The sequence below is a fragment of the Leeuwenhoekiella parthenopeia genome (assembly GCF_020782115.1).
Taxonomy (GTDB): Bacteria; Bacteroidota; Bacteroidia; order Flavobacteriales; family Flavobacteriaceae; genus Leeuwenhoekiella; species Leeuwenhoekiella parthenopeia.
Window position 1 is genome coordinate 1 of the sequence record NZ_JAJGMW010000009.1, and the last position, 57,671, is coordinate 57,671.

Annotated in this window: 55 protein-coding genes (1 of these 55 running past the window's edge); 30 read left to right on the forward strand and 25 right to left on the reverse strand. The window is 41.6% G+C overall.

Annotated features, from left to right (window positions below; genetic code table 11):
• On the reverse strand, window positions 1-253 hold a 253-nt coding region (locus tag LLW17_RS08295), incomplete at its 3' end, for an ISAon1 family transposase N-terminal region protein (RefSeq protein WP_228229792.1).
• A 37-nt stretch (window positions 254-290) separates the two neighbouring features.
• Window positions 291-749: an NAD(P)H-binding protein gene (locus tag LLW17_RS08300; RefSeq protein ID WP_434084775.1), complete on the reverse strand. Its 459-nt coding sequence runs from the start codon at window positions 747-749 to the stop codon at window positions 291-293.
• Window positions 750-904: 155 nt separating this feature from the next.
• Between LLW17_RS08300 and trxA the strand changes: the two genes are divergently transcribed.
• Window positions 905-1,207, forward strand: coding sequence for a thioredoxin (trxA, locus tag LLW17_RS08305; protein ID WP_228229793.1), 303 nt, complete (start codon window positions 905-907; stop codon window positions 1,205-1,207).
• A 38-nt stretch (window positions 1,208-1,245) separates the two neighbouring features.
• Entirely contained in the window at window positions 1,246-1,662 is a 417-nt protein-coding gene (locus tag LLW17_RS08310; protein WP_228229794.1) for a hypothetical protein, read from the forward strand.
• A gap of 5 nt (window positions 1,663-1,667) precedes the next feature.
• On the opposite strand, the gene LLW17_RS18965 is transcribed toward LLW17_RS08310, so the two are convergent.
• Window positions 1,668-3,227, reverse strand: coding sequence for a T9SS type B sorting domain-containing protein (locus tag LLW17_RS18965; protein ID WP_228229795.1), 1,560 nt, complete (start codon window positions 3,225-3,227; stop codon window positions 1,668-1,670).
• Window positions 3,228-3,328: 101 nt separating this feature from the next.
• A complete protein-coding gene (locus LLW17_RS08320) occupies window positions 3,329-4,447 on the reverse strand; it encodes a DEAD/DEAH box helicase (RefSeq protein WP_228229796.1) in 1,119 nt (372 codons plus the stop codon).
• A 108-nt stretch (window positions 4,448-4,555) separates the two neighbouring features.
• Between LLW17_RS08320 and LLW17_RS08325 the strand changes: the two genes are divergently transcribed.
• The 9 genes from LLW17_RS08325 to LLW17_RS08365 all read left to right on the forward strand — a co-directional run bounded on the left by LLW17_RS08325 (window position 4,556) and on the right by LLW17_RS08365 (window position 15,013).
• Complete coding sequence (locus tag LLW17_RS08325) at window positions 4,556-5,413, forward strand: ChaN family lipoprotein (protein ID WP_228229797.1); 858 nt, start codon at window positions 4,556-4,558, stop codon at window positions 5,411-5,413.
• A 119-nt stretch (window positions 5,414-5,532) separates the two neighbouring features.
• A complete protein-coding gene (locus LLW17_RS08330; RefSeq protein ID WP_228229798.1) occupies window positions 5,533-6,207 on the forward strand; it encodes a TetR/AcrR family transcriptional regulator in 675 nt (224 codons plus the stop codon).
• 3 nt (window positions 6,208-6,210) lie between these two features.
• Window positions 6,211-7,875, forward strand: a complete 1,665-nt coding sequence (locus tag LLW17_RS08335; protein WP_228229799.1) for a peptidase domain-containing ABC transporter — start codon at window positions 6,211-6,213, stop codon at window positions 7,873-7,875.
• Window positions 7,876-7,880: 5 nt separating this feature from the next.
• Entirely contained in the window at window positions 7,881-9,236 is a 1,356-nt protein-coding gene (locus tag LLW17_RS08340) for an HlyD family secretion protein (RefSeq protein WP_228229800.1), read from the forward strand.
• The gene (locus tag LLW17_RS08345) at window positions 9,233-10,648 is read left to right on the forward strand and encodes a TolC family protein (RefSeq protein ID WP_228229801.1); all 1,416 of its coding nucleotides are present in this window, start codon (window positions 9,233-9,235) and stop codon (window positions 10,646-10,648) included. Before LLW17_RS08340 ends, LLW17_RS08345 begins: the two co-directional genes overlap by 4 nt.
• A 149-nt stretch (window positions 10,649-10,797) precedes the next feature.
• Entirely contained in the window at window positions 10,798-11,616 is an 819-nt protein-coding gene (gene map, locus LLW17_RS08350) for a type I methionyl aminopeptidase (RefSeq protein ID WP_228229802.1), read from the forward strand.
• An 18-nt stretch (window positions 11,617-11,634) separates the two neighbouring features.
• Entirely contained in the window at window positions 11,635-12,174 is a 540-nt protein-coding gene (locus tag LLW17_RS08355; RefSeq protein WP_228229803.1) for an HNH endonuclease, read from the forward strand.
• Window positions 12,174-12,947 carry a class I SAM-dependent methyltransferase gene (locus LLW17_RS08360; RefSeq protein WP_228229912.1) on the forward strand — a complete coding sequence of 258 codons (774 nt, stop codon included), beginning with the start codon at window positions 12,174-12,176 and terminating at the stop codon, window positions 12,945-12,947. The genes LLW17_RS08355 and LLW17_RS08360 overlap by 1 nt, the downstream gene beginning before the upstream one ends.
• On the forward strand, window positions 12,944-15,013 hold the full coding sequence (locus LLW17_RS08365; protein ID WP_228229804.1) for a T9SS type B sorting domain-containing protein: 2,070 nt from the start codon (window positions 12,944-12,946) through the stop codon (window positions 15,011-15,013). Before LLW17_RS08360 ends, LLW17_RS08365 begins: the two co-directional genes overlap by 4 nt.
• On the opposite strand, the gene LLW17_RS08370 is transcribed toward LLW17_RS08365, so the two are convergent.
• From LLW17_RS08370 to LLW17_RS08440, 15 genes are all read right to left on the reverse strand, one after another.
• Window positions 15,003-16,043, reverse strand: coding sequence for an FAD:protein FMN transferase (locus tag LLW17_RS08370; protein ID WP_228229805.1), 1,041 nt, complete (start codon window positions 16,041-16,043; stop codon window positions 15,003-15,005). The genes LLW17_RS08365 and LLW17_RS08370 overlap by 11 nt on opposite strands.
• A 16-nt stretch (window positions 16,044-16,059) precedes the next feature.
• Window positions 16,060-16,422 (reverse strand): DUF8840 domain-containing protein, encoded by a 363-nt coding sequence (locus LLW17_RS08375; RefSeq protein ID WP_228229806.1) that lies wholly within the window; start codon window positions 16,420-16,422, stop codon window positions 16,060-16,062.
• 60 nt (window positions 16,423-16,482) lie between these two features.
• Window positions 16,483-17,235: a LytR/AlgR family response regulator transcription factor gene (locus LLW17_RS08380; RefSeq protein WP_228229807.1), complete on the reverse strand. Its 753-nt coding sequence runs from the start codon at window positions 17,233-17,235 to the stop codon at window positions 16,483-16,485.
• Complete coding sequence (locus LLW17_RS08385; protein ID WP_228229808.1) at window positions 17,232-18,023, reverse strand: sensor histidine kinase; 792 nt, start codon at window positions 18,021-18,023, stop codon at window positions 17,232-17,234. Before LLW17_RS08385 ends, LLW17_RS08380 begins: the two co-directional genes overlap by 4 nt.
• The gene (locus LLW17_RS08390; RefSeq protein ID WP_228229809.1) at window positions 18,005-18,631 is read right to left on the reverse strand and encodes a hypothetical protein; all 627 of its coding nucleotides are present in this window, start codon (window positions 18,629-18,631) and stop codon (window positions 18,005-18,007) included. Before LLW17_RS08390 ends, LLW17_RS08385 begins: the two co-directional genes overlap by 19 nt.
• A gap of 3 nt (window positions 18,632-18,634) precedes the next feature.
• Window positions 18,635-19,165, reverse strand: a complete 531-nt coding sequence (locus tag LLW17_RS08395; RefSeq protein ID WP_228229810.1) for a hypothetical protein — start codon at window positions 19,163-19,165, stop codon at window positions 18,635-18,637.
• Between the two features lie 43 nt (window positions 19,166-19,208).
• On the reverse strand, window positions 19,209-19,727 hold the full coding sequence (locus tag LLW17_RS08400; RefSeq protein ID WP_228229811.1) for a hypothetical protein: 519 nt from the start codon (window positions 19,725-19,727) through the stop codon (window positions 19,209-19,211).
• 84 nt (window positions 19,728-19,811) lie between these two features.
• The gene (locus LLW17_RS08405; RefSeq protein ID WP_228229812.1) at window positions 19,812-20,543 is read right to left on the reverse strand and encodes a hypothetical protein; all 732 of its coding nucleotides are present in this window, start codon (window positions 20,541-20,543) and stop codon (window positions 19,812-19,814) included.
• Window positions 20,544-20,612: 69 nt separating this feature from the next.
• Complete coding sequence (locus tag LLW17_RS18900; protein WP_286670246.1) at window positions 20,613-22,358, reverse strand: OmpA family protein; 1,746 nt, start codon at window positions 22,356-22,358, stop codon at window positions 20,613-20,615.
• A 210-nt stretch (window positions 22,359-22,568) separates the two neighbouring features.
• Entirely contained in the window at window positions 22,569-23,876 is a 1,308-nt protein-coding gene (nqrF, locus tag LLW17_RS08415) for an NADH:ubiquinone reductase (Na(+)-transporting) subunit F (RefSeq protein ID WP_099646158.1), read from the reverse strand.
• 1 nt (window position 23,877) lies between these two features.
• Entirely contained in the window at window positions 23,878-24,606 is a 729-nt protein-coding gene (gene nqrE / locus LLW17_RS08420; protein ID WP_228229813.1) for an NADH:ubiquinone reductase (Na(+)-transporting) subunit E, read from the reverse strand.
• Between the two features lie 48 nt (window positions 24,607-24,654).
• Window positions 24,655-25,302 (reverse strand): NADH:ubiquinone reductase (Na(+)-transporting) subunit D, encoded by a 648-nt coding sequence (locus LLW17_RS08425; RefSeq protein WP_228229814.1) that lies wholly within the window; start codon window positions 25,300-25,302, stop codon window positions 24,655-24,657.
• A gap of 2 nt (window positions 25,303-25,304) precedes the next feature.
• Entirely contained in the window at window positions 25,305-26,039 is a 735-nt protein-coding gene (locus LLW17_RS08430) for a Na(+)-translocating NADH-quinone reductase subunit C (RefSeq protein ID WP_262908958.1), read from the reverse strand.
• A 2-nt stretch (window positions 26,040-26,041) separates the two neighbouring features.
• Window positions 26,042-27,253 (reverse strand): NADH:ubiquinone reductase (Na(+)-transporting) subunit B, encoded by a 1,212-nt coding sequence (locus LLW17_RS08435; protein WP_228229815.1) that lies wholly within the window; start codon window positions 27,251-27,253, stop codon window positions 26,042-26,044.
• A gap of 5 nt (window positions 27,254-27,258) precedes the next feature.
• Window positions 27,259-28,611, reverse strand: coding sequence for a Na(+)-translocating NADH-quinone reductase subunit A (locus LLW17_RS08440; RefSeq protein ID WP_228229816.1), 1,353 nt, complete (start codon window positions 28,609-28,611; stop codon window positions 27,259-27,261).
• 246 nt (window positions 28,612-28,857) lie between these two features.
• Here LLW17_RS08440 and LLW17_RS08445 point away from each other — a divergent pair, with 246 nt between their 5' ends.
• From LLW17_RS08445 to LLW17_RS08465, 5 genes are all read left to right on the forward strand, one after another.
• Entirely contained in the window at window positions 28,858-30,117 is a 1,260-nt protein-coding gene (locus tag LLW17_RS08445) for a type IX secretion system plug protein (RefSeq protein WP_228229817.1), read from the forward strand.
• A gap of 75 nt (window positions 30,118-30,192) precedes the next feature.
• A complete protein-coding gene (locus tag LLW17_RS08450) occupies window positions 30,193-31,422 on the forward strand; it encodes a DUF3667 domain-containing protein (RefSeq protein ID WP_228229818.1) in 1,230 nt (409 codons plus the stop codon).
• Between the two features lie 2 nt (window positions 31,423-31,424).
• On the forward strand, window positions 31,425-31,811 hold the full coding sequence (apaG, locus tag LLW17_RS08455; RefSeq protein ID WP_228229819.1) for a Co2+/Mg2+ efflux protein ApaG: 387 nt from the start codon (window positions 31,425-31,427) through the stop codon (window positions 31,809-31,811).
• 189 nt (window positions 31,812-32,000) lie between these two features.
• Window positions 32,001-33,629 carry an L-glutamate gamma-semialdehyde dehydrogenase gene (pruA, locus tag LLW17_RS08460; RefSeq protein ID WP_228229820.1) on the forward strand — a complete coding sequence of 543 codons (1,629 nt, stop codon included), beginning with the start codon at window positions 32,001-32,003 and terminating at the stop codon, window positions 33,627-33,629.
• Window positions 33,630-33,777: 148 nt separating this feature from the next.
• Window positions 33,778-34,056 carry a hypothetical protein gene (locus tag LLW17_RS08465; RefSeq protein ID WP_228229821.1) on the forward strand — a complete coding sequence of 93 codons (279 nt, stop codon included), beginning with the start codon at window positions 33,778-33,780 and terminating at the stop codon, window positions 34,054-34,056.
• A gap of 32 nt (window positions 34,057-34,088) precedes the next feature.
• Here the strand turns inward: LLW17_RS08465 and rsmG are convergent, their stop codons facing one another.
• On the reverse strand, window positions 34,089-34,718 hold the full coding sequence (gene rsmG / locus LLW17_RS08470; protein WP_228229822.1) for a 16S rRNA (guanine(527)-N(7))-methyltransferase RsmG: 630 nt from the start codon (window positions 34,716-34,718) through the stop codon (window positions 34,089-34,091).
• Window positions 34,719-34,856: 138 nt separating this feature from the next.
• Between rsmG and LLW17_RS08475 the strand changes: the two genes are divergently transcribed.
• Both LLW17_RS08475 and LLW17_RS08480 read left to right on the forward strand, forming a co-directional pair.
• Window positions 34,857-35,963 carry a fatty acid desaturase family protein gene (locus LLW17_RS08475; RefSeq protein ID WP_228229823.1) on the forward strand — a complete coding sequence of 369 codons (1,107 nt, stop codon included), beginning with the start codon at window positions 34,857-34,859 and terminating at the stop codon, window positions 35,961-35,963.
• A gap of 12 nt (window positions 35,964-35,975) precedes the next feature.
• Window positions 35,976-37,172: a pyridoxal phosphate-dependent aminotransferase gene (locus LLW17_RS08480; protein WP_228229824.1), complete on the forward strand. Its 1,197-nt coding sequence runs from the start codon at window positions 35,976-35,978 to the stop codon at window positions 37,170-37,172.
• Between the two features lie 78 nt (window positions 37,173-37,250).
• Here LLW17_RS08480 and LLW17_RS08485 read toward each other — a convergent pair whose 3' ends face one another.
• The 4 genes from LLW17_RS08485 to trkA form a co-directional block, all read right to left on the reverse strand.
• Window positions 37,251-37,811, reverse strand: a complete 561-nt coding sequence (locus tag LLW17_RS08485) for a fasciclin domain-containing protein (RefSeq protein WP_228229825.1) — start codon at window positions 37,809-37,811, stop codon at window positions 37,251-37,253.
• 90 nt (window positions 37,812-37,901) lie between these two features.
• Window positions 37,902-38,879, reverse strand: coding sequence for a YpdA family putative bacillithiol disulfide reductase (locus LLW17_RS08490; RefSeq protein WP_228229826.1), 978 nt, complete (start codon window positions 38,877-38,879; stop codon window positions 37,902-37,904).
• An 80-nt stretch (window positions 38,880-38,959) separates the two neighbouring features.
• Complete coding sequence (locus LLW17_RS08495) at window positions 38,960-40,468, reverse strand: TrkH family potassium uptake protein (protein WP_228229827.1); 1,509 nt, start codon at window positions 40,466-40,468, stop codon at window positions 38,960-38,962.
• Complete coding sequence (gene trkA, locus LLW17_RS08500; protein ID WP_228229828.1) at window positions 40,468-41,817, reverse strand: Trk system potassium transporter TrkA; 1,350 nt, start codon at window positions 41,815-41,817, stop codon at window positions 40,468-40,470. Before trkA ends, LLW17_RS08495 begins: the two co-directional genes overlap by 1 nt.
• Window positions 41,818-42,060: 243 nt before the next feature.
• Between trkA and ubiE the strand changes: the two genes are divergently transcribed.
• The 3 genes from ubiE to LLW17_RS08515 are packed head-to-tail and all read left to right on the forward strand — an operon-like array spanning window position 42,061 to window position 44,244.
• A complete protein-coding gene (gene ubiE / locus LLW17_RS08505) occupies window positions 42,061-42,789 on the forward strand; it encodes a bifunctional demethylmenaquinone methyltransferase/2-methoxy-6-polyprenyl-1,4-benzoquinol methylase UbiE (protein ID WP_228229829.1) in 729 nt (242 codons plus the stop codon).
• 4 nt (window positions 42,790-42,793) lie between these two features.
• Entirely contained in the window at window positions 42,794-43,495 is a 702-nt protein-coding gene (gene porT, locus LLW17_RS08510; protein ID WP_228229830.1) for a type IX secretion/gliding motility protein PorT/SprT, read from the forward strand.
• Complete coding sequence (locus LLW17_RS08515; protein ID WP_228229831.1) at window positions 43,495-44,244, forward strand: class I SAM-dependent methyltransferase; 750 nt, start codon at window positions 43,495-43,497, stop codon at window positions 44,242-44,244. Before porT ends, LLW17_RS08515 begins: the two co-directional genes overlap by 1 nt.
• Here the strand turns inward: LLW17_RS08515 and LLW17_RS08520 are convergent.
• Window positions 44,237-44,965: a TrmH family RNA methyltransferase gene (locus LLW17_RS08520; RefSeq protein ID WP_228229832.1), complete on the reverse strand. Its 729-nt coding sequence runs from the start codon at window positions 44,963-44,965 to the stop codon at window positions 44,237-44,239. The genes LLW17_RS08515 and LLW17_RS08520 overlap by 8 nt on opposite strands.
• A gap of 40 nt (window positions 44,966-45,005) precedes the next feature.
• Here LLW17_RS08520 and tamL point away from each other — a divergent pair, with 40 nt between their 5' ends.
• From tamL to LLW17_RS08565, 9 genes are all read left to right on the forward strand, one after another.
• Window positions 45,006-47,561 (forward strand): translocation and assembly module lipoprotein TamL, encoded by a 2,556-nt coding sequence (gene tamL / locus LLW17_RS08525; protein ID WP_228229833.1) that lies wholly within the window; start codon window positions 45,006-45,008, stop codon window positions 47,559-47,561.
• A gap of 65 nt (window positions 47,562-47,626) precedes the next feature.
• Window positions 47,627-48,694 (forward strand): class II fructose-bisphosphate aldolase, encoded by a 1,068-nt coding sequence (gene fbaA, locus LLW17_RS08530; RefSeq protein WP_228229834.1) that lies wholly within the window; start codon window positions 47,627-47,629, stop codon window positions 48,692-48,694.
• 119 nt (window positions 48,695-48,813) lie between these two features.
• On the forward strand, window positions 48,814-49,671 hold the full coding sequence (gene accD / locus LLW17_RS08535) for an acetyl-CoA carboxylase, carboxyltransferase subunit beta (protein WP_228229835.1): 858 nt from the start codon (window positions 48,814-48,816) through the stop codon (window positions 49,669-49,671).
• A gap of 125 nt (window positions 49,672-49,796) precedes the next feature.
• Window positions 49,797-50,066 carry a 30S ribosomal protein S15 gene (gene rpsO, locus LLW17_RS08540; protein WP_228229836.1) on the forward strand — a complete coding sequence of 90 codons (270 nt, stop codon included), beginning with the start codon at window positions 49,797-49,799 and terminating at the stop codon, window positions 50,064-50,066.
• A gap of 244 nt (window positions 50,067-50,310) precedes the next feature.
• The gene (locus LLW17_RS08545; protein WP_228229837.1) at window positions 50,311-52,539 is read left to right on the forward strand and encodes a polyribonucleotide nucleotidyltransferase; all 2,229 of its coding nucleotides are present in this window, start codon (window positions 50,311-50,313) and stop codon (window positions 52,537-52,539) included.
• Between the two features lie 360 nt (window positions 52,540-52,899).
• The gene (proC, locus tag LLW17_RS08550; RefSeq protein ID WP_228229838.1) at window positions 52,900-53,706 is read left to right on the forward strand and encodes a pyrroline-5-carboxylate reductase; all 807 of its coding nucleotides are present in this window, start codon (window positions 52,900-52,902) and stop codon (window positions 53,704-53,706) included.
• A gap of 1 nt (window position 53,707) precedes the next feature.
• Complete coding sequence (gene proB, locus LLW17_RS08555) at window positions 53,708-54,487, forward strand: glutamate 5-kinase (RefSeq protein ID WP_228229839.1); 780 nt, start codon at window positions 53,708-53,710, stop codon at window positions 54,485-54,487.
• A gap of 36 nt (window positions 54,488-54,523) precedes the next feature.
• The gene (locus LLW17_RS08560) at window positions 54,524-55,723 is read left to right on the forward strand and encodes a glutamate-5-semialdehyde dehydrogenase (RefSeq protein ID WP_228229840.1); all 1,200 of its coding nucleotides are present in this window, start codon (window positions 54,524-54,526) and stop codon (window positions 55,721-55,723) included.
• Between the two features lie 212 nt (window positions 55,724-55,935).
• Window positions 55,936-57,671, forward strand: the 5' portion of a protein-coding gene (locus tag LLW17_RS08565) for a hybrid sensor histidine kinase/response regulator (RefSeq protein ID WP_228229841.1). It continues 997 nt past the right edge of the window; only the first 1,736 of its 2,733 coding nucleotides appear in the window; it begins with the start codon at window positions 55,936-55,938; its stop codon lies beyond the right edge, outside the window.

The window sequence follows — 57,671 nt, forward strand, 5'->3', positions numbered from 1 at the left end:
GTTTGTTGAGCCATCGACGTCGCTTTATATGCAGGAATACTTTTTTGCCACGCACAGGAAAATCCTGAACGGTTATTTCTTTATGGAACCCGTGCGCTGTGACCAGGCTTGAAGAAAACTCTTTAGGAACCTCTGGTTTTTCTTCAAAATGCAGGTGCAGTATATCTCCCTCTGTTTGATGACCGGTAAGGTTAAAATGGGTAATCAATAATTCTGGTAATAAAATCTTAAGTAAATCTATATATGCGTCCAATGCCTCCTGTTTAGAAAACAAAAATCAAACTATTCATTCAATTCACACACAACTTTTGAGAATGATCCGGTTTTAAGGTGCTCGTCAGCATTCTTTTTAGCCTCAAGATAGTGTGTAGTTTATCACTGCTTGACGGATCATCAGCATTGATAGAGCTCAGCATCACAAACTTCTTGACTCCGGCTTTTTTAGACGCGTCAATTAAGCTTTTTGCGCCTTCCTGATCTACTGCAGTGGTTTTTTCGGGTCCTGTGTGTCCTCCTGAGCCTGCTGCAAATATTACTTTGTCTATACCTTTAACCACTTCAGAAAGTTCTTTTTCCAGATCCCCTAAAACGGTCTCTATATTTTGAATTTTAAATTGCTCCTGCTGTTCTTCCTTGCGTACCATCGCCACAGGATTATAATACTGTGATTCTTTTAAATACGAAACGATTTTTTTTCCGGTTGTTCCGTTTGCTCCGGCTACTAAAATATTTTCTTTACTGGTTTCCATAGTTGTATTTCTAATTTCTTTCAAATTAAGGAAGCTGAGCCTTATTCCAAAGCGCATTAACTACCATTAACGCGGGTTTCCTTCAGAATTAGGATACTATTAAGATCGCGTTAAAGCATTTCATCAAATGCGGCTCAACCCGTAATTTTGAAGCTATGAAAACAAGCTTTGGAACTCTTACCGATTCAGATATACCCGTACTCATTGATTTTTACGCAACCTGGTGTGGCCCTTGTCAAACCCTTGCTCCTATTCTGGAGGATGTCAAAAAAGATTTGGGCGAAAAAGTCAAGATTGTAAAAATTGATGTCGATAAAAATCAGCTAATCGCGCAAAAATTTCAGGTACGGGGTGTCCCTACCCTGATGCTTTTTAAAAATGGAAAGCAGCTTTGGCGTCAGAGCGGCGTGCTATCGCGTGCCGATCTCAAACAAATTGTTGAACGCCACTCCCACTAAGCCACGCATCGCGGCGGTAAAACCAATCCCAAATACCGATGGATCTTCAGATTATACGTTTGCTTTTTGATTTTGGGATGGTTGTTTTAATCTGGCTGGTTCAACTGGTGATCTATCCCGGCCTGTGCTACTACAATTTAAACGACATCGGGATCTGGCATCAAAAGTACACGCCAAGGGTATCCTATGTAGTTATGCCTTTAATGGTAGGTCAGCTCCTGATTGCTATAATTCAGGTCAACCGCAATGCCGATTTGTATACTATAATGAGCCTGAGCGCCGTGCTTATTCTTTGGCTTTCTACTTTTCTTCAATTTGTACCCTTACATTCTAAAATTTCAGGAAAGACCGACTGTGAAGGTATTCCTCAAAAACTCGTTAAGCGCAACTGGTTTAGAACTGTTTTGTGGAGTTTGGTTTTTCTGTGGAGTTTTTACTGGATTCTTTTGTCCTAGAGAATTTAGCGCTTTAAGGTGAAGTTTCCCTTTAATTCGCTTACGGAATCGCCCTGACGGTAGCTAATGAGATACCAATAATCGGTTGCGGGCATTTGCTTACCTCGATATGTACCATCCCAGGAAGGATTTGAAGTATCTAATTGCTTCAGCAGTTTTCCGAAACGATCAAAAATATAAACGCCCTCTACACGCACATCACCGGCAATTTGTATTTGCCAGCTATCGTGGTAGCCATCACCGTTAGGCGTGAAAAACAGGGGAGCACTAATCGGGTTAGAATCGCTAAGTTCTTCAGAAATAATGCTTACCTGAAAAGAAATCTCGTCGTTACAAAACGATTCATTTTCTGCATAAACAAAAAATGTAAGGGGATAGCTTTCCCGGGCAGAATACCTGATCTCATCACCTGTACTGTAAGCATCTCCCTGACCCCGTTCGTCTGTATAAAAAAGAACAGATTCCGGAAGATTGTCTCCGGTTATTTCGGGAAAGGTAAAAGTTTCAACCACCCTAAAGTCCTCAATTGCATCAATGACCGGTTTTTGATTAACCTCAACGGTAAGGCTAGCCTCTACCGACCTAAATTCACCTACACGGTCTGTATCTGTAACGATACAACGCAGCGTCGTTGTTTCATCAAATGAACCCGTGAATTGCGCCGCGGTTCCCAATACTGAAGTATCTCCTTCTTTATACCATTCATAGGTATAACTGCCAAAGGCTTCCTCCGGTGAGATCTGCGTGCTTATTGAAATGATTTCGCCTGCGCAAACCGAAGAAACAGGTTGGAGATCGAGGCTCATACTACAAATTGTTGAAACGCTTACTTCAGCCGCTCCAAAAATCGCTTGTGAATTCAACAGATTTGTGCAAAGCTCCTGCGTTTGTCCTGTTTCAATATTTACCGTACGTACACTTCCGGCTCCGGTGGCAATCATCGTATAATCGATGTTGCCTGTACAGGGTTCCCCGCTTACAACAGATACAACTCCAAACACAAACGAGAAGCCTGAATCATTCATATTTCCTACCAATACACTGGAAGGCGGGTCTGCAATATTGACTTTAACCAAATTATCGTTTAAAGCCGAAAGGTATAAATCACCCTCTATAAAGCTCAAATCTCCTCCCGAAGGATAATTTGTTGCTCCTAAAAAAGTAGCTTCTAAGGTGTTTGGGTCAATTCTAAATAAAGAGCCGCTGATGTCGTCAGTAACAGCAAGTAAACTGCCATCTGTATCTTTCACCAGAGAATTAAAGCTTCTAAGTGGACCTGAACTACTGGTCAAATTACCCATTTGGTTTACGACCCCTGCATCAAGATCTATGAGAAAAAGCGTGGCTCCAAATATGCCGTAGAGGGTGCGATTTGTGGGGCCTTCGGCGATATCAAACATCACAAAACTTCCCGGCCCTATAAGCTCTTCAACGGTGCAATCATCAAAATTGGCCAAAACAATACTACCATCAGACAAAGACAGATAGGCAGAATTTCTGGTTTGTGCCTGCAAAACAGGAGTAAGCACTACACAAAATAAGATTATGGCAATTGCTCTTAGCACAGGAAGCAGGGTTTTAATCGGTTAAATATAAGGTAAACCAGACAAAACCTATTCCTTAATGCTTAATCATGCTTATTACGCAAACAGGCGGATGATTTTAATTACCTCGCCTTAATCTCGCTCATTGCAAGTTCTAAAGCCTTCTCGTATTTGCGTAAGGTGCGTAACTCTTTGGTATTAACCAAAGCCAATGAAAGCCCCTCTTTACCGGCTCGGGCGGTACGACCGCTTCTGTGTGTATAATAGGCTTCCTGATCGGGCATTTCGTAATGGATCACAAAAGACAGGTCTTCGACATCGATCCCTCGGGCTGCAATATCGGTCGCGACCAGAATGCGCAGGTTTTCATTTTTAAAAGCACGCATGGTTTTATCGCGCTCTTTTTGCAACATATCGCCCTGTAAAGCTTCGGCAGCACAGTTTTTTGCCTGTAGCTGTTTGGCCAGTTTAGATGCTGCTGCCTTGGTTCTGCAAAATATGATCCCCCGCTCCTCTTTTCGGCTTCTTAAAAAATCGAGCAAAACCGGAAGCTTATCCAGATCATCGCAAATGATATACTTGTGGTCAATTTTTTTATTTACAACATCGCGGCTTACCTGTATTCGGTGGGCATCTTCGGCCATATGCTGATTTACAATCTGCCTGATCCCATGAGGCATTGTTGCCGAGAACAGCCACTTATTGCGAATGCCCTGCAATTGATTAAGAATGGTATCGAGCTGTTCTTTAAAACCCATACTCAGCATCTCATCAGCCTCGTCTAAAACCACGGTATCCACTCCCGATAAGTCAAGGGTTTTTCGGTTGAGTAAATCAATCAATCTTCCCGGCGTAGCCACAACGATATGAGTGGGCCTGCTTAGATTTTTAATCTGTATGTCTATTTTTTCACCTCCGTAAACCGCTTCGGTAAAAATCTTATCGGTGTATTTGGTAAACTTAAAAAGCTGTTTGGCTACCTGCTGGCTCAACTCCCGGGTAGGGCATAAAATCAGGGCCTGAATCTGCTTTTTGCGGGGATCAATGCGCTCTAAAATGGGCAATCCGTAGGCCGCAGTCTTTCCGGTGCCCGTTTGCGCCTGGCCTACCAGATGAACGTCTCCCTCCAGCAATAAAGGTATCACCTGTTGTTGAATCGCCGTAGGCTCTACAATACCCAGTTCATTAAGTCCCTTTACGAGATTGCCGGAAAGGCCCAAATCTTTAAAACGTGTTGCCATAAATTTCAATTGAACGACAAAGGTACGTATCAGGGTCTATTAAGCAGCACAAACTTGGGTTAAGGCCTAATAAAATTCAAATAAACCCTTAACTTTAGTGAAAAATAGATGATTAGAATCTTCTTTCTTCTTGTTGCCATCTGTTCTGTACCCCGCTTAGCAGCACAAGACAAGCCTGCTTACCAATTTTTTGATGCCGCAGGCAATAGGATTCCCTACACTGCTGTAGTAGATAGTCTGAGTATACATGCCGATGTAATTCTTTTTGGTGAATTGCACAACAATCCCATCGCGCACTGGCTCGAACTGGAACTCGCAAAAGACCTTAGCACAACCCGAAATCTTATACTGGGCGCAGAAATGCTCGAAACCGATAATCAGGATTTGGTGAGTCACTATCTCACTGACAGTCTTACTTATGAAGAGTTTAATAACAAAGCACGCCTGTGGAGCAACCATAAAACCGATTATCAACCCCTGCTTGAATTCGCTAAAAACCAAAAGATCGATTTTATCGCGAGCAATGTCCCAAGACGTTATGCCGCTACCGTTCACAAAATGGGTTTTAGCGCACTTGACAGTTTACCTGAATCAGAAAAAGAGTGGATAGCACCTTTACCCATTGCTTTTGACGCACAATTACCACGCTATCAGGAAATTTTGAAAATGATGGGAGATCACGGGAGTCCAAAACTGGTCATGGCTCAGGCACTTAAAGATGCTACGATGGCACACAGCATTCTTAAGAACTATCAAAATGAAAGTCTGTTTCTTCATTATAACGGGGCTTTTCACAGTGATTTTTACGAAGGTATTTTGTGGTATCTAAAACTGCAACGACCTCAACTAAGATACTTCACCCTAAGCACGGTTTCTCAAACGAATCTTACCTCTCTTGAAGAAGAACACCGCAATCGAGCCAATTTTATTCTGGTTGTAGATGCAGATATGACCTCAACCTATTAATATAGGGGATACTAACGCTTCCGGAAAGCAGATCAACTACAACGCTTTCGGTTAAAATTTTTATAAGAACATTCATATTGATAGTATTACTACTATTTTTGCGTTCAAAATAATCAGGTATGGATGCATTACTTAAAAACTTGAAGATTTCGATCAACGAAAGCATCTTTTTAAAAGATCCGGAATCGTCAGATTTGGGGAAGCGTATCGTTACTTACGGTATTATTCTTATAAACGATCTGGGATTTGACAACTTCACCTTTAAAAAACTGGCGGCACACATAGAATCAACCGAAAGTTCAATCTACCGTTATTTTGAGAATAAACACAAGTTTCTCATCTATTTAACTTCCTGGTACTGGGGCTGGAAGGAGTACCAACTGGTTTTTGCCACAAACAATATTACCGATCCTGTCGAAAAGCTTCTTAAGGCTATTGAGATTGCCACCCGAGAGGTAGAAGAAGACCAGTCGTTTAATCACATTAATGAGGTCATTCTCAATAAAATTGTAATTAATGAGTATTCTAAATCCTACCTTACCAAAGAAGTTGATGATGAAAATAAGGAGGGCTATTTTGCTATTTACAAGCGACTCTCCAATCGTATACGAAAAATGATTTCTGATGTTGATCCCACATACCCCTACCCGGCCAGCCTGGCTAGTACTATCCTGGCAGATTCCTTGCATCATCATTTTTTGAAAAATCATTTTTCATCTCTTACAGAATGCGATGATCAAACCCCGCCTTCTCACTATTTTAAGCATCTAATCCTAAACCTACTTAAATTTTAATATATGGCTAAAGAAGTTTTATCAGCCTGGCAACGTTTTGTTGGCCTTATACAGCTTGAGAAAAAAGATTTTCTGCAAATTTTATACTACGCCATATTTGCCGGTTTAGTAAGTTTATCGCTACCGCTGGGAATACAGGCAATCGTAAACCTTATACAGGGTGCTCAGATCAGCACCTCGTGGATAATTCTGGTCGTACTGGTAACTCTGGGTGTTGCTTTTGTAGGAGCGCTTCAGGTTATGCAGATACGCATCGTAGAAAACCTGCAGCAAAAGATATTTATGCGGGCCTCTTTTGAATTCACCTATCGCTTTCCAAAAATCAAAATGAGCGAACTTAACCGCTACTATCCACCGGAATTGGCAAACCGTTTTTTCGACGTGCTTACGGTTCAAAAATCCCTGTTTAAACTGGTACTTGATTTTCCTGCGGCGCTGGTGCAAATCATTTTTGGTCTGATCCTGCTTTCTTTTTACCATCCCTTCTTTATTTTCTACGGGGTTTTACTGGTCTTACTCATTTATCTGGTATTTAAATTCACCGGAAACAAAGGTTTACAAACCAGTCTTACCGAGTCTAAGTATAAATACAAGATTGCACATTGGATTCAGGAAATTGCCCGTACTCTCGTGAGCTTTAAACTTTCGGGCAAAACCAGCCTGGCCTTAAAGAAAAACGATGCCCTGGTTAATGATTACCTGGATGCACGCGAAAGTCACTTTAAAATTTTACGCCTTCAGTTTATACAAATGATTGGTTTTAAAGTACTCGTTACTGCCGGTCTGTTGCTAATAGGAGGTATTTTGGTGCTCAATCAGCAAATGAACATCGGGCAGTTTGTTGCTGCAGAAATTGTGATCCTGCTTATTATTAATTCGGTAGAAAAGTTAATTCTGGGGCTTGAGAATTTTTACGATTTACTCACCGCTCTCGAAAAAATTGGACAGGTGGTTGACAAGGAGCTCGAATCTCAGGAGCTATCCAAGCCTTTTGATCCCAATGAAGAAATCAGTCTTGAGTTGAAAGGTATAGGTTATAAAGATCCTCACGACAAGAAGCAAATTCTTTCAGATGTAAATCTAAAAATCAATCCCGGAGAACGTTTACTGATTTTAGGAACCAACGGATCTGGTAAATCTACCCTGCTCAAAATCATCACCGGTATTCTTGAACCTACCGCAGGTAATTTATACATCAACGAAAAGTCTCTGGAAGGCATTAACCTCAATCATTACCGTTCGTTTCTGGGACAGTCACTGCCCGAAGAAACGCCGTTTGAAGGAAGCATCAGAGATAATATCACCTTCGGAGACACTTCTATTCCGCTTGAAGATATAGACTGGGCGATAGAAAAGACCGGTTTACGCGACTTTGTAAAAGAACAGTCCAAAGGTCTTGACAGTCTACTTTATCCAGAAGGGCAACGCCTTTCCCGCACCATTGGCAAAAAGATCGTCCTGGCCCGCAGCATTGTGCGTAAGCCTAAGATTTTAATTCTTAAAGAGCCTTTAGATAAGTTTGCCAAAGATGAAAAAGAGCGCATTATTAATTTCCTTTTTGACAAATCTAACTCCTGGGCCATCATTGTTGCCAGTCAGGACGAAGCCTGGCAAAATTGCTGTGACCGCACAGTAACCCTGGAAAACGGTAAAATATCCCAAAATTAAAAGCCATGCTTAACATCTCGCACAATAAGCTTCACGATAAAGTTGATATCTCAGAATATAAGGCTGCTAAAAAAATTCTGGGTAAAAAGCATTATACCTACTTCAACCGCTTTTTACAGGTTTTTACTATAATTCTGATCATCATTTTATTTTTACCCTGGACACAGACCATTCAGGGAATAGGTTATGTTACCACGCTTACCCCTGAGCAGCGCCCGCAAACCATTCAATCTCCCATACCCGGACGAATTGAAAAATGGTATGTGCGTGAAGGCGATTCAGTAGCTAAAGGGGATACTATTCTCTTTATTTCGGAAGTAAAGAATGAATATTTTGATCCGCTACTGGTTGAACGTACGGAGCAACAGGTGCGCGCCAAAAGCAATTCGGTTGCCTCCTACTCCCAGAAAGTAGTCGCGCTTACAAACCAGATTGAAGCCCTGCAAAATGAACGCGCTTTAAAACTGGAACAGGCCGAAAACAAACTCATACAGGCAGATCTTAAAATCAAGAGTGACTCTATCGATTATGAGGCCGCAAAAACCAATCTGGCTATTGCCGAGCGTCAGTTTGAGCGAACTCTGGGTTTACAGCAGGAAGGGCTTAAAGCGGTGACCGATGTGGAAGAAAAACGCCTGAAACTTCAGGAAACTCAGGCCAAATTGATTTCGCAGGAAAACAAACTCCTTGCAAGCCGTAATGAATTTATAAATGCTCAAATCGAAATCAACCGTGTGGGTGCCGAGTACGCCGATAAAATTTCTAAAGCGCAAAGCGAGCGCTCCACCGCCCTATCCAATCAGTTTGATTCGGAAGCCGCAGTGAGCAAGCTTGAAAATGACCGTACCAACTATGAGATACGTAATGATATGTATTACATCACGGCACCACAAGCTGGTTTCATTAACAAAGCCATAATAGGCGGTGTAGGCGAGACATTTAAAGAAGGCCAACAACTTGTAGGAATCATGCCTTCTAAATACGATCTGGCTGTAGAAACTTATGTAAGGCCTATCGATTTGCCTTTGATTCACGTGGGTGAAGAAGTACGAATACAGTTTGACGGCTGGCCGTCAATCGTATTTAGCGGATGGCCTTATAACTCGCTGGGTACTTTTGGCGGAAAGGTAGTAGCCATAGAACGCTTTATTAGTGATAATGGAAAGTATCGTGTTTTACTGGCTCCTGACCCGGATGAAGAGCCCTGGCCCGAAGCTTTGCGTGTAGGATCGGGTGCTAATACCCTGGCACTTCTTGAAGATGTGCCTATCTGGTACGAACTGTGGCGCCAGCTCAACGGCTTCCCGCCCAATTATTACACCCCTGAAAAAGCTGATATCCAAACCGACAAGAAGAAATGAGAATCTTAATTCGGGTTATTGCGTTGCTTGTTTTTTTGACCACTCCCGTGTGGGCACAGGAAGACGCATTGACTACCCTCAGTTTTGAAGAATACCTAAATCTGGTGCAGCAAAATCACCCCCTGGCGCGGCAGGCTTATCTCATTGAGCAAACCGGAGAAGCCAAACTGCTAAAGGCCCGGGGTGGTTTTGACCCCAAGGTTGAAGTTGATTTTGATCAGAAAGTATTTAAGGATACCGAATATTACGATCTGCTTAACGCTACCTTTAAAATACCTACCTGGTATGGTATTGACTTAAAGGCCCAATTTGAGCAGAATGAAGGCTATTACCTAAATCCTCAAAATACAGTGCCCGAAGACGGCCTCTATACAGCGGGCATTTCAGCTTCATTGGGGCAGGGATTGTGGATTAATGAGCGCATGGCAACTCTTAAACAGGCCCGTTTTTATAGGGAACAAGCCCGTGCAGACCTGCAACTTGCAGTCACCAATGTCCTGTACGAAGCCTCACTGGCCTACTTTAACTGGTTACAGGATTATCAAAAGGTGTTGCTTTACGAGCGCTTTTTAGAAAATACAACCGAGCGGTTTGTAGGCATAAAAACCAGTGCACTTTCAGGAGCTATACCTCTTATTGACACTACCGAAGCCAAAATAAGTGTACAGAGCCGGGAGTTGAGTTTGCAGGAAGTGCGTCTCGAATATCAAAAATCAAAACTGGAACTTGCCAATTATCTTTGGCTGGGCAATAATATTCCAGTTGAGTTACAGGATGATATTTATCCCGAAGGAGAACTCAGTGATGTGGTGAGCAGAACGCTTCAGATCACCGAATTTGATTTGGCCGATTTTCAAATTGATACCCACCCTAAAATGCGCTCGCTCGATTATAAAGTGCAGGCATTGGAAGTTGAAAAACGCCTGAAAGCCAACAAACTACTTCCGGTCATTGATGTAAACTATAACTTTATCACCTCAGAGCCACGTAATCTAAATTCGTTTTATACCCAGAATTACAAAGCCGGTTTGCGCTTTAGCATGCCCTTATTTCTGCGGAAGGAACGCGGAGATCTTCAGCTGGCCAGGCTTAAATTACAGGACAGCGAGTTTGAACTCATCAATACACGGCTCACGCTTCAGAATAAAATAAAGGCAGTTAATACAGAACTTGAAGTTTTAAAGGAGCAGCAGGAACTGGTTGAAGATTTAGTGATCAATTACGATACGATGCTTGCAGCCGAGTTACGAAAATACGAAGTGGGTGAAAGTTCTATTTTCCTTATAAACTCGCGGGAAATAAAGCTTATAGACAGTCAACTGAAAGCCATCGAGATCACCAATAAGCTTTATAAAGCCAAAGCCCAGCTGTTTAAAACACTTGCGGCTGTTCCTGAATTTAATGAGGAGTAAAAAACTCATTTTTAGGGATCTTGCATCGGTATTCTTTTCAGGTTGTCGTCAAAAACTGTTGTTGAGTTAAGAAGCCGACATACTTTGACTTCTATATTAGGGGCTATGCGGGGATTCTTTGTAACTTTGTGCCCTCAAAAGACAGCCTGATGATTATAACCAAGACGAGAGAAGAACTCGAGTTAATGCGCGAAAGTGCGCTTATCGTTTCTAAAACTTTAGGAGCATTAGCTTCAGAAGTGAAGCCCGGTGTTACCACCCTTGAACTTGATAAAATTGCCGAAACCTGCATCAGGGATCATGGTGCCATACCCGGATTTTTGGGATTGTATGATTTCCCAAACACTTTGTGTATGAGCCCAAATGAGCAGGTAGTACACGGTATTCCCAATAAAACACCTCTTAAAGAAGGTGATATCATTTCTATAGACTGCGGAGCGTTGAAAAACGGCTTTTACGGCGATCACGCCTATACCTTTGAAGTTGGTGAAGTAGATCCTGAAACAAAAAAACTCCTCCGGGTTACCAAAGAATCTCTATACAAAGGCATAGAGCAGTTTAAAGCCGGTAACCGTGTAGGTGATGTAGGCTATGCGATTCAGAAATATTGCGAGGATCACGGCTATGGCGTGGTACGTGAACTGGTAGGTCATGGTCTTGGACGTAAAATGCATGAAGATCCCGAAATGCCGAACTATGGCCGAAGAGGTCGCGGTAAGAAATTTGTTGAAGGTATGGTGGTTGCCATCGAACCTATGATCAATCTGGGTACCCAACGCATTAAACAACACCGCGACGGGTGGACCATCACCACCCGGGATAACAAACCCAGCGCCCATTTTGAACACGATGTGGCTTTAATAGACGGCAAACCACAACTTCTTTCAACTTTTGACTATATTTATGAAGCTTTGGGTATAAGCAGTGATGAAGAAGCCCCATTCAAAGCACAGCCCACATTCAACTAACAAAAATCTTGATGTGCTATGCAGTTAGAAACCTGGAAGGATTTCCGTGAAGACGACTGGGATGAGGCATATACTTTAGGTCTTTCCAATTATGGTCGCGTGCGCAGTTATTTTAAAAACCCAGAAGGAAACCTCATTAAAGGAGGTACGATTAACGGGTATATAACGGTGAATGTTAAACTGAAAAATGGAAAGCGTCGCAACTTTTATCTTCACAAACTCCTTGCGAAAGCTTTTTTGACACCCGGCGATAACGAAAACTCTGTATTACACCTCAACCACGATAAGACCGATAATCGTATTGAAAATTTATCCTGGGCAACCCATAAAAAACGCTATGCCCATCAGAAAACGAGTCCGCTGGATATTAAGCGACGTACCTCGGGCGAACGTCATTACACCAAGTTGAGCTATGCCGAAGCAAAGGTTCTGAAGAAAAAGCTTTTAGATCCTAACCGGCGTACCCGGCTTAAGGTACTGGCCAAGCAGTTTGGCGTTTCAGAAATGCAATTGCATCGCATAAAAACGGGTGAAAATTGGGGGGATCTTCAGGTATGATTGGCAAACTCTTTAAACGCATTTTAAATACAGTTCCCAGACCCCTGCTTATACGACTAAGCTATGTTGCCCGGCCTTTTTTGGCATTATGGCTAAAGGGATCGCACTATACCGACCCCATAGACGGCAGGTCGTTTAAAAAATTTCTTCCGTACGGCTACGGTAAGCCCCGAGAAAATGTACTCTCTCCCTCTACTCTTTCGCTCGAGCGACACAGATTGCTTTGGTTATACCTAAAAAATGAAACCGATTTTTTTAAAGCCTCTCATAAGGTGCTGCATTTTGCTCCCGAACAGGCTTTTTACAAGCGTTTCAGATCTCTTAAAAACCTCAATTATACCACCACCGATTTGCTTTCGCCTCTGGCAGATGTAAAGGCAGACATTTGCAATTTGCCTTTTGAAGACAACAGCTATGATGTCATTTTATGCAATCACGTGCTTGAGCATATACCTGATGACACCAAAGCTATGCATGAACTTTATCGCGTTCTCGAACCCGGTGGAATGGCCATTTTACAGATACCTCAGGATCTTTCAAGAGAAAAAACCTTTGAAGACGACAGCATCACAGATCCTGAAGAACGCGCCGCTATATTTGGCCAATACGATCACGTACGCGTTTATGGCAGGGATTATTTTGAAAAACTTCGCAGTATAGGGTTTGAAGTTCATGAGATTGATTATACCCAAAAACTTAAAAAAGAGCTTGTAGATACCTATCGCCTGGCTGCAGGCGAAATTTTACCGGTTTGTTATAAACCAGCGTCATGAAAAAAATTACAATCGTTTTGTTCATGGTATTTTTTGGTGTTTTAAACGCCCAAAATGCCAACGATTGTACAGATGCTATTGTTCTTTGCGGGGATACTCCGGTAGGAATACAGCCTAACGGAGTGGGTTTTGATGAATTTAGTCTGCCGGGCAATTTCCCGCCCCCGTGTTATTCGTTTAACAATCAAACCGCGTGGTTTAAAGTAGAAATCGATCAGGGCGGAAGTTTTACATTTGATATTGTCCCCGAAAATCCAAACGACGATTATGATTTTGCAGTTTACGGGCCTGTTCAGGACTGTCAAAACCTGGGAAGTGCAATTCGCTGTAGCAGTACGCATCCGCCTTCGGCAAACGTAAGTGCCGATACCGGTCTTAATGATACCGAAACCGATACTTCAGAAGGACCGGGAGCTGACGGCAACGGTTATCTGAAGGCCATTGATGCCAGTCCCGGAGAAACCTATTACATTCTTATAGACCGTGCCAGTGGTTCTGCGGGCTTTGATATCAATCTTACGGGCAGCGCCACAACACCCAAAACCACGGGTTATAATACACCTGAAGATTTTGAAATTTGTTCCACAACCGGAACAAATACCTATGATCTTAGCATACAGCGTGATTTGATTTTACAGGGCTTTCCCGATACCCGGGTGAGTTTTCATAAAGAACTTGGAGATGCTAATCTGGCAACCAATGAGCTGGCTGATTTGTACACAAATACTGTAGACCGCGAGACCCTTTACGCACGTATTTTTAGTCCGTTAAACGCCTGTTCAGAACTAGTGCCTTTTGAAATAAGCATTGCTGCGTCTTTGGTTAATGATAACCCCGGGTCTGTTTTTATATGCGACCCGAGCATAAATCAAAACTACAACCTTTTGCCACTGGGCAATCAAATTATAAGATCCCGTTCAGACCAGCAAATCCGGTTTTATCAATCTCAGCAAGACAGAGATGCCGACCAAAATGCCATAACAACCCTGAATTTGAGCAGCTCCCAGACACCGGTGTACTATCGCATAAACAGTGTTAACGGAGATTGCCTGCTACATGATGCACTTAACTTTTACCTAACCCAGCCACCGGTATTAATTAAGCCTTCAATACTGAATGTGTGCATCGCAAACGAAAGCAGCCTGACTTTAAATTTAGATCAAAAAGCAAATGAGGCTTTATCAGGGCAGGATATTTCAGTATTCACCAGGCGTTATTACGCAACGGCAAACGATAGGAATCTCGATCAAAACCGTCTGAGTTCAAATTATACTACCGAAGCAAATGATCAGGAGATTTTTATGCGAATAGTAGATAATCGCAGCGGCTGCTATTCTGATACTTCTTTTGAAGTTGTAGTTGATGAAAGTCCTGTATTTGAATTTCCCGAAACAGCTTTTTACTGCACAGATACTCAGGAACCGGTCGAATTGAGCGTAGCTTCCGGCTTTACCTATTATGAGTGGAGCACGGGTCAGGAAGGTATTGATCTCCATACCATATCGATCGATGAACCGGGAGCATACAGCATTACCGTTTATAACGAAGCTGGTTGCTCCACTACTCAAACTGTTCAGGTTTTGCCTTCCGAAAAGGCTATTGTTGAAACGGTAGAAGTTACCGGGCTCAATTACCCCAACAATGAAGTAAGTATTCGGGTATCAGGAAGTGGTGCTTATGAATTTTCGCTAGACGACGGTCCCTATGTAGAAAGCTCTGTTTTCACCAGACTTTCAGCCGGCTATCACCAGCTTGCCATAAGAGATCGCAATGGTTGCGGTACAGTAGAAACTCAGCCCTTTTTAGTTCTTGATTATCCCAGGTATTTTACTCCAAATGGGGATGGCATTCACGACACCTGGCGATTGATTGGTCTCGAAGAATATCCCGGGGCTCAAATCTTTATCTACGACCGTTATGGCAAACTTTTAAAGCAGTTACAATCATCTTCAGAGGGCTGGGATGGCACCTTTCTGGGAACACTTTTAAATCCTGATGACTACTGGTTTGAACTTCAATTGCCCGATGGTATTAGCCTTAAGGGACATTTCAGTCTTATTTACTAGTCTCTACGAGATAAGGTTTAAAACGTTCGGAAACAAATACAGATACAGAGTCTTCAGTTTGATCTGAATACATCAGATAAGCCGCCAGATCCTTATTTTTAGCAATAACCGCTTTAGAACGCTCAAAACCTAAAGCCATAAATGCTGTTGCCCAGGCGTCTGCCTCTGCACAGGTTGGCGCGATTACGGTTGCGCTTAACACATCGCTTTGTTCGGCACTGCCGGTTATGGGATTGATGGTGTGCACATACTTTTTCCCTGTGATCGAATGCTGACGGTACTTGCGATAATTTCCCGATCCTGCCATTCCTTTATCATTTAAACTTACAGCTTCGGTATAGGTACGCTGTTCTACAGGTGCATTGATGTTTTCAATACCCACCCGCCAGGGCTGATTTTTATCGAGATTTTTACCTTTCGCCAAAAGCTCTCCACCGAGTTCTATAAGATAATCTTCTACCCCGTTCTGCTCCAGCATTTTACCAATTCGATCTATGCAATACCCTTTTGCTATACTGTTGAAATCTAAATAAATATGTTCTGTGTTTTTTTGAAGTTTGCCTTGCGGCGAAATAGTCAATTTATCTAAACCTACATACTGCATCAAAGAATCTATAGTGATAGAATCAAGCTTTTTTAAGGGCTTATCAGGGCCGAAGCCATAAGCATTAGCCAAAACCCCAACCGTAGGGTCATAATACCCATCTGTGGCAATATATACTTGCTGTGCCAGGGCAAATACTTCTTTAAACATAGCGTCAACCATAATCGTGGTGTCCCCGGCATTGATTCTCGATATATCAGAATCGGGCTGGTAGGTGCTCATAGACTTATTAATCGCGGTGATGGTAGAGTCAAATTGCCTTACAAGATCAAAACGCTCCGGCGCATAAAACTGCAATTGGTAACTGGTTCCCAGCGCCTGACCGTTGTAGACTACCAGATTTCTTTCGGGCTCACAAGATGTACAGATTGCTAAAAATAAAGCGCTAAATAAAAGCGCAGATATCGATTTTAAACTGAATTTCATAATTCTTGAAAAATGATTAAAGTATTTCCTGCAGACCATTATAAACCTGCGTATAGGCTGAATCTTTCTCGACAGGTTTGCCGTAATCTTCGGCACTCCCCAAACCTACACCGGCATAAAAAGTTCGCGCATTAAACTTGTCTGCGTGCGTTTTTATTTCCTGCATAAAGACCGGGTCGTAGGCATTAGGGTCATCAGGATATTGCAAAGCCCTGACGATTACAAAATGTAATTTCTTGTCTTTTAAAGCTACAAATTGTGGATTGCGTTTTAATTGAGAGTTGACACCCAAAAACTCAAATCCCTGAGACTCCAGGTCTTTTCCCACGATATTCATCGCCAGATTATGTCGTTCCTGTTCGGTAAGAAGTGTTGCCATGGTGCAAAGATACTAAGCACGATTAGTTCAGGTTTACAGGACCGGCAATTTTAATTAAAATTAGTCTGTATTACTTTTCAGCATATTGAGAAATTCAGCACGTTTAGCCCTTGAGACCGGAACCTGATGGTTTTCTTCAAGCATTACATAACCTTCATTCAGGTACGATTCTATATATTCCAGGTTGATGATGTGCGATTTGTGAGTTTTAAAAAAACTAACCGTATCTAGTAAATCTGCGAAATGGCCGATATTATGAGAACTCAAAATAGATATTCCTCCAACAAGATGAAGTTTAGTATAGCCTTCTATTCCTTCAAGACGTATGATATGATCTATTTTGACAAACTGTAATCCGTTTTGAGACGGGACAACAATCTTTTTTTGCTGAAAGGTCTGTACACCCAGATTGGCAATGAGCTGTTTATTTTTTGAAAGCATCTCCTTGTTTAAAATACTCTCTACGGCCCGGTGTACACTTAGTATCAAATCTTCTTTTGCTACCGGTTTTACAAGATAGCCAATGGCGCAATTTTTTATAGCCTGAATTGCGTAATGATCAAATGCTGTTACGAAAATGACTTCAAAATCCGGTTCATCAAATTCCTTTATAAGTTCAAAACCGGTCATGGTAGGCATCGCGATATCCAGAAAAATAAGATCCGGTTTTTCTGTTCTTATAAATTCAATAGCTTCTACAGGATCCTGACTAGAGCCTATAATAGAAAGCTGCGGGCAAAAGCGCTGCAACTTGTTTTCTAAAATGGCTGAGGCTTTTGCCTCATCATCTACTAAAAACACCCGGATACTCATACGTTCAAAATTTTAAAAGTTATCGTTACGCGGGTGCCCTGCAAATCCTCCCGATCCTTTATTTGATAGTCCACTTTAAAAGCATTACTATACTCGAGCAATTTTAATCGATCTTTGAGAACGGTTGAAGATCTGTTTTCGAGGGTCTTACCACTCGCTTTAAAAACCTCTTTAGAGCGTTTTAGGCCAATACCATCATCTTCTATAACCACCTTATAACTCAACTCATCCAGGCATGTAAAAATCACACGTACAAGGCCTGATTCATTCTTATGAAAAATCCCGTGATTTACGGCATTTTCAACAATAGGTTGCAAAAGAAGTGACGGGATTTTTGTATCTAATTCCAAGTCTTCATCAACCTCAATATCAAAACTGAGTTTATCCTCAAAGCGCATTTTTTCTATCGCCAGATAATTGTTAAGCAGCTCAATTTCCTCTTTAAGGCTTATAGTATGTTGTCGCGAAAGTTCAAAGAATGACCTGAATAATTTAGAAAATCTATTAAGGTATTCTTCCGACAACTCGACCTCATTTCTTTGAATATAGTATTGTATTGCATTTAGCGAGTTGTGCACAAAATGCGGATTCATTTGAGAACGAAGTGCCTGTAATTCGAGCTCATGTAATTCCCGCTGGCTTTCTAATTTAGACTGCAGACGCTCCCGTATAAGCTTGTTCTTTTTGGAAACAAAAACTGTAAAAAGTAAAATCACAGCAACCACCACTACAACTGCGGTAATTGCCATTATTACAATAAGGCGGTCGTCTAATTCTTCTGTGGACATAAAAGTGCTATAATAATACAACCGTAAAGGGGAATGTTTAAAAATGCGATTACAGTGTATAAAATATCAGCGAGATTTCCATTTACCTTTGACATGGAAACCTGTACCGGTAAATACCCCAGAAAATAAATAAGTACTCCTGTGGTGATCCAAAACCGAGCATTTTTCTTAAAATCTATAATCTCATCCCGGTTTAGAAATTCAATGTAAAATCTAAATACAAGGATCAGCAAAGTTATTGTTGAACAAAAGAGGAAGATAACATTGTAGTCTTTGAGCCAATTTTCTAAAATAAGACTCACGATAAGACTTATAAAAAGCAAGGGCACTAAAACCAAAACCCAAATTTTCCTGTTGAGAATCCTGTAGAACCAAAAGCAAAAAAAGAAACCCGTAAAAAGGTCTGAAAAATTATATATTAAAACATTATTACCAAAGAAGCCCAGACATAAGGAGGCCCCAATTTCTATGACAATCACAGTAGTCAGGTAATAAATGAAATGACTTTGAGTCCCGTTTTTTAAAACACCATGCCGCCAAATGGCTATAGCCAGTGCTACAGCCATTAATGATTTAACTATGATTTCCAGAATTACCATGATACTCACAAATTAGTTGCCAGACCCTGTTTTGCGCGTGCCTACCGGGTGTAATTTATCATAATAACTGTCGTCCTCGCCAACCGGCAAAAATGAATCTGGTGTGGTGGGAGTAACCAGCATTCCCGGTGCAAATGAAGATCCGCCCGAAGGTCTTTTGGTATTGGATTGAAGTGCATAAGCTGCCTCAAAAAACACCGTGCTTTTAGTCACACCGGGACTTAGCGTGTCTGCTCCAAAATAGACATAGACCCCTACATTGCTTATGGAATCACGCTTTTTTAAAGCAATCACAGACTCTAAAAAGAGCTGTAAATCATTCACATCTGTTACCAGAGCACCCACATTATCAACCGCATTACCGGGTAAATCATTGTTGATATACACATATTGATTACTCAGATAGGCGCTGTGCAACGCATCTGCACGTTCTTTTGTAATTAGGTTATTGGGTGTTTTTCGGGAGTTGTTTCGCAAACTTATGCAAGATGAGCACATTAAGAATACAACTGCAAACAGCAGGCTTATTTTGAAGGTTTTCATAATCATTTTAATAAGTTGGTTAAAAAATTTAAGATAATCACTTTTAATCTCTTGTGATATCAATTTGACAATCAATTGTATGCGCATTTGTATCCCCGTTTATAAAATAAGTTCCTATGATGCTCAATTTTATGGGATCTCCGGTATTTGCACCAAACTGAGTGTAGCTTACCGTTAGCGCATTTGATGCGCTGTCATCTATCAAAAGACCATCAATGCGCAAACGTTGAGAGATGGGTCCGGTAATAATCTCAGTAGCTGGTGTATTAACAACAGTAGGTACGGTAGTTCCCGGAGCGAGAGAAAACCGGAAGACTGAGCCCCCGGTTTCCCGGGCTTCTATTTTAAAAACGGTACTGAACCCTGTGCTTTGCGGTAAGGGATTATCTGCAGCCTGTATGTTACTGGCATACTGTGTTGGCGTTGAGCTTCCGTCAATAAACACATCAATACTTCCTGAGCTTCTGGCTGCGGTATTCCTGTCGTCATCACTGTTGCAGGAAAATAGAGTACCGGTTAAAATCGTGATCCAAATAATAAAATTTAAAGTTTTTGTTTTCATCGTTTCAACTTTTATCTATTTAGAAATCAAGGGTCTATATTGATTACGAATCCATCACCCTAAAAAAATTTACTTTATAAAGTTTTAATTAACAATGCCGTCATTCTTTGTAAGTGAACAACATTGCTTGAAGGTGAAGTTATCATACCACCATTGTTCGGCTGGGTTACCTCCTGAATCTAGATTAAAACCCAAACCATCACTATTTTGTAATATGGTATTAAAAAGGTTAATATCAGTTGCTGTATAAGGAGGGGTTAAGCCTGCAAGCCTCCATTCGCCATAAGTATTAGATGGCAATGTCGTTCCTGTTGCTAACTCAAGCGGTACATGTATTGTAACAGGAGGTTGTCCAGAATTGATTAAAGAGCTGGAATTAAGTACAAATACTGCACGAGTATTACCTGAATTTATTGAACCTTGATATATTATAATCGAATTTGCCGCACTTATTGCATTATTTACACCTCCAAAATATTCTACATCATAGCGCAACTCACAACCTGCGGTTAAAAAATTACGAGGGAGTAGAGTTTCAGTATAAGCAAATGATGAACCGCTGCCATCTAATGCCTGTAACACCTTACCCGGCCCTCTTGATACAATGCTAATTCCTCTAGCTTCTACGCCCTGCCAATCGCTAGTTGTACCTAATTCCTGATCTTCAAAATCAGTAACGACATTAAAGCTTTCTTCACAGATTATATACTCGCAAGCATCGCTATCTTCACAGCTTACAGCCAGAAACATGCTCATAACATAAATTCCTGTAATCAGAATTTTTTCTACCGGGGTTGTATATTTTAAAATTTTCATAAGAGTAGTTTTAGAGAAATCAAAGCCGCCGTTTGCAGACGGCTCTGATTTTTGTTAAGAATTGAATCATTAGAAACAGATGACCTTAAATTCGGTTCTGCGATTGATGGTATGCTCGGCCTCTGTGCACGTCACACCATCTGCGCATTTATTCAGCAGTTCGGTCTCCCCAGCGCCTCTCGCAATAAGCCGGTCTCTTGAAATGCCTTTGGCCAGTAAGTAGTCTACGGTTGCCTGTGCGCGTTTTTGAGAAAGCTCCTGATTGTAGGCATTGCTTCCGCGTGAATCTGTATGCGAAGACATTTCTACTTTAATCCCTGGATTATCAAGCATCAGTTGAGCTACATAATCTAAATCGGGTCTGGCGGCAGGTAAAATATCCCATTTATCCAGGTTGAAAATGATGTTATCAAGACGTATAGCCTTTCCGCAGGGATCCACGCACATTTCAAAGTCAATAAACAGACTGGAGTTGCGATCCTCGGTTGTTGTATTTACCGTTACCTTATTTGAAAAGTACCCGTCTTTAGCTCCCTGTACACTGTAGATGGAACTTTGCTTCAAATAGAACATAAAGTTTCCGTCTGCATCAGAAAGGGTGTTTTTTAAGGAGGCACGCTGGGTGTCTTTTAAGCTGATATCTACACCCGGTATACCTTCGTTTTTATTACACTCTACGACATTACCCCTCAGGATAAAGTTTTCGTCTGTGTATAAAATCTCCTTTTGAATACTTTTACCTTCCTTCTTACAGTCTTTAAAATCTGCTTTAGAAAGTGTAGCCTGTTCCAGATTTACCTCATAAAGTTTTCCTTTGATCACATAATCTGCTGTCTCCACATCCTGAAATACCACAACTCCATAGCTGTTTGTTGTTCCGGTTTGCGTAATGTTTCCGTTTAGATCCTCAAGCACAACATCGGTGTTGGGCAGCAACTCTTTGGTAAACTGATCCCGGGCGGTAATCGTTACAGTGCAGCCACAAGTAGCGCAGCACTGTGGTGTATGATCTTCACCACATACTGGGCAGGCATTTGCTTTTTTACCTACCGCAAGGGTAAGACCTGCAAAAACTCCAATGGAATAAATATCACAATCGCAGGATTCTTCTCTAAAGAAAGGCGTGTTTTGATTAACGATATTCTGCCCGCCTATCTCTTCCACAGGATAATAACCCGATCTAATCCCATAGCTAGCATCGTTTTGTTCCTCAACATTAAAATGCCTCATATAGTACGCACCCGCATGAAGACCCAGCCAATCATTTACAAAGTATATAGCGCGTATCTGTGCTTTTGCGCTAAAGACATTTTTAGCATCATAGCCTGAGTGGAAGTTAAGCACATCATTAATTACCGTATTTTCCCGTAGCTCGGTACGCCCACCTTTAATATTAGCCAGTCCGCCACGTAAATTGAGCTCTGTACTAAAGTTCCCGGCAGCATTATGGTATCTAAAGCTTGGCCCTATACCATAAAACAACCTGTTGATTTTATCTTCTGAAAGTGAAAAATCGGTTAGAGGTCTGGTACCGCTTAAGTCAAAAAGATTAGTTGTAGGATAGGAACTTTCCGGTTTATTCCAGATATAATCTACATCTGCACCCAAACCAAACCAGCTCCAGTAATAGTCTGCTGAAAGTCCAAGTTCGAGTCCACCGTTATAATCAATATAAGGTGTGTTGTTTTCATAAGTGGGGAAGTCATACCCCACCCGCGCGTTAAACAACCATTGGTTGTTTGTAATTTGACCCTGAGTCATTGCAGTTATTGCCAGTACAGCCAGAAATAACAGGTTTTTAAGTGTTGCATTCATAGTTTTAAGTTGTTAAAGATTTGATTCAAAGATGATCAGCTTTAAGCCCCAAAACCAGACGCAATTCACGAAGTGCTTACATCAATCCATTAACGGTATAGTTGAAATAAGGAACACGTAATCAAGTTAAACACCTGAAATTCAACAAATACAAGCACTAAAAAAAAGCCGCTACTTTCGTAACGGCTTTTATAAAACTCCTTTTTTGGATTATCCTCCAAAATCATCAAAGCGGATGTTCTCATCAGGGATACCAAAATCTTCTCCCATCTTTTGAACCGCCTTGTTCATAAGCGGAGGCCCACAGAAATACAATTCGATTTCTTCCGGCTCTTCGTGTTTACTCAAATACTGTTCAATTACAGCATTGTGAACAAAACCTACGAAACCATCACCGGGACTATTGATATCTTCTTTAACCTTCCAATTGTCTTCTTCTAAAGGCTCTGAAAGCACCAGATAGAATTTGAAGTTTTCAAATTCCTCCTCCAAATCGCGGAAATGCTTTAAGTAAAATAACTCACGCTTAGAACGACCACCGTACCAATACGTTACTTTTCGACCGGTCTTAAGAGTTTTGAAGAGGTGATACAGGTGCGAACGCATAGGCGCCATACCGGCTCCACCACCTACGTAAAGCATTTCGGCATCAGACTCGTTGATGAAGAACTCACCGTAAGGACCTGAAATGGTTACTTTATCTCCTTTCTTTCTACTGAAAATATACGACGAAGCAACACCAGGATTTACATCCATCCAGCCGCCTTTTGCACGGTCAAATGGTGGAGTTGCAATACGTACGTTTAGCATGATCTCACGTCCTTCTGCAGGATACGAGGCCATAGAATAAGCACGCTCTACTACTTCGTTATTCTTCATTACAAGTGGCCAAAGCTTAAACTTCTCCCACTCTTCCTGGAATTTATTGGGATCGTCATGCTCCTCAGGGTGAGCTGTGATATCCATATCTTCAAACTTCACGGTACATTCCGGAATTTCAATTTGGATATATCCACCAGCTTTGTAGTCCATATCCTCAGGGATTTCTACTACAAATTCCTTGATGAACGAAGCTACGTTATAGTTACGCACTACAGTTGCTTCCCATTTTTTAATACCAAATACTTCTTCAGGAATAGTGATTTCCATATCCTGCTTCACTTTTACCTGGCAAGCTAAACGCGCTCCGGCGGCTAACTCTTTACGGGTAAAGTGTGGCGTTTCGGTAGGTAATGCCTCACCACCACCTGAAAGTACGTGACACTCGCACTGAATGCAGGTACCACCACCACCACAGGCAGAAGGTAAAAAGACTTTCTTTCCACCTAAAGTTGAAAGCAATGAACTTCCTGAGTCTACCTCAACCTTCTTCTCACCGTTTATGGTGATGGTCACAGGACCTGAAGGTGATAATTTTTCTTTTGCAAAAAGCAGTAGGCCAACCAATACAATGGTTAAAACCAAAAACGCTACTACCGTTGCTGCAATAACTCCTCCTGTACTTGCTGCTAAAAACATATTATTTATTGTTTAGTTCTTGTGATACTTCGGCCAAAGGTTCTTCAGCGTCTTTATCCTGGGTTATCGTTTCAATTTGAGCGGCTTCATCAGTCTTTTCGGTTTTCTCATCTCCTCCGGTTAACATTCCACCAAAACTCATAAAACCAATTGCCATAAGACCGGTTATGATAAACGTAATCCCAAGACCTCTTAATGGTGCAGGTACGTTTGAATACCGAATCTTTTCGCGAATAGCGGCAATGGCAAGAATTGCTAAAAACCAGCCGATTCCTGAAGCCAAACCGTAATTAAACGCGAGACCTAATGTAGCTATGTCTCTGGACTGCATAAAAAGTGAACCTCCTAAGATCGCACAGTTTACCGCAATAAGAGGTAAGAAAATACCCAAAGAGGTATAAAGTGCCGGAGCAAACTTTTCTACTACAATTTCTACAAGCTGTACCATTGTCGCAATGGTAGCAATAAACAGAATGAATGACAGGAAACTCAAATCGTAGTCGGCATACTCAGCCCCTAACCAGGTTAATGCTCCTGGTCGCAACACATACTGATCCAACAGCCAGTTCATAGGCACGGTAACAGCAAGTACAAAGATTACGGCAGCTCCAAGACCTACAGCGGTCGAAACTTTTTTAGACACAGCAAGGTAAGAACACATCCCAAGGAACGTGGCAAAAACCATGTTGTCTATAAATATTGATTTAAAAAATAACTCTACGTGTTCCATTTTTCTTTTATGAAAAGTTAGACTTGAGTAAAACTCAACCCGTAATCTTTAGTTTTCTTCGATTAGTGCTTTATTTCTGGCGCGTTGCACCCAGATGATAATACCTACAACGATAAGTGCCATTGGTGAAAGAAGCATAAAACCGTTGTTCTCATAGCCTATTGCATAAAGGCCGGTTTTAGCGATTGGATCTCCTAAAACTTTAAATCCGAGTAAAGTCCCAGAACCCAGAAGTTCTCTAAAGAAACCTACGACAACCAGTATTAATGCATAACCTGCGGCGTTACCGATACCATCAAGGAATGATCTCCAGGGACCGTTACCCAAAGCGAAAGCTTCAAAACGTCCCATAATGATACAGTTTGTAATAATAAGACCCACGAAAACCGAAAGCGTTTTACTCAATTCATACGCAAAAGCTTTAAGCACCTGGTCTACGATAATTACCAAAGCAGCTACCACTACCAGCTGAACGATGATGCGTATTTTGGAAGGAATGATATTACGCATAAGCGAAATTACCACGTTACCCACACCCAGTACAAACATTACCGAAATTCCCATTACGATAGACGCCTTCAATTGCGCGGTAATCGCAAGTGCAGAACAAATACCTAATACCTGAATGGTGATCGGGTTATTATCTGCCAGCGGATCAAGGATTAAACCTCTGTCTTTTTTAGATAGTAATGCCATAATTATATTTTTAAGTCTTTTAAGTAAGGGATGTACAATTTAACGGTGCTGTTAATCATTGCTGTAACACCATTACCGGTGATTGTTGCGCCGGCAAGGGCATCAACTTTGCCATCGTCCTTACGCTCGTTAAGCGGATCGTTATTTCCTTTGGCAACGGTGATTCCTTCATACTCGGTATCAGCCATAATCTCTTCTCCGGTAAAATCGTCCATAAAGTAACGCTCCTTGATGTTTGCACCAAGACCCGGAGTTTCCCCTTTATGGTCAAAATAAACACCCTGTACTACATAGTTTTCGTCTAAAGCAATAAAGCCCCAGATAGCATCCCATAAACCCTTTCCGTACATTGGGATGATGTAGTAGTCCTTACCATCTTTTTCGCCCACAAAAAGCGGAAGCTTACGCTCTGACATATCTTTTGCCAATTCCTGCTTCAAATTGATTAGATAAGCCGAAGAATCTTTTTCGATTTTTCCGTTCTGAATAACCAATTGTTCTTTGATGTATTTACCAAACTCCGCTTCAACCTTGTTTGTTGGAACGAAATTCACAGAACCTTCCACATTCTCATTAATGCCCATAGCATAAAGAATGTTTTGTTGCTTTTCGAATCGCTCATTTTCAGTAATTGCAGGCTTTAAGCTCGAAGCTGTAAAGGCGAGCAATGATCCTACTACGAGTACCATTACCACTGCAAAGATTACTGTGTAACTGTTTTTATCTGTATTTGCCATGATTAAGCAGTTTTTAATTTTAGACGTTTCATACGTTGTTTAACGTTTGCCTGAACAACATAGTGATCAATAGTTGGCGCAAAAACGTTCATAAGAAGGATTGCAAGGAATACTCCTTCCGGATATGCCGGGTTGAATACGCGAATCATAATCGAGATAAATCCTATTAAGAAACCATACCAGTATTTACCGGTGTTGGTTTGCGCGCCCGAAACCGGATCTGTCGCCATATAAACGATACCGAAAGCGATACCTCCAATGATAAGATGTTCCCAGAATGGAGTGCTCATCAAGCCGTAAAACTTACTGCTCTCTGTAATCCATCCCTGATCTACAACTCCGTTAAAAATCAATCCCATTACTGCAGCTCCAACCACAGCACTTAGAATAATTCTCCAGCTTGCAATCTTGGTAAACATCAAGAACAATCCGCCGATGATGATAAGAAATGTTGAAGTCTCACCTACTGATCCCGGGATAAACCCGAAAAACTTATCTGCAAAATCATAAACAACCGAGTTATTCTGTGCATAAGATCCTAAAATGGTCTCTCCTGAAAATGCATCGGGAGTACCTGCAGCTGCCTGAGCTCCGTGTACCCATACCTTATCACCACTCATCCATGTAGGATAAGCAAAGAATAAGAAAGCACGAATGGTAAGCGCAGGGTTAAGAATATTCATTCCTGTTCCGCCAAAAACCTCCTTACCGATTACCACACCAAACACAACTGCTACAGCAAGCATCCAAAGTGGTATATCAACCGGTACAATAAGAGGAACAAGCATACCCGTAACCAGGTAACCTTCTTCTACCTCGTGACCTTTGATTACGGCAAAAACAAACTCTACCGCAAGACCTACTCCATACGAAATTATAACCAGCGGAAGCACGGTCCAGGCTCCTAATATAAAGTTGTCCCAGGTAAAGAAATTACCGAACAAACTAGCCTCACGTACAACACCCTGCGCGGCATCAATTGCTGCATAGTGCTGATATCCCGCATTAAAAATACCCCAAACCAAAACCGGCAACAGAGCAATAATAACGGTATTCATCGTACGTTTTAAATCATCAACGGCTCTAATGTGAGCACCGCTGTGTGTGGTTTCATTAGGGGTATACAAAAAGGTATGCAATGCGTTAAACGCAGGTGCCATTTTTTTCCCTTTGAAATCTTCTTTAATACTGTGTAATTTTTCTTTTAATCCCATAGCTATTATCCTATTTCTTCGTGCATTAAGTCAAGTCCTTTACGAATGATTGCTTGGTGTGGTTGTTTAGATACGCATACAAATTCGGTAAGCGCAAAATCTTCCGGTGCCACTTCATACATACCCAAAGCTTCCATAGCATCCAGATCTTCTACCATACAGGCTTTAAGCAACTGTAAAGGGTAGATATCCATCGGGAATACTTCCTCGTAGTTTCCGGTTACCACAAAGGCGCGATGCTCCCCGTTGGTGTTGGTATCCAGATCGTACTTCTTATTTGGGAATAGCCATGAAAAAGTAAGGGCTCTTGAAGATGATATTTTATTGAAAACAGGTTTATTCCATCCAAAAAATTCATAATCGTCTCCTTCCGGAATCGCTACAAATTCATTGTGATAATATCCTAAATGACCGTCTGCACTTACCTGTTTTCCGGTAAGCACGTTACCTGAGATCATACGTACATTATCCCCGTTAATTCCGGCAGAATAGGCAAAGGTAGACACCTCTGCTCCTATTTTGGTCTTAAAATACTGTGGTTTTTTGATGCTTGACCCTGAAACACTGATCACTCGCTCCGGATTAAATTTTCCTGTAAGGAATAATTCACCAATAATGGCAAGGTTCTCGGGAGCTACAGTCCATACTGTTTCTCCTTTATTTACCGGTCTGATTTTATTGATCTGCGTTCCTACGTTACCACTAGGATGAGGCCCTGAAACCGTATGAAGTTCTACTTCACTCAAATTAGCAAAAACCGAATCAGCAGTTTTAGCTACTCCCAGATGAACTTTACCAGAGGTCAGCTTTGCCAAAGCGGTCACACCCGCCTGCAACGCAGCTTCCTTACCTTTAAGACTGAAGTTATAATCTGGAGCCAGCGGGGCACTGTTATGCCCTGAAATAAAAATTGCCTCGGGAGTAGTATCTACCGCGGCAATTATATCATAAGGACGTTGCTTGATAAAAGGCCATAAACCGGCTTCAAGCATACGCTCTTTAATAGTTTCGGCACTTGATGTTTTAACATCCAATTTTGAAAACTCGTGAGTCGCATCTGTACCGTCTGCTTCAATAACCACGTGGGTTATAACCCGCTTCGCTCCCCGCTTAATCTCAGCAAGAGTACCGCTAACCGGTGATACAAATTTGATACGTTCATCTTTCTTGGAGTAAAAAAGCGGCTCGCCCGCCTTTACCTTGGCTCCTTCTTTAAAAAGCATCTTAGGAGTTACAAGATGAAAATCTGAAGGCTTGATCACATAAGTTCTTGACTTGGGGGCGTCAGCTAGGGTTTTCTCTGCTGCTCCCACCAATTTTATATCAAGACCTTTTTTGATCTTAATGTCTTTTGACATAGGAAGTATATGTTAAAGTTTTTTTAGTTGCCCAACTCAGTTTCTGTCTGGAATTGAGGTGCGCAAATTTACAAATTTTACATCCTTAATACACAAATCCCGTGATAAAATTATACAACCGGCAGGCAGGAGATGCATACAAAGCTTAAGAATGCCAAAAACACACTTATTAGCACCTTATTGAGATTCTGTAAAAATAAGGCACTTTATTTGCTAATATTGTGTTTCACCAGTAAACTCGCTTTAATGAAAACGTTTTCGGTTGTTTTTACACTTCTTATATTCGTACAGGGAATGGCTCAGGTAGCCGAAGAAATGCCTGCACCCCCATACATAAAAACGGTACAATTTTACGGCAATACCGCCGAAAGTCAACTCCCGCTCATTCAACTGGGCACTCCGTTAAGACTCAGTTTTGATGACATTATAGGCGACGAATCTGATTTTTACTACACCATTACCCACTACGATTACGACTGGACGCCTTCGGTACTGGTAAAAAATGAATATATAGACGGGGTTGACGATGTGCGTATAATGAATTACACGAACTCGGTGAGCACCCTGCAACTCTACACCCATTATGAGCTAACGATACCCAACCAGTACACCACCGCCATTACTAAAACCGGAAATTACCTGCTTGAGGTTTTTAACGCAGATGAAGAACTTATCTTTTCCCGAAAATTCATGATTTATACACCTCTTGTGAGTGTAGGTGTTGAAGTATTACGCAGCAGGGATCTTGAGTTTATAGAACAAAAACAAGTGGTTAACTTTTTTGTCGACTCGGATGAAAATGTCTTAATCAACCCAAAAAACACCGTCAAAACACTTATTATTCAAAACAACAATCTCAAAAACAGTATAGGCAACATTCAACCGCAGTACAACATAGGCAATCGCCTGGAGTATCGCTATAATGACGAAACTTCCTTTTACGGCGGCAATGAGTTTTTTGATTACGATAATAAAAACATCAGGACCGCCACAAACCGCATCCAGTTTGTAGACCTTCAGGATTTGTACCATAATTACCTTTACGGAAATACAACCCGCGCCGATCTGGAATACACCTTCAACCCGGATATCAACGGTAATTTTGTTATTCGCACCATGCAAGGCTCAGATCCGCGGATTCATGCCGAATATGCCTGGATTCATTTCAGCTTAGAGCACCCGCAACGTCCCAAAGGAGAAGACATTTACATCTACGGAAACTTCAACAACTACGATCTGGAAGACGCCACCCGAATGTACTACAATGCAGACACCGGAAGGTATGAGACCGCCATGCTGATGAAGCAGGGTTACTACAACTATAAATATGTAGTGGCCAAAAACGGAAAACGATTGGAGGAGAATCCCATAAGTGGCGATTTTTGGCAAACCGAAAATGAATACGATGTGCTGGTCTATTACAGACCTCCCGGTGCCCGCTTCGACGAATTGATAGGCGTAGGCAATGCACTTTCCACAAGCATTTCAAATGTAAGACGCGATTAATCATGAGACCTGCTTCTCTATTTGAGGATTTATGATAACTTCGTATCCTATCTTACTTAAAAACCTGCCTTAACGGTGCAAAAACCAGTTGAACAAAAACCCAAAATCCCTGTTTACGATAGGGGAAACAAATGTCTCAACTGCGGTCATCCGCTTGAATTAAGTGACCGCTACTGTTCCTATTGCGGACAAATCAATTCGCGGCAAAGACTATCATTAGGCAACTATTTCAGAGAATTCGCAGGAAGTATATTCAATTACGACTCCAGATTTCGGTACACCATAAAAGACCTTTTATTTAAACCGGGAACCATAACACGTGATTATGTAGACGGAAAGCGACTCACCTACGCAAACCCATTTCGGTTTTACCTAAGTGTAAGTATCCTTTTTTTCATAATAAGCGGTTTACTCGACTTTTTTGAAAACACCGAAAATACCACAGATTCCTTTGACTGGAGTAAACTCACGACCGAGGCAAAGAAAGACTTTCAGGAGATACCCATAGATTCTATTACCTATTATATAGAAAAAGGAGTTCAGCAAAACAGAGACACGACTCAGGCCCTCCCTTTCGAATATCAAAATCCGGAAAAACTGGATTCCCTGGGTTTCTACGGGCGCACCAAAAATAAAATCACTCTTTTTAGAAAATTCAGTTCGTCAACGGCTATCACCCGCCCCGAAGAAGGTCTTGACAGCCTCAAATACCCAAAGACCCGCACCAATATCTGGCTTTACAAGAAGAGCGCTACCTTTAATAAGATACTTGACGAGCCCTTTGAATTCTATGAATACCTGGTTGAGAAGACTCCTTTCTTCATTTTTTTCTTCACACCATTATTTGCACTGGCTTTTGTTCCGCTTTATCTTAAGAAAGAATCTTACCGGGAAGCATTGCAAAAAATAAAAGGTACCTCGTATTCCTGGTTTCAGACCGTTTTGAATATACCCTACCTGGGTTCTGGCATCGCTGCAGTATTAGCAACACTAAGACGCTTTTTTTATCCTTCGGCAAAGCATAATTATGTTGAGCATGTGATTTTTATTTTTCACATATTCTCTTTTATGTTTTTAGGTATGCTGCTATTGGCTTTGCCAGATTTTGTGATAGGCGCCAGCGTACTAACTTCTATTTTTCTATTTTTAATTTGCCCATTTTACTTCTATAAAGCGCTACGTAATTTTTACAAGGAAGGCAGACTGCGCACCCTTCTCAAATTTTTAATACTGAATTTTGTATTTTTAATGTTGTCAGGAATGAGCATGATCCTCTTCTTACTCATAACTGCCGCAACCTATTAATAATGGTAGAGCAAGTAACAAAAGGCATTAAAGTTTCGGTAGAGACTCATTTTGAAGGCGCATTTTCAAAAAACAGCGAAGTTTTCTATGCTTTTGGCTATACCATCACCATAAGCAATAACAGCAGGGATACCGTAAAATTACTCAGCCGTTGCTGGACGATTTACGATTCGCTCAATGACATCGAGCAGGTCACCGGCGAAGGAGTAATTGGCAAAAAACCGGTACTTCAGCCGGGTGAGCAACACCGTTATACTTCAGGCTGCCTGCTTAAATCTCCTTTTGGAGCTATGAATGGTTACTACACCATGATTAACTTTAATAATTCTACCCAATTTCAGGTGATGATCCCTACTTTTAAGCTGAATTCAAAATTCAACCTTAACTAACTACACCTCAATCTCCTGAACACCTCAACGACTCAGATTACTTTCTTAACAATACTGTTTAGCTATTCTTAGGGCGTGGCTTTAGAATTTTGTACCTTTCGCGCCATTACAAAAAAACAACTTTTCCGGTGCTTATTAGCATCAGAAACGAGTCCACCTTTGTGGAGAAAACGCAAAAATAAAATAAGCATGTCAACAGGATTTTTTGAAGTACCCGTAGCTATTAACGAGCCCGTAAAAACCTATGCACCCGGAACACCCGAGCGCGACGCGGTTTTAAAAGCCTACAAAGAACTTTACAACAGCACCGTAAATGTACCTTTATACATAGACGGTAAAAAAATAGAAACCGGCAAAACCAGCACGATGTCACCTCCACACGAGCACAATCACAAATTGGGAGAATATCAGCTTGCCGAAAAAAACCACATAGAAGCTGCGATTGCTGCTTCACTTGAAGCCCGCAAAAAATGGTCGCAAATGCCCTGGGAACACCGCGCAGGTATCTTTTTAAAAGCCGCCGAACTGATTCAGGGACCTTACCGTGCTAAGATCAATGCAGCCACCATGCTGTCGCAGTCTAAAAATATCTATCAGGCAGAGATTGATTCTGCCTGCGAACTTATTGACTTCCTACGTTTCAACGTACAGTATATGAGTGAAATCTACGCAGACCAGCCGGAATCTACTTCTGCAGCCTGGAACCGTGTAGAATATCGCCCGCTTGAAGGCTTTGTTTACGCAGTTACTCCTTTTAATTTTACGGCTATCGCCGGAAATTTACCCGCCTCTGCCGCACTTATGGGCAACACCGTGGTATGGAAACCCAGCGACAGCCAGGTATATTCTGCTCAGGTTATAATGGAAGTTTTTGAAGAAGCCGGAGTACCGGCAGGTGTAATCAATATGGTGATGGGTGATCCTGAAATGATCACCAATACCGTACTGGACAGCCCTGATTTTGCAGGGATTCACTTTACCGGTTCTACAACCGTATTTAAAGGAATCTGGGCTAAAATTGGAGCTAACATTCACAAATACAAGACCTATCCACGTATTGTAGGCGAAACCGGTGGTAAAGATTTTATCCTGGCACATCCTACCGCAAACCCGCAGCAGGTAGCAACGGCAATTTCGCGCGGAGCTTTTGAATTTCAGGGGCAAAAATGTAGCGCGGCGAGCCGTGTGTATATCCCAAAATCAATGTGGCCTAAAGTAAAAGATTTGGTTGTTAAAGACATCAAATCCTTTAAAATGGGATCTCCGGAAGATATGAGCAACTTCATCACTGCCGTGATTCACGAAGGCTCTTTTGATAAACTGGCCAAATATATTGATCAGGCTAAAAAAGATTCAAATGCTGAAATAGTTGCCGGAGGTAATTACGATAAATCTAAAGGATACTTTGTAGAGCCAACAGTAATTTTAACCACAGATCCTAAATACACCACAATGACAACCGAGCTTTTTGGCCCAGTTGTTACGGTTTATGTTTATGAGGACGAAAAGTGGAGCGAAACTTTAAAACTGGTTGACACTACCAGTGAATACGCGTTAACCGGAGCTGTTTTGGCAGCAGATCGTTATGCGATTACGGAAGCTACTCAGGCATTACAAAATGCAGCCGGTAACTTCTACATCAATGATAAGCCTACTGGTGCGGTCGTTGGCCAACAGCCTTTTGGCGGTGCTCGGGCATCTGGTACTAACGATAAAGCAGGTAGCGCATTAAATCTGTTGCGCTGGGTTTCCCCTCGATTAATCAAGGAAACTTTTGTAACACCTACAGATTACAGATATCCCTTTTTAGGAGAATAACTTACTGATTTACATATATTTAAAATGCCATCTTTGAAAGATGGCATTTTTTTTGAGCTACCACACAACGTTATCTAAATGTTATGCCAATGTAAATTTAACGTAACCAAATAATTTTTTAGTAACTTTACCAATAAATAGAGGAATTATGAAGAATGATGAAAACAAAATGTACGTCCTGAAGGTGAAATATTCCGTTATAGATGTAACTAAGAAAAAACGAAATCGAAAAATAACCCGTAAAAAGGAAAAATTATATCTGGTGCGCGATCCTGAAAGTATCGACGAGAAATTGAAAGAGCTTGAAGACAGCCTTCTGGAGATTGATCAGCAGGAACGCACGACCCTACTCAACCGGGCTCAGGATTTCCTGCGAAGTTTTGGAAACCGATGCAATCGCACGTATTACAATATGCTGCGAACCTAAAAAAAGCGACTTTAGAGTCGCTTTTTTGTTTATCATCCTTTAAACTTCAAAGGTAGGTGCACCACCTTTTTGGTTTCAAAAAATTCCTCTTTAAAATAATCAGACAAGTCATAAATTCTGGCGGTCGTATACAAACTCAGTTCTTCCGTTAAATCGCCTCCTTTTAAATACAGAATACCGTTCTTAAGTTCGTGAGTGCTCTTTTTGGCGATCTTTCCTTTGGTCCAGTGCACAAAGGTTTCCATTTGTGCCACAGCTCTGCTTACTATAAAATCATAACTGCCGGGCACATTCTCAACGCGATCATTTGTAGTTTTTACATTGGTCAGCCCTAAACCGGCAACCACCTCATCAACCACTTTGATCTTTTTACCGATACTATCTACGAGATGAAACTGGGTCTCCGGAAACATAATAGCCAATGGCACTCCCGGAAAACCGCCACCGGTCCCCACATCAAGTACCTTACTGCCGGGATTAAAAGACAGGACTTTTGCAATGCCCAACGAATGCAAAACGTGGCGTAAATAAATCTCATCGATGTCTTTACGCGAAACCACATTGATTTTCAGGTTCCAGTCCTGATAAAGTTCGTTGAGTTGTTCAAACTGAACAAGCTGATTTTCACTCAGATTGGGGAAATAGTGCTTTATAAGTTCCATAATTGCAAATTACGGCAACAAAATTAGGTTTTACCGCGTTAAATTACGGTATTTGCAGGCCTTAAAAAGATATAAATCTTATTTTTGAGGTTGCGTTACAAACACTTCTGTTCTGGGGTTTTGCTAAGCATAATTTGTATGGAAAATATTAAAACAATAAAATTCTCAAGGGTTGATTCGGCTAAGTTCTTCCGCACCCTAAATAAGCGCGTAAACGCCTATTTTAAAGAAAACAATGTAGAACGTACCGGTAACTGGAAACTGTACCTGAAAACCGCAGTGATGTTTTCCCTGTTTCTGGCACCCTATTTTTTAATTCTTACGCTTAACCTTCCGGGTTGGGCGCAGCTCCTGCTCACTATCGTTATGGGCGTGGGTATGGCCGGCGTGGGTATGAATGTGATGCACGACGGGAATCACGGCTCATTTTCGAAGAAAAAATGGGTAAACAAAATGATGGGAAGCAGTATTTATATTCTTGCCGGAAATGTGTATAACTGGCAGGTACAACACAATGTGCTGCATCATACGTATACTAATATCCACGGGCACGACGAGGATTTGGAAGCCGGTCGTATTTTACGCTTCTCGAAACACGCCCCGTGGTATAAACACCACCGTTTTCAACATTACTATTCTATCTTCCTATACGGTTTGCTCACCTTTAACTGGGCGATCACTACCGATTTTCTTCAGATGAAACGCTATCTCAAGCGCAAATTGTCTTATGGTGAATTTCCGAATCCAAAAATTGAATGGACCAAACTGGTAATCACCAAACTAATTTATGTCGCGATCTGGATTGTGCTTCCATTACTGATTTTAGATATCGCGTGGTGGAAAGTTCTAATCGGCTTTTTTGTGATGCACTATACCGCAGGGGTTATTCTTAGCGTGGTGTTTCAATTAGCACACGTTATTGATGAGGCAGATATGCCGCTACCGGACAAGTCGGGCACCATGAAAAATACCTGGGCTATTCACCAGTTGTTTACCACCGTTAACTTTTCGACCAAAAACCGAATCGTAAACTGGTTTACAGGCGGACTTAATCATCAGGTGGAGCATCATATTTTCCCGCACATCAGTCATATTCACTATACCAAGATTTCTAATATTGTACGGGAAACCGCGCAGGAGTTTAACCTGCCTTACAATGAGTATAAAACCACACGTAAAGCGATTATTGCTCATTTTAAGTATTTAAAAGAAATGGGCGCGCAACCCAATTTACAATCTGCTTAATTTAATTTCTTAATGGAAACACTTACCAATCAACTATCTGACCGAATCAATAATTTGGCCGCATCTGCTACGCTTGCAATGGCCGCAAAAGCACGTGAACTGCGTGCGGAAGGAAAAGACATCATAGGCCTTAGCCTGGGTGAACCTGACTTCAACACCCCTGATTTTATTAAGGATGCCGCTATACAGGCTATCAACGACAACTACAACGCCTACTCACCGGTAGACGGTTATGTAGAGCTTAAAGATGCAATCATTACCAAATTTAAAAGAGATAACAATCTTACGTATGATCGCAGTCAGATTGTAGTTTCAACCGGGGCTAAGCAGTCTTTATACAATATCGCACAGGTATGTATCAATCCGGGTGACGAAGTGATTTTGCCCTGCCCGTATTGGGTAAGTTATGCCGATATTGTTCAGCTTGCGGAAGGTGTACCTGTTGAAGTACAAACTTCTTTGGAAACGAACTTTAAGATGACTCCTGAGCAGCTTGAGGCAGCGATTACCCCAAAGACCAAAATGCTTTGGTACAGTTCGCCCTGTAACCCTAGTGGCTCTATTTACAGCGAGAAGGAGCTTCGTGCTCTTGCAGATGTATTGCAAAAATACCCACACATCGTGGTGGTAAGCGATGAGATTTACGAGCACATCAACTATGTAGGTGGTCACGCCAGCATGGCTCAGTTTGAAGATATGTACGATCGCACCGTAACGGTAAACGGGGTTGCAAAAGCATTTGCAATGACCGGATGGCGTATAGGGTACATCGGAGCCCCATCTTATATTGCCCGCGCCTGTAATAAAATTCAGGGCCAGGTTACCAGTGGTGCTAACTGTATCGCACAGCGTGCTGTAATTACAGCCCTTGAAGCGCCTGTGAGTAAAATTCAATATATGGTTGATGAATTTAAAGAGCGCAGAAAGCTTATTTTAGATCTACTCAGCGATATTGAAGGTTTTGAATGTGTAGAGCCCGAAGGTGCTTTCTATGTATTTCCAAACATCACACACTTTATAGGTAAAACCCTAAACGGAAAGACGATTAACAATGCTTCAGATTTTGCCATTTATTTACTGGAAGAAGCAAATGTTGCTACTGTAACCGGCGAAGCTTTTGGAAATCCTAACTGTATTCGCATTTCGTATGCAGCAAGTCAGGATCAAATCAAAGAAGCTTTGGCCCGCATTAAGAAAGCGGTTTCCTAATTCACAGTTTTATAAAAACAGAAAAAGCGACCTCAACGGGTCGCTTTTTTTTATTGGCTTAATTCAAATAGGATTCGCTTACATTTTAGGCAGTAAAACGGTATCAATCACATGGATTACGCCGTTAGACTGGTTTACATCAGCAATAGTTACTGTAGCAACGTTACCTGCCTGATCTTTGATTTTCACCATATCACCATCAAGCATTCCGTAAAGGGTTTGACCGTTAACGGTTGTCCATTCTGCCACTCCATTACCTGCCTTGATATCTGCAATAATTGCTGCAGCGCTGTTTTTCCCTGCAATAACGTGGTAGGTTAAAACACCCTGTAAGGCCTTCTTATTCTCAGGCTTCAGTAAGCTGGCAACGGTTCCATCAGGTAGTTTTTCAAAAGCAGCGTTTGTAGGTGCCAAAACGGTAAATGGCCCTTCGCTCTGTAGTGTTTCAACTAAATCTGCAGCCTGTACTGCGGCTACCAGAGTCGTATGATCTTTAGAGTTTACTGCATTCTCTACAATATTTTTTGTAGGATACATTTCTGCCCCACCAACCATTTTAGTTTCCTGAGCAAAACCTGTTGAAGATACAGCGATTGAGCAAGTCATTGCTAAAGCTGCGAATACATTTTTAATTTTCATAGTGTAAGTTTTTTTTAGTTACACCTACACATACGTTTGTTGAGAAGCTATCGGTTTTGGGATATCGGGCTTTAGCAAAATATTAACAAATTAGACCGTCTCCGTCCGCTTTGTCATCAGGTCTTTAATAATCATATCGGCGTGTACCCGTGTATTTTCAATAAAGAGTTTGCTGGTACGCATTCCGCTGTTGATCACTCCGGCTACATATACATTAGGCAAAGGCGTTTCAAGCGTTTCGGGATCGTGAATGGGTTTTTTAGCATCTTCCTCGTCAATAGGCAGTCCCAGGTTTTCGAAAAGCGAATAATCTGGCGTATAGCCTATCATCGCGAGGACAAAATCATTTTCAATCTCGATCTCTCCATCGGGCGTGTTTAAAACAACCGAATAAGGCTTGATCTCTGTAACGGTTGTATTGAAATAAGCCTTGATTGAACCTTCCTTGATTCGGTTTTCGATATTAGGCTTAATCCAGTATTTCGTCTTTTTGTAAATCTCATCACCCCGAATGGCCATAGTGACCTCGGCTCCTTTATAATAGGTCTCAAGCGCCACATCACAGGCCGAATTTGCCGCACCAATCACCAGTATTTTCTGGTTGACATACGGATGCGGACTGTCGTAAAAGTGCTTCACTTTGGGCAACTCCTCTCCCGGAATGTTGAGTTTACGAGCCGTATCGTAAAAACCGGTCGATACAATGACCGCTTCGGTTTTAAAATCTTCTTTAGGAGTTTTGATACGATAAGAGTCGCCATCCTTCTCCATTTTTTCTACCGGACTGTACAGGCGCACATTTAGCTTCCAGCTATCATAAACCCTGCGGTAATACTCCAGAGCTTCCTTTCTGGTGGGCTTATCGTTATGCGCTACGAAGGGAACATCGCCTATTTCCAATAAGTTGGAAGTAGAGAAAAAGGTCATTTGCTCCGGAAAATTATAAAGGGAATTTACCAGCACTCCTTTTTCTAAAACCAAATATTCGAGATTTGCTTTTTTAGCTGCAATGGCACAGGCCAGACCTATTGGGCCGGCTCCTATAATGATGAGATCGTATTTTTTCAAAACGCTTCTTTTTAGCTTTAAATTAAATCTACGGGTCTTTGAATCCGATTTAATTTCTTTTTCTGTAAAGTTAACCGATACTAGCGATTACGCCAAAAGAACGGCGTTAACAGTATCAAAACAGTGAAGAGTTCAAGACGGCCAATAAGCATTAAAAAGGCACACCACCACTTCCCTACCGCCGGAAGCGCATCAAAATTGTTCACGGGACTTAAGATCCCGAATGCAGGTCCCACGTTACCTAAAGACGAGGCGGAACCTCCTAAAGCTGTTGGGAAATCAAGCCCCATAGAAGCCAGACCACAGGCTCCTATTATCCACGCTAAAAGATAGAGAATAAAAAAGCCCAGAATGTTGAAGACGATTTCTTTAGGCACCGCCTTACCATTGTGACGTACCGGTAAAATGGCATTGGGGTGAAGCGTGCGTTTAAACTCCAGTAAACCGTTACGAATGATCATTAAATGGCGTACCACTTTTATTCCACCCGAAGTAGAACCCGCCGAGCCTCCTAAAAACATCAATCCAAAGAAAATTATGGTGGCAAATGGCGCCCACATCGTAAAATCGGCAGTTACAAAACCTGTTGTGGTAATTACCGAAATCACCTGGAACAGGCCGTGCCTCAAAGCGCTCTCATACCTTCCCAAAACCATAGGATGATCTATAGAGGAGACCGAAACATCGGCCCGAAAAATAATGATCGCGACTATAAGAACCGTGAATCCTAGAATAAACGAAAAGTAAAGTTTGAACTCTTCATCTTTCCAAACGCTGCGCAGCTTTCCTTTAAAGGCAAAATAACTCAACACGAAGTTTGTACCTGCCAAAAACATAAAGACAATAATAATCCATTGTATCAGCGGGTTATCATTCCAATAGGCAACGCTCGCATTTTTGGTACTAAAACCACCTGTTGACAGCGTACTCATCGCGTGGTTTATGGCATCTAGAAACGACATCCCGGCCAGTTTAAGCAGTATGGTCTCAGCCACGGTATAGCCAAAATAAATAAGCCAAAGGCGCTTTGCCGTATCGGTGATACGCGGGTGTAATTTATCGGCGTTAGGACCCGGTGCTTCGGCAGCAAAGAGCTGCATCCCGCCTATACCCAGTAAAGGTAAAATAGCTATTGCCAGAACAATAATACCCATCCCGCCAATCCAGTGGGTGGTGCTGCGCCAAAACAGAATTCCGTTTGGGATGGCTTCAATATCATTTAAGATGGAAGCCCCCGTGGTGGTATATCCGCTTATAGTTTCAAAAAACGCATTAGTGATAGACGGAATAGCACCGGTAAACAAGTAGGGAAGACAGCCACTCAGGGACATAAAAATCCAGCCAAATGTTACGACTATATAGCCCTCCCGCTTCTGAATCTCTTTTTTGTGGTCCCGGGTAAAAAACATAAACACCAGACCTACAAAAATGGTTATAAGTCCGGCAGAAATAATGCCCAGAGCTACCGAAACATCATCGTAGAAATAGCCTACAATCGCCGATATGAGCATAAAGCCGCCATTAAAAAGCAGCAACAGGCCCATCAGGTGAAAAATTATACGGTAATTGAGTCTGACTCTGTTTGGCATTAGATAAACATACGTTCGACTTTGTTGATAGAGCGCAGCAGGCAGCATACCACAATGCGGTCACCTACCTGTATTTTATTTTCGCCCAAAGCAATAATTCCCACTCCGTCACGTACGATTCCTCCAATGGTAGCAGATCTAGGGAAGTCGAGGTCTTTGATGCGTTTGCCTATCACCTTAGAATTGGGCTTGGCAATAAACTCGAGCAACTCGGCATTCATATTATTGAGTTTGGTCATCGCGACGACATCACCTTTTCTGATGTATCTGAAAATATTATTGGCCGCGAGTAATTTTTTATTGATCAGGGTATCAATACCGATGCTGTGTGAAAGCTGAAAATAATCCATATTCTCAACCAGGGCAATGGTTTTTTTAACCCCTTTTGATTTGGCCACCAGACAAGACATAATATTGGTCTCGCTGTTACCGGTTACTGCGATAAAGGCATCCATATCGTAGATATTCTCTTCTTCGAGCAACTCTACATTTCTTCCGTCACCGTTAATGACGAGGGCCTTGGGTAATTTTTCGGCAATATCAAAAGCCTTATCATTATCCTTCTCGACCAGTTTAACGTTAAAACTGTCTGAACACAGATCGCGGGCGGTCTTGAATCCTATTTTACTTCCGCCTAAAATCATCACATTTTTAATATCCTCGTGTACCTGCCCGGTAAGTTTGTAAATTTCTTCAACCCCTCCTTTTACCGTCATAAAATACACCTGATCACCTTCTTTAAAAATGGTGTCTCCCCGTGGAATCAGGGTGTACTGTGTACCTTCACGCTGAATGGCGATAGGCATAAAATGCAGTTCGGGAAAAATACGGGCCGCTTCCTTAACGCTTTTACCTACAAATGAGGCAGTACGACTCAGGGAAGTCCCAACCATTGTTAAAGCTCCTTCTTCAAACTCATAACTGTCGTTAAAGGCAGACTGACTCAGCAGCAATTCAATTTCTGCCGCAGCAAGACTTTCGGGCGAGATGAGTTCATCAATACCAAATTTCTTAAATCCGGCAACTTCCTGATTCTCTATAAACTCGGTATTTGAGATACGCGCAATGGTGCGCTTGGCCCCCATTTGTTTTGCCAAAACACAAACGGTAATGTTTGTGGTTTCACTGGCAGTGACCGCAATAATGAGATCGGTATTTTCAATTCGGGCATCCTTCAAGGTCTGAATAGACGTAGAATCGCCACGTATGGTCCTGATATCAAGATGCGTATCTGCATAGGCAATACTTTCTTTATCTACATCGATCAATGTGATATCCTGAGATTCAAAAGAAAGAAGTTTAGCCAAATGAAATCCTACTTCACCGGCTCCGGCAATAACAATCTTCATAGTACTGTTTAAAATCTAAAAAAATACCGAGCCATAAGTAATGATTAAGACTCATGAAAACGGATTTTAATTGAGACTAGCCTCTTATTTTTCAACCCGCTAGCAGGTAAGTTGAGGCAAAGATACATTTTTCATAAGTATCCCTAGAAAATTTAAGAAGTCTGCAAAAATTCTAAACGCTTTAAATCGAAATGTCAACGGGAGCATCTGGTGACAAATACTATATTTGCTAAAAAATTAGCGATGAGCGGCAATATAAATCCTTACAAAAATTCTGACCAGACCAAGCGCCAACAGGTTGAGAAGATGTTTGACACCATTTCGGGCGAGTATGATGGGCTGAATCGGGTTATTTCTTTTGGCATTGATGTTAAATGGCGCAAGAAAGTAGTTAAACTCGTGGGTGATACAAAACCCCAGCGTGTTCTGGATGTAGCCACAGGCACCGGAGATCTGGCCATAAATCTGGTCAAAACCGGAGCAAAAGAAATCATTGGTCTTGATATTTCTGCCGGGATGCTTAATGTGGGCAAAGCCAAAATCAAACAAAAAGGCCTCGATGCACAGATCGAAATGGTGCAGGGCGATTCTGAAAACCTTCCGTTTGAAGACCATCATTTTGATGCGATCACGGTCGCATTTGGTATTCGGAATTTTGAAACCCTCGAAAAAGGTCTTGCCGAAATTTTACGCGTGCTCAAACCCGGAGGGATTTTTGTCATTCTGGAAACTTCGGTGCCTACAAAAACGCCTTTTAAGCAAGGCTATAACCTGTATTCCCGAAGAATTCTACCCTTAATTGGCCGTGTCTTTTCTAAAGATCGTGATGCATACGCCTATTTGAGCGAGAGTGCATCGGTTTTCCCTTACGGAGAGCGACTTAACAATATTTTGCGCAAAATTGGGTTTACTAATGTTGAAGATCACCCGCAAACCTTTGGGGTGGCTACCATTTACACAGCATCAAAATAAATTTATGCGCAGGTTAGTACTTTCGGTTTTATTTACAATTACGCTTTTTCCCGCGCTTCAGGCGCAGTTTCTTACACGTGAGCGGGTGCTCAACGATGAGAATTTTGACAAAAAACCGTGGAGCTGGGGTTATTATTTCGGGATTAACCGCTACGACTTTAACTTTGACTATAAGGAACAGCGGCCCGATGTTTTTGTGGAGCAAAGCTATGGCTTCAATGTGGGTTTGCTGGGCAATAAGCGCATCAATGATTATCTGGACTTACGACTAGAACCCGGACTCGTCTATAACGCCCGAAATCTGATTTTTACAGATATTCCGGGAGAAGACAATGACCGCTTGCGGGAACTCAATTCCACCTACATTCACATCCCCTTACTTTTAAAGTTTTCGACCAAAAGGCTAAATAATTTCAAGCCCTTTGTAGTGGGAGGATTCAGCTACTCTTACAACCTTTCGAGCAACGAAAAAAACCCGGATGATAACAGCGCGGGGCAATTTCGTATGACTAACAATACATTTTACTATGAAGTAGGCTTTGGTATCGATTTATACCTGCCCTATTTTAAATTTTCACCCAGTATCCGCGGGGTTTTTGCACTCAGCGACGAGCTGGTACGCGACGAAGATCCTAACAGCCTGTACACTTCAAACATTGAAGTCATGCAATCGCGGGGCATCTTTTTAAACTTTACCTTTCAATAATGTGGCAGACCGATTTATATAGAGAAAAACACGGCTTTGTTTTTAATTACGGCAAAGACCTCCTGAGCACGCTCAATCCACAGGCTGGAGAGCGCATTCTCGATTTGGGTTGTGGTACGGGCGAACTCACCGCGGCAATTGCAGAAAGTGGCGCCGAACTGGTGGGGCTTGATGCTTCAGAAAAAATGATTGAGGCGGCAAAGGCCAAATTCCCCAACATAAAATTTATTAAAGCCAAAGGCGAAAGTTTTATCGACTCACAGCCTTACGACGCGATTTTCAGCAATGCAACCCTGCACTGGATTTTGAATCCTGAAGCTGTAATCTCGTGTATGTACAGCAACCTCAAGCCAGACGGAAGACTGCTGCTGGAAATGGGCGGCAACGGCAACATCAGCAGCATTATCACAGCGCTGAGTACAACGCTTAAAGAACACGGTTATACCAAACAATCCCGAATCACCAACTGGTATTTCCCCAAGCTGGGTACATACTGTCATTTTTTGGAGCAGCGCGGCTTTAAAGTCACCTTTGCACACCTTTACGACAGACCCACAAAACTTCAGGATCCCGAAAACGGAATTGTAGACTGGCTTGATATGTTTGGCGGAAAGTATTTTAACGACATCCCACAGGAAGAAGCATTAAAAATAAAGCAACAGGTTCAGGAACAGCTGCGTCCTGTGCTTTTTAAAGAAGGCCATTTTTATGCAGATTACAAGCGTCTGCGTATTTGTGCGATTAAGTAGCCGTTAAGCCACGCTTAAATTCACTTACTAAAATAGCCCCTGCGACGGCTACGTTAAGACTTTCGGTTTCATGGATACCAAAGCGCGGGATTGCTATTTTATGCTGAACCAGAGCTTCAACTTCTTTAGAAATGCCATTGGCTTCATTTCCCAAAACCAAAATTGCATCCTCAGGTAAAGGCTGCCCGTAAACCGGGGCACCTTCCATAAAAGCACCGTAAACCGGGCGTTTTGCAGATTTGAGGTAGTTCTCGAGATCCTTATAATGAATCGTAACCCGGGTTAAAGAACCCATTGTCGCCTGCACCACCTTGGGATTGTAGCAGTCTACCGTCTGTTTTGAGCAAATCACGTTTTGAATCCCGTACCAGTCGCAATATCTGATTATGGTACCCAGATTTCCCGGATCGCGCACCTCGTCAAGAACAAGAGCAAGTCCCTGATTAAGCTCCTCACCTGCTTCGGGTATGTGAAATACCGCCAGAGCTTTTTGAGGCGTTTTCAAAAAACTGATTTTCTTAAGTTCCCGATCGCTGACTTCAAAACGGGATTTTTCAGTCTCAAAATAACCGGGTAAGGCATACAAACTATGCAGGCTCGCGCTTGAGTCTAAAAACTCTTCGATCCCCTTTAAACCCTCAACAACAAAAAGACCATGCTGCTGCCGGTACTTTTTTTGAGCCAGGCTCGTTATTAATTTTATTTGGCTTTTGCTAACCACGCCTAATGTGTATTTTTGGAGTTATTTTGAAAAAACGCCCTTGCAACAAATTCCCGCAAAAATAGGATTTATATTCATTCTTCTGCTTCTTTTAGCAGGTTGCAACGCCGTTAAACGGGTTCCCGACGGGAAACTCCTGCTTACCGAAAATGAAATCATTGTAAACGACGAGCCCGAGGACTCCTACTCGATCAACAACATACCCTACCAGCAGCCCAATACCCGCCTGCCTTTGCTGGGTTCGCCCATACGTTTGCACATTTACAACTGGGCACGACCCAATATCGATTCGATCATGCAGGCCCGCTTTATTGAAAATGAAAACCGAAGGGAGTTTTACACCGCTTTGCTATCGCGAAAACAGCTCGATAAATACCTCGATTTTAGAGTTAATTTCAACAGGGCGATTAAAAACTTTGGCGAAGAACCCGCCATAATTTCTGAAAATCTGGCCAAAAGATCTGCAAACCGGCTAACCGAATATTATAACAGTAAAGGCTGGTTTCAGGCCGAAACCATTTATAAAATCAATAGCGACAGCATCGCAAAAAAAGGACAGATCGTTTACACCGTAAATACCGGTAGACCTTATTTTGTAGATTCGCTTAAAACCTTTATCAATTCTCCGGCGGCAGACTCGATCTACCAAAAGCACAGGAGAGAATCTCAAATAAAAATAGGCTCCCAGTACGAGCTCCTCGATATTAATGCAGAAACAGCCCGTCTTACAGACCTGATGCGTAACAATGGCCTGTTTTATTTTGACCGGGAATACATCAGTTTTATTGGAGACTCGGTAAACACCAATCACAAAGTAAACCTGGAGCTGTACATCAAAAACCGGGAAATTCGCAGCCGGGACTCGGTATATCAGGTTCCGTTAAAAGTACATCGCATCAGCCGGGTGAATGTGGTGACAGATTATGGCTTTTCATTACGCAACAACACCATTCAGGACAGTACTTCACTTAACGATTACCATCTTTACGCCTACGATAAAATACGCTACAAGCCAAGGTATCTTACCGATGCGATATTTATTGAGCCGGGAGATACCTATAGTGATGAGTCGCGTAACAAATCATTAATACGTTTGAGCCAGCTGGGAACCTTCCGGTATCCCGATCTGCGCTACTCTGAAGATCCCAACGATCCTGAAGGTACCGATCTCATTGCCAATGTGTACCTAACCCCGCTTCCCAAGTTCAATCTTAGGGCCGATTTTGATGTTTCGACTTCAAACATTCAGCGTTTTGGTATAGCAGGCGGGGGATCATTACGCATTCGTAATGTTTTAGGCGGAATGGAAACCCTGCAGATTTCGGGTCGTGCGAGTATAGGCGACTCGCGTACGGCGGCAGGAAGCAACAGCCCTGAGCTTTTTGACATCACCGAAATAGGCGCAGACGTGAGCCTTACGATTCCACGAATCTTTTTCCCCATTCGCACAGCTTTCATTACGCCCGAGATGTCACCCTCTACCAGTTTTACAACGGGTATTGGCATACAGCAAAACATAGGTCTTGACAAGCAAAACGTCACCGGTGGCATCAATTATAAATGGTCACCTTCAGCAAAACTCAATTACCGCTTTGACCTTTTTGACATACAGTACATACGCAATCTCAACGTGTCTAACTATTTCAGGGTTTATGAGAACTCCTATAATGAGCTGAACGATATCGCCCTGAATTACCCTGCCCAAACTCAGGATTACATCAATGAAAATGGTGATCTAACCATTCCCGATGGCAGCCTCGCATTCATCAACGACGTGAGAAACCGCAATCTTACGGTGACTAACTCCGAGTTTAATGATGTCGTAAATATTGAAGAGCGCAGAAGACGTCTTACAGAAGACAACCTCATCTTAGCGACATCCTTTACGTATTTTAAAAATACGCGAGAAACACTTTTTGACGATGAGTTCTCGAGTTTCAGGGCAAAACTGGAATTGGCCGGTAATACGCTTAGCGGACTAAGCGATTTAATAGGTTTACCTAAAAACGAGAATGGTTCATCCCGGGTTTTAGGAGTACGCTTCTCGCAATACGTTAAAACCGAACTGGACTTTATTAAACACTGGGATTTTGGCAACGACAACATTCTCGCAGTGAGAGCCTATGGCGGTATCGCTATCCCGTACGGAAACTCAAGCAGCATCCCGTTTATTCGCAGTTTTTTTGGTGGCGGGTCTAACGATAACCGCGCCTGGCAGGCATACCGTCTGGGACCGGGTAGCACAGACAGCCCTAACGATTTTAATGAGGCAAACATGAAGCTGGCCTTTAATGTGGAGCAGCGCTTTAAGATATTTGACGATTTAAAAGGGGCGGTATTTACCGATGTGGGAAACATCTGGAATGCTTTAGATAATGTTGACGACCCGCAGGCCACGTTTACAGGGCTCTCCAGTCTTCAGGATATAGCAGTCGGTACAGGTTTTGGCTTTAGATATGACTTTAGCTTTTTCGTAATTCGTTTCGATATAGGCTTTAAGACTTACGATCCTGCGCTACCTTTGGGCGAACGCTGGTTTAAAAACACCAACCTCAATAATGCCGTATTTAACGTAGGTATAAATTATCCTTTCTAAAATAGAATGGGATAACCCCTAATATTTTATTAATTTTGCACACTAATCTAAGAAACCAAAATTTTATGAGTCATACGATCAAACCGGGAGTTGCAACCGGAAAAGAAGTTCAGGCAATTTTTAAACACGCTAAAGAAAACGGTTATGCATTACCCGCGGTTAACGTAATCGGCTCTAACACCATCAACGGCGTATTAGAGACTGCAGCAAAATTAAATGCTCCTGTTATTCTTCAGTTTTCTAACGGAGGTGCGCAGTTTAATGCCGGTAAAGGTTATTCAAATAAAGACCAGCAGGCTGCCATTGCAGGAGGTATAGCCGGTGCATTACACGTACACGAAATGGCAAAACGCTATGGAGCAACGGTAATTTTACACACCGATCACTGTGCTAAAAATCTGCTTCCCTGGATTGATGGTTTGCTTGATGCTTCAGAAAAGCATTATAAAGAACATGGCCACTCCCTCTTCAGTTCACATATGATTGACCTGAGTGAAGAACCTATCGAAGAAAACATCGAGCTTTGTAAAAAATATCTGGAGCGCATGAGCAAGATGGAAATGACTCTTGAAATCGAACTCGGTATTACCGGTGGTGAAGAAGACGGTGTTGACAATTCAGATGTTGATGCTTCAAAATTATATACGCAGCCAGAAGAAGTAGCTTATGCTTATGAAGAGCTGAGCAAAGTGAGCGACCAGTTTACCATCGCTGCAGCTTTTGGTAACGTACACGGGGTTTATAAGCCCGGTAACGTTAAGCTTACGCCAAAAATCCTTAAGAATTCTCAGGAATATATTTCTGAAAAATACGGAGTGGCTAAAAACACCATTGACTTTGTATTCCACGGCGGAAGCGGTTCTACTGTTGAAGAAATTCGTGAAGCTATTGGATACGGTGTAATCAAAATGAATATCGATACCGATTTGCAATGGGCATTTACCGAAGGTATTCGTAAATACTTTGATGCCAATGCAGATTATTTGCAGGGGCAAATAGGTAACCCTTCCGGAGAAGATAGTCCTAATAAAAAATATTACGATCCTCGCGTCTGGTTACGCAAAGGGGAAGAATCATTCATCGCACGTCTTGAAAAAGCCTTTGAAGATCTTAACAACGTAAATACTTTATAATTTTCGCTTTGCGAAAAACTTAAAAAACCCCGGAGTTTTAAATTTCGGGGTTTTTCACCCTTACAATCTGCCTTAAAAGCAGGTAAACTCAAGGCTTACAAATTTAAAAGCACACATTTATGGCTTGGTTTAAACGGAAAGAAAAAGGTATACAAACGGCTACCGAAAATAAAAAAGACGTCCCTAAAGGTCTTTGGTACAAATCTCCCACCGGGAAAATTATCGACTCAGAAGAACTTGCAAAGAACTTTTATGTGAGTCCCGAGGATGATTATCACGTACGCATAGGCAGTGAAGAGTATTTTTCCATTCTTTTTGACGAAGGCAAGTACAAAGAACTTGATAAAAACCTTACATCAAAAGATCCCTTAAATTTTGAGGACACAAAAAAATATGTAGATCGTCTCAAAGAGGCCGAAAGCAAAACCGGTCTTAAAGATGCGGTACGCACGGCTGTAGGTAAAAGTATGGGCAAAGACCTGGTCGTGGCTGCAATGGATTTTAAATTTATTGGAGGTTCTATGGGTTCTGTTGTGGGCGAAAAAATTGCCCGTGCGGCAGATTATTCCCTTAAAAACAATGTGCCTTTACTCATTATTTCAAAATCTGGTGGTGCCCGTATGATGGAAGCTGCACTTTCGTTAATGCAGCTGGCCAAGACCTCTGCTAAACTGGCTCAACTGGCGGAAGCTAAAATACCGTACATCTCGTTATGTACAGACCCTACCACCGGTGGTACAACCGCTTCTTTTGCGATGCTGGGAGACATTAATATTTCAGAACCGGGAGCCTTAATAGGTTTTGCAGGACCACGTGTGGTTCGCGATACAACCGGACAGGAACTCCCTGAAGATTTTCAGACCGCAGAATTTTTAAAAGAACACGGCTTCCTTGATTTCATTGCGCATCGTAAAGAGCTGAAAGCAAAGGTTAACCTGTATCTTGATTTAATTTTAAATCAGCCTGTTAGAAATTAATAAAGCCCTGACAGCTTCAGTTTTTTTGCAGTAAAAAACCCCTTTACTTATCAAAATTAATTGTATCTTCGCCGGCTCAACAGGAAAAACCTGTTATACATAAAAACTATTTAAACAATATTGGCATGTATCTTACACAAGACAAAAAAGATGAAATTTTCAGCACCTACGGTAAAGACAAGAACGATACCGGTTCTGCTGAGGGACAGATTGCGTTGTTCACATTCCGCATCAACCACTTAACCGAACACTTAAAGAATAACCGTAAAGATTTTAATACTGAGCGTTCTTTGGTGAAATTAGTAGGTAAGCGTAGAGCATTACTAGACTATTTAACTAAGAAAGATATCAACAGATATCGTGCTATTATTAAAGAATTAGGTTTAAGAAAATAATTCTCATAAAGGGGCTGTTTTACAGCCCCTTTTATTTTTTCCTGTCCCGTCACACACAACAACAGGACAGCGTTAAAAAGCCGCTCAGGCGGTAAAGAAGTCCCGTAAGGGCAAAGAAAGCTATCCTTGGGTTTTTCATTGGTCAAACACTACACACAACACAACAGACCTTGCCTTTAACCTTGATGGTTAACGGCTTATGTTTAACCGCATCTCCTGGAGGTGCAGATGAAAAATCAAATTTATGATTCCAAAGACTTTTAAAGAGGTCATTGACCTTGGTGACGGTAGAGAAATTACTATCGAAACCGGAAAACTTGCAAAACAGGCCCACGGTTCTGTAGTTGTGCAATCTGGTAAATGCATGCTATTATGTACCGTAGTGTCTAATTACCAACAAAGCGATGTAGATTTTCTACCTTTAACTGTAGATTACCGCGAAAAATTTGCTGCAGCGGGTCGTTATCCCGGCGGTTTCTTTAAAAGAGAAGCACGTCCCAGCGATGGCGAGGTACTAACCATGCGTCTTGTTGACCGTGTGTTGCGTCCACTTTTCCCTAAAGATTATCACGCAGAAACTCAGGTAATGATTCAGCTGATGTCTCACGACGAGGAGGTTATGCCAGATGCTATGGCAGGTCTTGCCGCGTCTGCAGCCATTCAACTCTCTGATTTTCCTTTTGAGTGCCCTATTTCTGAGGTGCGCGTAGGTCATATTAACGGTGAATTTATCATCAACCCTTCACGCAAGCAATTGGAAGAATCTGATATCGATATGGTAATTGGCGCTTCAGCTGATTCTGTAATGATGGTTGAAGGCGAAATGAACGAAATTTCTGAAGAAGAAATGACCGAGGCTATCAAAGCCGCTCACGAAGCTATCAAAGTTCAGTGTGCTGCACAGGTACGTCTTGCGGAAGCATTTGGTAAAAAAGCAACACGTGAGTACGAGCCTGAGCGCGAAGATGCAGATCTTGAGAAAAAGGTGCGTGATTTGGTATACGACAAAGTATATGAAGTTGCTAAAGCCGGTTCTGCAAAACACGAACGCAGTGCTGCATTCCAACAAATTAAAGAAGAAGTAATCGCAACCTTCTCTGAAGAAGAGCTTGAAGATTTCGGTTCACTTGTTTCTAAATACTTCTATAAGGCCGAAAAAGCCGCAGTTAGAGACCTTACCCTTAACGACGGACTTCGTTTAGACGGTCGTAAAACTACAGAGATACGTCCTATTTGGTGCGAGGTAGATTATTTACCTTCAGTACACGGTTCGTCAATCTTTACCCGTGGGGAAACTCAGGCTCTTGCGACGGTAACTTTAGGTACCTCAAGAGAGGCCAACCAGATTGATATGCCTTCTTTTGAAGGAGAAGAAAAATTCTATCTGCATTACAACTTCCCTCCTTTCTCAACCGGTGAAGCCCGCCCAATTCGCGGAACTTCACGTCGTGAGGTAGGTCACGGTAACCTGGCACAGCGTGCTCTTAAAGGTATGATTCCTGCAGATTGCCCGTATACTGTACGTGTAGTTTCAGAAGTACTGGAATCTAACGGTTCATCTTCTATGGCAACCGTTTGTGCCGGTACTATGGCACTTATGGATGCCGGTGTTCAGCTTAAAAAACCGGTTTCCGGTATTGCTATGGGTCTTATTTCTGATGGAGACAGCGGTAAATACGCAGTACTTTCAGACATTTTAGGTGATGAAGACCACCTGGGAGATATGGACTTTAAAGTAACCGGTACGGTAGATGGTATTACCGCTTGCCAGATGGATATTAAAGTAAAAGGTCTTTCTTACGAAATTCTGGTAAAAGCCTTAAAACAGGCTCGTGAAGGTCGTTTACATATCCTTGAAAAACTTACTGATACCATTGCAGAGCCTCGCGAAGACGTAAAAGAATACGCTCCTAAAATGGTTACTACCCGCATTGCCAATGAATATATTGGTGCGCTTATAGGACCTGGAGGTAAAGTAATTCAGGAATTGCAAAAAGAAACCAAAACCACCATCGTTATCAACGAAGATCCGGTAACCGAAGAAGGTATCGTGGAAATTCTGGGTACCGGTCAGGAAGGTATCAATGCGGTTCTTGCTAAGATCGACTCGATCACTTTTAAACCTGTAGTAGGCAACAGCTACAAAGTAAAAGTTATCAAGATGCTTGATTTTGGTGCTGTGGTAGAATATTTGGATGCTCCGGGTAACGAAGTATTGTTACACGTATCTGAATTAGCCTGGGAACGTACTGAAAACGTAAGTGACGTGGTAAACATGGGTGACGTATTTGAAGTGAAATACTTCGGTCTCGACTCCAGAACTAAAAAGGAAAAAGTATCGCGTAAAGCCCTGCTCGAAAAACCGGAAGGTTATAAAGAGCGTGCTCCCCGCCCCGAGAATAAAGATCGCGGATCTCGTGATAATCGTGGCAGCCGGGATAACAACCGAAATAAAGACCGTAGAAGAGATTAATCTTTTGCACAATTTCATAGTTAAAGGAGCCGATTGGCTCCTTTTTTATGACTATACATTTCTGAAAATCACGCATTTATATTTTAAAATAATAAAACTTCATTCTAAATAGTAGATGTTGGTAAGCCAAATCAGGTCAATAACTGACATAACTACAGTTTTGCATACGGAAACTGTCAAAATCGCAATGTTGATTTTCTACTCTATTTTTAACATATCATTAGCAAAACTACCTCAAGCAACGCTATACAAGACCTAACAGCATATTCAGACTGTGAAAAAAAGTTCCTTGCCCAAATTTTTGAGTCTCGCATGATCCTTGCACTATACAGAGCGAACTAATTAATTAAAACTTATCTAATGAAAGTATTAGTATTGGGTGCAGGCAACATGGGACTCACGTACGCTGAAGGTATGGCTTCATCGCCATTTTTAGGAAAACGTAAGCTCATGATTTTTGATGTCTCCCCACAAAAAACAGAAGCCTTATCAACCATGGCGCAGTTTGATGCCTATGATAGTGTAGAAGATTGTGTTCCAAAGGCAGACGTTATATTTTTGGCTGTTAAGCCTTATCATAAAGAGTCGCTTTTTGAATCTATAAAACCCTATGTTAATCAGGAGCAGGTTTTTGTTTCATTGATGGCCGGGGTAACTATAAAAACCATTCAGGATGGTTTAGACATTAAGAAAGTAATACGTACAATGCCAAATTTACCTGCGAAAGTAGGAAAAGGTGTGACTTCTTTTACCGAATCTGAAGAAGTAAGTCGTATTGAATTACTTACCGTACGCAGTCTTCTGGACACCACAGGTGCTTCAATACATGTGGAAACCGAAAATTTTATTGATGCATCAACCGGAATTTCGGGAAGTGGACCCGCATACATCTTTTACTTCATGCAATCCATGCTTGAAGCTGCTTTAAAAATGGGCTTTTCAAGCAACGATTCTAAAGTATTGGTATCGCAAACTTTTGAAGGGGCAGTTGCATTATTTAATGATTCTGACCTTTCACCGGAAACCTGGATGGATCGGGTTGCATCTAAAGGAGGTACAACACGTGCTGCTTTAGATTCAATGGAAGATAATAACGTAAAAGAATTAATTAAAGAAGCTGCCTATGCAGCATTTAACCGTGCAACCGAACTCGGTAAAGAAAAATAAAATGGAAACAAGAAAACGCGTAGTTATAAAAGTAGGAACTAACGTAATGACGAACAGGAACAACAGAATCGTTGGCCCTGTACTTCACGAACTCGTAAGACAAATTGCAGAATTGTATGAAAAGGGATATCAGCCCGTACTGGTATCTTCAGGTTCTGCGATTGCAGGTAAAGAGGTATTGGGAGAATGCAGTTCTGATGATCCTTCAACTCGAAGACAGATATTTTCTTCGGTAGGACAACCGCGTATGATGCGCCATTACTATACTTTATTCAACAGTTTTGGTATGCATTGCGCACAGCTTTTAGCAACCAAAAGAGATTTTGCTCCGGGAAAACACCGGGAAAATATGATCAATTGCTATGAAGGTTTGTTAGAAGAAGGTATTGTACCCATCGCAAATGAAGATGATGCCGTATCATTAACGATGTCTATGTTTACAGACAATGATGAACTAGCCAGCCTGGTGGCCGAATTAATTGACGCAGACGCGCTGATACTTCTTACAGACACAGATGGTTTGTACACAGGACACCCTGATGACGATAATTCTGAAAAAATAAGCAGAGTACATCCTGAGCAAAATGTTGAAAAATACGTTCAGGAAAATAGAAAAGCTGAAGGTGAAGGCCGCGGCGGTATGAAATCTAAATTGAAGATTGCCAAAGAGACCGCCCGGAAAAATATCACCTGTTATATAGCAAATGGTAAACGACCTAATGTCATTATCGATTTGCTTGAAGGAAAAGAGATTGGTACAAAATTCTCAGAGACCAGATAAAATCTTTGGCTGAAACTAATCTTAAAAAATAAAAATATGCAATTACTAAATACAGATATAAAAAATAAAGTACTCGACTCGATGATCAGCATTATAGATCAGCGACGAGACGAAATACTAGAAGCCAATAAGAAAGATCTTGAAGCCTTTAATCGTGATGATCAGGCGCTTTATGATCGTCTGGTGGTAAACGACAAGAAAATCGCTGGAATGATTCAGGCGATACAGGAGGTACGTAATCAGGATGATCCGGTAAGTCAGGAAATATCTAATGTAACTTTAGATAGCGGGTTGAATATTATCAACAAAACGGCTCCTTTCGGAACCATATTGATAATTTATGAATCCAGACCTGATGTAACCATAGAAGCCGCCGTACTGGCATTTAAAGCAAATAACAAGATTTTACTTAAAGGCGGGAAAGAGGCCTATAATAGTAATATAGTTCTTGTAGATTGCTGGAAACAGGCGCTTCGCGAAAATAATCTGAGCGAAGATTGGATTACCATGTTACAACTCAACAGGGAAGAAACTCAGGAATTCCTGAGAAATCCCGATCAGCCCCTCGACCTTATCGTACCACGCGGTGGAGAAAGATTGATTGCCTTTGTGAAACAACACGCTCAATGCGCGGTTCTTGTAAGTGGTAGAGGAAATAATTTCCTATATGTACATCCCGAAGCTGACTGGAAAAAAACAGTGGAAGTGATCATAAATGCAAAAACCGATAAAATTTCCGGTTGTAATGCTTTGGATAAAGTTTTAGTAGATAAAAACTTACCAAATTACGAGTCACGTATTAAAGAATTGAAAGATATTCTCGAAAGCAAAGGTGTTGAAGTTTTGGCAGATCCTAAATCTAAAGAAGTACTCAGCACAACCAGTGTGATCCCTAACGAAGATACCTGGTATGAAGAATTTTTGGCAATGAAAATTGTATTGGGTGCTGTAGAAAGTATGGATGAAGCCATAACCAAAATCAACACCTATAGTGGTGGTCATTCGAGCGCCATTTTAACAGAAAATGCCAGTGTAGCCCAGATATTTATGGAAAATATAGACACGGCAGCGGTGTACCACAACGCCTCAACGCGATTTACGGATGGTGGGCAAATGGGCGTAGGTGCCGAACTGGCTATTAGTACAGACAAGTTGCACCACAGAGGTCCGCTTGGTTTAAAGCAACTGGTGACAAATAAGTATTATGTATATGGTAATGGCCACGTACGGGTATAATTTTTAAATATATCTAATATATTATTCAGGATAAAATCCTGAGATAAAATGAAAGAGTCTGATGCTGTCAGGCTCTTTTTGCGTTATATACACCACATTATCTTACGTAATACATTAAAAAATAAGGTTTTACAGTTTTTTCTTACAGTTCAAAACTTGTATCATCGTTAAAATTGATTATTTTTACCGATATAGATTTTCCCCAGACTTCAATGAGTACATTTATAGATAGACTATTTAGCCATAGGGTTAAAAGTATAAACCAGGAGTTTTCTGAGGAAAGCTTGCAAACCGATTTTCTGGGCTATCTTATGTCATTGGGTTCTGAAAGCGCCAGACTGATAATTATTAGATCTAAAATTGAGAATTTTCAGCTTCCGGAAGAAAGTTACCTGAAGAATTTATGCAAGCTTCAGTTTTATCTGGAACTAGAGCGCTATCTGCTTATTTACGATTCCAGATACATCAGTACAGAAGAAAAGCTTCGCGCAGAAATCCGATTTAAATTTCCGGAGATTGGAGAATCTGATGCCTTCGTTCCTCTTTTTAGAAAAGGGAAGGCACAGGAAATAAGTATAGTCCAGCTCTACATTCTTACCATTCTAAAAAAATTCAGGGACGAAGACCCCGATCGCGATGCCACAAAGCGCCGTATTGAACAACTAAGCATCAAATTGCATCAGGATCAATCGGCTATGAGTCTTGTAGAGCAAATTAATTGCTTTAGGCGTACCAAAGAAGACGCGGCGGCCATACATCAGGAGTTTGGTGCTACTTTTGGACAGGACTTTGTAGATTCGGTTTTTGCCGAAACACAAAATGAATTCAACAATTATTTTGAGCGTGTTGATGCCGTAAGCTGCCTTACAGATATCATGCCTGAACTTTTTTCGTCTTTATTAAAAGAGACCAATACTTCTCAGATTATTTTCCCCACGATGAGTGAGGAGCGATCAGATGTGATACCTCAGGAGCAAACCAAACAACCCTTGATAAGTCAGGACGAAGTGCTTGAAAATCTCCTGGATGGATACCTTCTTTTTGATGAGTATGGTACTATTTTGAATTGTAATACACGCGGTGCCAAAATATTTGAGCTTTCAAAACCGGAAATTCTTAAGCGAGATCTGTTTGAACTTTTCCCGGAATATGTTGCTCAAACGATAAAGGACGACATAAAACAGCTCTACGAGAACACCAAAAAAAGTGTAATAGGCCGTCGTATAGAGATTGATTTGATTAGTAAAAATGGTAAGAAAGAGACTTACGAGGTTTCTGCCAGTAATAACTATACCAGTCCTTTAGAAACCTTTACGCTGTTACTGCGCAACATTTCAAAACGCCAGGACACACTCAAAGCCCGTATAAGTGCAGAGAAAGCGGCAGAAGCCAAATCTACCTTTCTCTCCAATATGAGCCACGAGATACGCACGCCGCTTAACGTGATTCTGGGACTTTCTGAAATAATTTCAAAAAACGGCACTGAAGATCCCGGGGTACTGAAGAAAAATATTGACGGTATTGCATTTTCGGCTAAAAACCTGCTTTCTATTGTTAATGATATTCTCGACTTTTCGAAGATTGAAGCCGGTAAATTATCCCTTCAATCTATAGACTTTAACCTGCGCGAGGTTGTTTACAATCTGGCAAATGGTTTTGAAATCAAAGCTCGCGAAAAGGGGCTAACACTATCGGCTCATATTGATGAGGAAGTGCCCGATGTGGTTGTGGGCGATCAATTTAGGCTTAACCAGATTCTTACCAACCTCATTGGTAACGCTATAAAATTTACAAACAAGGGCTCGATTACTTTGGAAGTTAAACTTGAAAGTAAAAACGACGAGGAACTTCGGCTTAATTTTAAGGTTACAGACACCGGGATAGGCATCCCGGAAGAAAAAATGCAAACGATTTTCGATAGTTTTTATCAGGTTGAAAGTCCGGAAAA

Bases quoted from the DNA above. Each gene is read 5' to 3' on its own strand.
- LLW17_RS08485 (WP_228229825.1), bottom strand. From the start codon at position 37,811: ATGAAAATTAAAAATGTATTCGCAGCTTTAGCAATGACTTGCTCAATC.
- LLW17_RS08300 (WP_434084775.1), bottom strand. From the start codon at position 749: ATGGAAACCAGTAAAGAAAATATTTTAGTAGCCGGAGCAAACGGAACA.
- LLW17_RS08375 (WP_228229806.1), bottom strand. From the start codon at position 16,422: ATGGCAACACTTCTTACCGAACAGGAACGACATAATCTGGCGATGAAT.
- LLW17_RS08395 (WP_228229810.1), bottom strand. From the start codon at position 19,165: ATGAAAACCTTCAAAATAAGCCTGCTGTTTGCAGTTGTATTCTTAATG.
- LLW17_RS08370 (WP_228229805.1), bottom strand. From the start codon at position 16,043: ATGAAATTCAGTTTAAAATCGATATCTGCGCTTTTATTTAGCGCTTTA.
- LLW17_RS08515 (WP_228229831.1), top strand. From the start codon at position 43,495: ATGTGGCAGACCGATTTATATAGAGAAAAACACGGCTTTGTTTTTAAT.
- nqrF (WP_099646158.1), bottom strand. From the start codon at position 23,876: ATGTTTTTAGCAGCAAGTACAGGAGGAGTTATTGCAGCAACGGTAGTA.
- LLW17_RS08385 (WP_228229808.1), bottom strand. From the start codon at position 18,023: ATGTCCACAGAAGAATTAGACGACCGCCTTATTGTAATAATGGCAATT.
- LLW17_RS08400 (WP_228229811.1), bottom strand. From the start codon at position 19,727: ATGAAAACAAAAACTTTAAATTTTATTATTTGGATCACGATTTTAACC.
- rsmG (WP_228229822.1), bottom strand. From the start codon at position 34,718: ATGGAACTTATAAAGCACTATTTCCCCAATCTGAGTGAAAATCAGCTT.
- trkA (WP_228229828.1), bottom strand. From the start codon at position 41,817: ATGAAGATTGTTATTGCCGGAGCCGGTGAAGTAGGATTTCATTTGGCT.
- apaG (WP_228229819.1), top strand. From the start codon at position 31,425: ATGGTAGAGCAAGTAACAAAAGGCATTAAAGTTTCGGTAGAGACTCAT.
- map (WP_228229802.1), top strand. From the start codon at position 10,798: ATGATTATAACCAAGACGAGAGAAGAACTCGAGTTAATGCGCGAAAGT.
- rpsO (WP_228229836.1), top strand. From the start codon at position 49,797: ATGTATCTTACACAAGACAAAAAAGATGAAATTTTCAGCACCTACGGT.
- LLW17_RS08480 (WP_228229824.1), top strand. From the start codon at position 35,976: ATGGAAACACTTACCAATCAACTATCTGACCGAATCAATAATTTGGCC.
- LLW17_RS08345 (WP_228229801.1), top strand. From the start codon at position 9,233: ATGAGAATCTTAATTCGGGTTATTGCGTTGCTTGTTTTTTTGACCACT.
- LLW17_RS08365 (WP_228229804.1), top strand. From the start codon at position 12,944: ATGAAAAAAATTACAATCGTTTTGTTCATGGTATTTTTTGGTGTTTTA.
- LLW17_RS08440 (WP_228229816.1), bottom strand. From the start codon at position 28,611: ATGTCAAAAGACATTAAGATCAAAAAAGGTCTTGATATAAAATTGGTG.
- LLW17_RS08380 (WP_228229807.1), bottom strand. From the start codon at position 17,235: ATGAGTATCCGGGTGTTTTTAGTAGATGATGAGGCAAAAGCCTCAGCC.
- pruA (WP_228229820.1), top strand. From the start codon at position 32,001: ATGTCAACAGGATTTTTTGAAGTACCCGTAGCTATTAACGAGCCCGTA.
- proC (WP_228229838.1), top strand. From the start codon at position 52,900: ATGAAAGTATTAGTATTGGGTGCAGGCAACATGGGACTCACGTACGCT.
- LLW17_RS08335 (WP_228229799.1), top strand. From the start codon at position 6,211: ATGGCTAAAGAAGTTTTATCAGCCTGGCAACGTTTTGTTGGCCTTATA.
- LLW17_RS08465 (WP_228229821.1), top strand. From the start codon at position 33,778: ATGAAGAATGATGAAAACAAAATGTACGTCCTGAAGGTGAAATATTCC.
- LLW17_RS08325 (WP_228229797.1), top strand. From the start codon at position 4,556: ATGATTAGAATCTTCTTTCTTCTTGTTGCCATCTGTTCTGTACCCCGC.
- LLW17_RS08320 (WP_228229796.1), bottom strand. From the start codon at position 4,447: ATGGCAACACGTTTTAAAGATTTGGGCCTTTCCGGCAATCTCGTAAAG.
- trxA (WP_228229793.1), top strand. From the start codon at position 905: ATGAAAACAAGCTTTGGAACTCTTACCGATTCAGATATACCCGTACTC.
- accD (WP_228229835.1), top strand. From the start codon at position 48,814: ATGGCTTGGTTTAAACGGAAAGAAAAAGGTATACAAACGGCTACCGAA.
- nqrE (WP_228229813.1), bottom strand. From the start codon at position 24,606: ATGGAACACGTAGAGTTATTTTTTAAATCAATATTTATAGACAACATG.
- LLW17_RS08545 (WP_228229837.1), top strand. From the start codon at position 50,311: ATGATTCCAAAGACTTTTAAAGAGGTCATTGACCTTGGTGACGGTAGA.
- fbaA (WP_228229834.1), top strand. From the start codon at position 47,627: ATGAGTCATACGATCAAACCGGGAGTTGCAACCGGAAAAGAAGTTCAG.
- porT (WP_228229830.1), top strand. From the start codon at position 42,794: ATGCGCAGGTTAGTACTTTCGGTTTTATTTACAATTACGCTTTTTCCC.
- LLW17_RS18900 (WP_286670246.1), bottom strand. From the start codon at position 22,358: ATGAATGCAACACTTAAAAACCTGTTATTTCTGGCTGTACTGGCAATA.
- LLW17_RS08475 (WP_228229823.1), top strand. From the start codon at position 34,857: ATGGAAAATATTAAAACAATAAAATTCTCAAGGGTTGATTCGGCTAAG.
- LLW17_RS08330 (WP_228229798.1), top strand. From the start codon at position 5,533: ATGGATGCATTACTTAAAAACTTGAAGATTTCGATCAACGAAAGCATC.
- LLW17_RS08430 (WP_262908958.1), bottom strand. From the start codon at position 26,039: ATGGCAAATACAGATAAAAACAGTTACACAGTAATCTTTGCAGTGGTA.
- ubiE (WP_228229829.1), top strand. From the start codon at position 42,061: ATGAGCGGCAATATAAATCCTTACAAAAATTCTGACCAGACCAAGCGC.
- LLW17_RS08560 (WP_228229840.1), top strand. From the start codon at position 54,524: ATGCAATTACTAAATACAGATATAAAAAATAAAGTACTCGACTCGATG.
- LLW17_RS08355 (WP_228229803.1), top strand. From the start codon at position 11,635: ATGCAGTTAGAAACCTGGAAGGATTTCCGTGAAGACGACTGGGATGAG.
- LLW17_RS08495 (WP_228229827.1), bottom strand. From the start codon at position 40,468: ATGCCAAACAGAGTCAGACTCAATTACCGTATAATTTTTCACCTGATG.
- LLW17_RS08425 (WP_228229814.1), bottom strand. From the start codon at position 25,302: ATGGCATTACTATCTAAAAAAGACAGAGGTTTAATCCTTGATCCGCTG.
- LLW17_RS08445 (WP_228229817.1), top strand. From the start codon at position 28,858: ATGAAAACGTTTTCGGTTGTTTTTACACTTCTTATATTCGTACAGGGA.
- LLW17_RS08340 (WP_228229800.1), top strand. From the start codon at position 7,881: ATGCTTAACATCTCGCACAATAAGCTTCACGATAAAGTTGATATCTCA.
- LLW17_RS08405 (WP_228229812.1), bottom strand. From the start codon at position 20,543: ATGAAAATTTTAAAATATACAACCCCGGTAGAAAAAATTCTGATTACA.
- LLW17_RS08435 (WP_228229815.1), bottom strand. From the start codon at position 27,253: ATGGGATTAAAAGAAAAATTACACAGTATTAAAGAAGATTTCAAAGGG.
- LLW17_RS08310 (WP_228229794.1), top strand. From the start codon at position 1,246: ATGGATCTTCAGATTATACGTTTGCTTTTTGATTTTGGGATGGTTGTT.
- proB (WP_228229839.1), top strand. From the start codon at position 53,708: ATGGAAACAAGAAAACGCGTAGTTATAAAAGTAGGAACTAACGTAATG.